The following is a 56,507-nucleotide window of genomic DNA, read 5'->3' as shown; positions in this document are numbered from 1 at the left end:
CTGGGACCGCACCCGCACCACCACCGGCACCTGGACCGACTCGACCAACATCGACGACAACGGCTTCGTCATCGCGGTGTCGGCGGCGGGACTGCCCGACGGCACCCTGCACGTCCTCACGCTCGATCCGGGCACGGGTCTCTGGGACCGCACCCGCGCCGCCGGCGGCGCCTGGGGCGGCGCGGCGAACGTCGACCGTAACGGCAGCATCTTCGCGGCGGACGCGGCGGCCCTGCCGGACGGCACGCTGCACGTGCTGACCGTCCCCGACCTCGCCTGACGCCCGGACCGGTCAGCCGACGGGACCGGTGGTCAGCCGACGGGACCGGGCGGCCGGCGGTACGGGTGGTCAGCCGGCGGCGGCGACCCGGAGCGGGCCCGGGGCCGCCCGACCGTCCAGCGCGATCGGATCGACGCTCCAGGCGCCGGCGATCCGCATGACGTCGTGCTCGGAGACGAGGATGTCGATCTTCTCGTCCGGCTCTGCCGGCAGCCCGATCGCGCGTTCGGCCTCGTCGGGGTCGCCCCGCCAGGTGGTCACCTGACCGGTCTCGCCGACGAACTCGAACGCCCGTACCAGCACCCCGTCCACGGCCCGCTCCCAGTGGTGCAGTTCGTCGACCCGGTAGCTGGTGAAGAACTGCACCTCGGTGTTGAGCTTGGCCGAGAGCCCGCGTACGTCGACCGGGGTCCCCGGGCGCAGCAGCCACCGGCCCGCGACCAGCAGCCAGTCCACCCCGCGCGCGTCGGTCAGCGGTGGGGTCAGCACCAGCCGGTCGTCGGTCAGGTACGCCAGGTCGATGCCGGTACGCCAGGAGGCGGGCCCCAGGTCCCGCAGCCCCAGGGTGCTGATGATGGTGGTCGCGTCGGTCCCCCGTACCGCCAGCCACGCCTGCTTGTAGCCGAAACCGACCATGGTCTCTTCGCTCACGCCCGCACGCTACCGATCCCCCGGCGCGGTACGCCGGCCGGTCGGGACCGTGGCCGTCCGCGCCGGGCACCGGGCAAACCTCGTCATCGGGCAAGCATCGCCGAAAAGCCGCCGCGCCGGGGGACGTTTTCGGCGGACGCGCCCGCCCGCTTCACCCCGCGTCCCACAGCGGAAACCGCTACTGTCGGTGACGTACGGGCGACCCCGGTGTACCCAGCCGGAAGGTCATGGCTTCCGCCCGTACCGGTCGAGGAGAAAATGCATGGCAACCGGCACAGTGAAATGGTTCAACTCGGAGAAGGGCTTCGGCTTCATCGAGCAGGACGGCGGCGGACCGGACGTCTTCGTCCACTACTCGGCGATAGCCTCCAGCGGCTACCGGGAACTCAACGAGGGGCAGAAGGTCGAGTTCGAGGTGACCCAGGGACAGAAGGGCCCACAGGCGGGCAACGTACGGACGCTCTGACCGCGCGGTCGGGGGTTCCGGCCCGGATGCGCCGGTCCGGCCGGCGCGGTCACCGCGGCGCCGGACCGGCCGGCAGATCCCGGCTGCGGCTGAGCGGGCCGACGAGCAGGATCAGGCCGGTCAGCGCCAGCCCGGCGGTGATGACCCACATGGCGTCCCGCAGCCCCAGGGCGGTACCGAGCGCACCGCCGAGCAGCGCGCCGAGCGGGATCGTGCCGTAGTTGAGCAGCTGCATGCTCACCGTGACCCGGCCGAGCAGCCGCGGTGGCGGGTACGTCTGCCGGAAGCTGCTCTTGACCACGTTGCCGATGGCGACGCCGGCCGAGATCGCCACGCCGCCGACGACCATCAGCGCCAGTCGCGGTCCGGGGCCGGTGAGCGGGATCAGCAGCCCGAACGGCGCCGCGAACAGCTCGGCGTAGACGAGCGTGCGGGCGGTGCCGAAGCGCCGGGCCAGGGCGGTGCTGACCGAGGCTCCGATGATCCCGCCGACGCTGGTGCCGGCGACGAGCAGACCGACGACGCCGGGACCGACGCCGACCTCGCGGACCAGGAAGACGACCAGGATCGCCTGGTAGCCCATCAGGCCGATGTTGCTCACCGCGCCGAAGACGGTGAGCACCAGCAGGTACGGGTCCCGGGCGACGAAGCGTACGCCGGCGCCGATCTCGGCGCGCAGCGTGCTCTCGGGCCGCCGCCGCTCCGGGCGCGGCTCCGGTTTGCGGATGCGCAGCAGGCAGAGCGCCGAGACGCCGAAGCTCACGGCGTCGACGAGCAACGCGTTGACCGCGCCGGCGAGCTGGGCGATCAGGCCGGCGAGGCCCGGTCCGGCCAGCTGCGCCGCGGACTCGGTACCGGCCACCTTCGCGTTCCCCTCGGGCAGCTCGGAGCGGTCCAGCAGGGACGGCAGGTACACCTGGTACGCGGTCTGGAAGAAGACGCTGGCCGTGCCGGCGCCGAGGGCGACCGCGAGCAGCTGGCCGATGGTGAGCACGCCGAACCAGGCGGCGACCGGCACACTGACGAAGAGCAGCAGGCAGAGCAGGTCACAGGTGATCATCACCGGCCGGCGGGGCAGCCGGTCCACCCACGCGCCGGCCGGCAGGCCGACGAAGAGCCAGGGCAGCCAGGACGCGGCGGTCAACAGCGCCACCTGGAACGTGCTCGCGTGCAGGGTGGCGACGGCGATCAGCGGCAGCGCGATGTTGGTGACGCTGCTGCCGAACTTGCTGGTGGTCTGGCCGATCCAGAGCAGCCGGAAGTCGCGGTGCCACCAGAGGCCGCCGCGGCGGCGCCGGGCCTCGGTGGCCGCCGGGGCGGCGACGCCGAGGCCGGTCACGGCTGCGCCGGTACGCCGTAGGCGAACAGGAAGACCGGCTCCCGGGTCCGCCCGTCCTCGGGCAGGTCCCGGCTGCCCCACCGGGCGAGCAGTTCGTTGAGTTCCCGTTCGAGCTGGGCCAACTCGTCCGGGGTGAGGCGGAGCCAGCGGTCCATGGAGAAGGCGGACCCGCCCCAGGCGTCGTGCTCGGCGTCACTGGCCGCGTGCCAGGCGCGGGCGATGCTCATGTGCCGGTCGAGGTTGAGCGAGGCGGCGGCGTTCGCCACCGCGAGCGCGGCCGGGTCGTCCTTGAAGTCCCGGGTGGCCCAGCGCAGTCCGGGCGAGACCAGCCGCCACCAGCGTTCGCGCCGGTCGCGGGCCAGTTCGGGGGCCTCGGTGACGAGTTCGGAGGCGGCCAGCACCTTGAGGTGGTGACTGATGTTGCCGACGGCCTGTCCGGTCCGCTCGGCGAGCTGGCTGGCGGTCGACGGCCCGTACACCTTGAGCGCGTCCATCATCCGGCGGCGCAGCGGGTGGGACACCGCGGCGAGTACCCGCGAGTCGGTGACCGCGCGTACGTTCTCGTTCTCCATGCGGACACCGTGTCATCCACAAGAGCTGTTGCGCAACAGCTCTTGTGCAATAGTTGTTGTTAAAGGTTCGGCCACCTCCGCGTACCCGGCCGAGCCGAGCACGGAGGCGGCCGAAAACAGAGGCGGCCGAGAACGGAGGTGTCAGCCAGGCAGCGGCTCCCGCGGTACCCCGTCCGGCCGCCACCCGCTGTCGAGGAGCGCGGCGACCGGGGTGAACAACGGGGCGGGCAGCGCGTCGAAGCCATGCCAGGACCACTCGCGCGCCTTCTCGGGTTCGCGCACGACCGGCTCGCCCACCGCCTCGACCAGAAAATGCAGCGTGACGTAGTGCAGGCCGGCCTCGGGGAAGAGGTCGCTGGTCCAGCCGACCGGCGTCACCCGTACCGCCGCCAGACCCGTCTCCTCCCGCAGTTCCCGGGCCGCCGTGACCGCCGGATCCTCGCCGGTGTCGACCTTCCCGCCGGGGAATGACCAGGTACCGGCCCCGTGCGCGCCCCGGCGGAGACCGAGCAGGACCGCGCCGTCGCGTACCACGATCGCGCTGACACCGACGAACGGGCCCCGCAGCGGCGGCGCGGGGACCTCGGCTCGCACCGTCATCGGATCCGACCACTCCATTCCTCGACCGTGCCCGCACCCGGACCGGCGCGCGCCGGTCCGGGTGCGGGCACCCGATCTGCCCGCACCCGCCTGCCGCACCGGTCAGCGGAGACCGGGCCGGCTCAGTTCTCCGTACGCTGCCGCGGCGCCACGGGCGTCGTACCGGGCGCGGCGCCGGTGGCCGGGGACGTCGCTGCCGTCTCCGCCCCTGCCCCCGTCCCCGGCTCCGGTTCCGGTTCCGGCGAGGTCCCGCCCAGCGACCGGATCTGCGCCTCCAGCTCGGCGGCGGCGCGCAGCACGGACCGGTCGCCGCCGTCGCGTTCCAGCTCGTGGCCGAGCTCCTCCAGCTCCGCGCCGCCGGCCATCAGCCGCACCAACTCGGCCAGCTCGATCTCGTCGCGGCCGAAGTCGCCGAGGCTGCGACCGCGCTTGAGCAGCAGGAACCGGTCCCCCACCGGGTACGCGTGGTGCGGGTTGTGGGTGATGAAGACGACCCCGACGCCCCGGTCCCGGGCCTGCACGATGTACCGCAGCACCTGACCGGCCTGGCGTACGCCCAGCGCCGAGGTGGGCTCGTCGAGGATCAGTACCCGCGCGCCGAGGTAGACCGCGCGGGCGATCGCCACCGACTGCCGCTCGCCGCCGGAGAGCGTACCGACCGGCTGGTCCGGGTCGCGGATGTCGATGCCCATGGCGGCCAGTTCCCGCCGGGTCGTCTCCCGGGCCCCCGCCACGTCGAAGCGGCGGAACGGGCCCCAACCCCTGGTCGGCTCGCAGCCGAGGTGGAAGTTCCGCCAGACCGAGAGCAGCGGGATCATCGCGAGGTCCTGGTACACGGTGGCGATGCCCCGGTCGAGCGCGTCGCGCGGGCCCTGCAACCGGACCGGCTCGCCGTCGATCAGCAGTTGGCCCTCGTCCGGCTGGTGCACCCCGGCCAGGGTCTTGATCAGCGTGGACTTGCCGGCGCCGTTGTCGCCGAGCACGCAGGTCACCTCGCCCGGGCGCACGCTGGTGGAGATGTCCTTGAGCGAGATGACGCCGCCGAAGAACTTCGAGATGCCGCGCAGTTCCAGCAGCGGGGCGGAGTTGTCGGTCATGGCCGTCCTCACCTCCGGCTCTGCTCGGCGTAGCTGCGTACGGCCCGGTTGGCGAAGACGGCCAGCAGCAGCATGGCGCCGAGGAAGAGCTTGAACCAGTCGGCGTCCCAGCCGAGATAGACGATGCCCTGCGCGGTCATCCCGAAGATGAGCGCGCCGAGCGCGGCCCCCACCGCCGAACCGTACCCGCCGGTGAGCAGGCAACCGCCGATCACGGCCGCCACGATGTAGATCAACTCCTGGCCGAACCCGGCATTGGCCTGCACGCTGGTCAGCCGCAGCACCGACATCGAGCCGACCAGCCAGGCCGCCGCCGAGACCGTCATGAAGAGCAGGATCTTGGTCCGGGCGGCCGGCACCCCGACGTTGCGGGCGGCCACCGGGTCGCCGCCGGCCGCGAAGACCCAGTTGCCGAACCGGGTCCGCAGCAGCACGTACGTGGCGAGGGCGGCGAGCACGATCCACCAGACGATGGAGACCTTGAAGTGCGTGTCGCCGACCACCACCGACGAGGCGAAGACCCAGTGGGCCCCGCTGAAGCCGTCCGCGTTCTGCAGGCCGCCGACCTGGACCGTACCGGTGATCGCCTTGGTCACGCCGAGGTTGAGGCCCTGCAGCCCGAGGAAGGTGCCGAGGGTGATGATGAAGCTGGGCAGCCCGGTGCGGACCACCAGGTAGCCGTTGAGGAAGCCGACCAGCAGCGCCGCGGCCAGCGACACGGCCAGGGCCAGCCAGACGTTCCAGCCGTACTGGGTGGCGAGGATCGCGGTGATCAGGCCGGTGGTGCCGGTCAGCACGCCGGCCGACAGGTCGAACTCGCCGCCGATCATGAGCAGCGCCACGGCGATCGCCATGATCCCCAGCGTCGAGGCCGGGTCCAGCCAGTTCGCGAAGCCCGGCACCGACCGGAACACGGCCGACTGGCTGGCGAAGAAGATGAAGACCACGATCGCGCCGATCAGGGCGCCGATCTCGGGGCGGATCAGGAAGCGGCGGAGCAGGCCGCCGCCGGCCACCCGCTCGTCGGCCCGGGGTGCGGTGGGTGGTGCGGTGGTCGTCGTCATGTGAGCCCTCCTCCTACCGCGTCCCGCGGGCGGTCAGTTCGCGTACCCGCGCCGCGTTCTCCTTGGTGACGAAGCCCGGACCGGTCAGCACCGGCTGGCCCCCGCCGACCGAGTTGGCGTTGGTGGCGTACAGGTAGAGGAACTGCACCGGCAGGTAACCCTGCAGGTACTGCTGCTGGTCGACGGCGAAGAGCAACCTACCCTGCTCGATCTGGTCGATCACGTCGGCGTTCAGGTCGAAGGTCGCCACCTTCGCCGACGACCCGGCCGCGGCGGCGGCCCGCGCCGCCACCACGCCGACCGCCGGCTGCAACGCCAGCACGCCGTTGATCGACGGGTCGGCCTGCAGCTTCGCCTGGATGGTCGACTGGGCCGCCTGGATGTTGTTCTGGTCGACCTGGAGGTTCTCGGTGCTGCCGCCGAGTCCCTCGGCCGCGCCCTGGCAGCGCTGCTCCAGACCGATGTTGCCGGCCTCGTGGACGACGCAGAGCAGCTTGCCGACCCCCGCCTCCTTGAGCTTGGCGCCCGCCCCGCGCCCGGCCACCCGCTCGTCCTGCCCGACGTGGGTGAGCGCGCCGAACGCCGCCGACCGCTCCTGCCCCGAGTTGATCGTGATCACGGGGATGCCCCGGCTGACCGCGTTGCGGACCGACGCCTGCAGCGCGTCCGGGTTGGCCATCGACACCACCAGCCCGTTGACCTTCTGGTTCACCGCGGCGTCGATGAGCTGCGACTGGGTTTGCGGGTCGCCGCTGCTCTGGTAGCTGACCTTGACGTGGTAGTCCTTGCCCGCCTGCTCGGCGCCGTTCTTCACGACGTCCCAGAAGGCGTCCCCGGCCTGCCCGTGGGTCACCACGGCGAAGGCGAGTTCGCCGGGTTTCGGGCCCTGCTGGGCCTGCTCGGCCGGTTTCGGCTGCTGGCCGGCGACCCCGGCGTCCAGTTCGTTGCTGCAACCGGTCAGGGCGAGTCCCAGGGCGAGGACCGCCGCCAACCGGCGCGGGTGGGCAAGCATGGGTGCCTCCCGAGAAGTTGTGCCGACGCGCGGGCGACGGCGGGGCAACGCCGCGGTTACACGGCGGTGGGGAAGTTTAGATGTATCTGGTGGTCAGCGGGGCGCGCCGGGTGTGGCCAGCGGCTCGTGACCACCTTCGCCCGGGTGTAGAAGGCCACGCCCTCCGGCCCGTGCACATGTGTGTCACCGAACAGCGACGCCTTCCAGCCGCCGAACGAGTAGTAGGCCATCGGCACCGGAATCGGTACGTTCACCCCGATCATGCCCACCGTCACGGCGCGCTGGAAGCGCCGCGCCGCCGCCCCGTCCGAGGTGAAGATCGCCGTGCCGTTGCCGTACGGGTTCGCGTTGACCAGTTCGATCGCCTCGTCCAGCGTTTCGGCGCGGAGCACCACCAGCACCGGACCGAAGATCTCGTCGGTGTAGACCGCCATCTCGGGGGTGACCCGGTCCAGCAGGCACGGACCGACGAAGAAGCCCTCGTCGTGGCCGGCCACCACCGCGTGCCGGCCGTCGACCACGGCGGTCGCGCCGGCCGCCACGCCCCGCTCGACGTACCCGACGATCCGGTCCCGGGCCTCGCGGGTCACCACCGGCCCCATCTCCGCCTCCGGCGCGCGGCCCGGGCCGAGGCGGATCCGCTCGGCGCGTACCCGCAGCCGCTCCACCAGCTCGTCGCCGGCCCCGCCGACCGCCACCACCGCGGAGATCGCCATGCAGCGCTGCCCGGCCGAGCCGTACCCGGCCGCCACGAGCTGGTCCGCCGCGTGGTCCAGGTCCGCGTCGGGGAGCACCACCGCGTGGTTCTTCGCCCCGCCCAGCGCCTGCACCCGCTTGCCGGCCGCCGACGCCCGCTCGTGCACGTACCGGGCCACCGGCGTCGAGCCGACGAACGACACCGCCGCCACGTCCGGATGGTCGAGGATGGCGTCCACCGCGACCCGGTCGCCGTGCACCACGTTGAAGACCCCGCCCGGCAGGCCCGCCTCGGCGTACAGCTCGGCCAGCAGGTTCGCCGCCGACGGATCCCGCTCGCTCGGCTTCAGCAGGAACGCGTTGCCGCAGGCGATGGCGATCGGGTGCATCCAGAGCGGCACCATCGCCGGGAAGTTGAACGGGGTGATCCCGGCGACCACCCCGAGCGGCTGGCGGAACGAGAACGAGTCGATTCCGCCGGAGACCTGGTCGGAGTAGCCGCCCTTGAGCAGGTGCGGGATGCCGCAGGCGAACTCCACCACCTCCAGGCCCCGCTGCACCTCGCCCCGGGCGTCGGCGAGCACCTTGCCGTGCTCGTCGCTGATCACCTCGGCGAGCGCGTCCATCCGCCGGTGCAGCAGGTCCCGGTAGGCGAACATGACCGCGGTACGCCGCGACAGGGACACCTCGCGCCACGAGTCGTACGCCTTCGCGGCCGCGGCGACGGCGAGCGCCACGTCCTGCGGCCCGGCCAGCGCGACCTCCGCCTGCACGGCGCCGGTGGCCGGGTTCCAGACCGGCGCCCGGCGCCCGCCCGTGCCGGCGGTGTACCGCCCCTCGATCCAGTGCTCGACCGTGCGCGTCACGCCGTCTCCCCCTCCGCCGAAGGACGCAGGTACGCCCGCTGCGTCCGCTTGTGCCGCTCGTACTCCCGGCGCGCCGCCACCGTGCTGTCGACGGTGGCCACCTCCGCCACCGGTACGTCCCACCAGGCGCCCGCGTCCGGTCCCGGTACCAGCGGGTCCGTCTCCACGTGCACCACCGTGGTCCGGGCCGCCTCCCGCGCCTTGATCAGGGCGGTGCGCAGCTCGGCCACGCCCCGCACCCGGACCACCTCGGCGCCGAGGCTCTCCGCGTTGGCGGCCAGGTCCACCGGCAGCACGTCGCCGTCGAGCCGGCCGCTGCCCGGGTCGCGGTAGCGGTAGGCGGTGCCGAACCGCTGCCCGCCCAGCGACTCCGACAGCGCGCCGATCGAGGCGAAGCCGTGGTTCTGCACCAGCACCACGATCAGCTTGATTCCCTCCTGTACGGCGGTGACCAGTTCCTGCGCCATCATCAGGTACGACCCGTCGCCGACCAGGACGAAGACCTCCCGGTCCGGCTCGGCCAGCTTCACCCCGAGCCCGCCGGCGATCTCGTAGCCCATACAGGAGTAGCCGTACTCGACGTGGTAGCCGCGCGGGTCGCGGACCCGCCAGAGCCGGTGCAGGTCGCCGGGCATCGACCCGGCCGCGCAGACCACCACGTCCCGGTCGGCCGCCACCGCCTGCACCGCGCCGAGCACCTCGCTCTGCGCGGGCAGCGGCTCGTGCCCGAGCGTGTACGCCCGCTCCACCACCTCGTCCCACTCGTCGGCGAGCCGCCGCGCCCGCTGGCGGTACTCCGGCGCGGTCGACCAGCCGGCCAGCGCCCCGGTCAGCGCCTCCAGCGCGGCCCGCGCGTCGGCGACCAGCGCCACCGCCGACTGCTTCGCGGCGTCGAAGGCGGCCACGTTGACGTTGACGAACCGCACCCCCGGGTCGGCGAAGACGCTGCGGGAGGCGGTGGTGAAGTCGCTGTACCGGGTGCCGACGCCGAGCACCACGTCCGCCTCGCGGGCCAGCTCGTTCGCGGCCGTGGTGCCCGTGGCGCCGACCGCGCCGACGCAGAGCGGGTGGTCGTACGGCAGCGCGCCCTTGCCGGCCTGGGTCACCGCCACCGGCACGCCGGTCGCCTCGGCGAAGGCGCGCAGCGCCGCGGTGGCCTCCGAGTAGACCACCCCGCCGCCGGCGACCAGCAGCGGCCGGCGGGCGGCGCGCAGCACCTCGACGGCCCGGGCCAGCGCCGCGGGCTCGGGCACCGGCCGCGGCACGTGCCAGGTCCGCGCGGCGAACAGCTCCACCGGCCAGTCGTACGCCTCGGCCTGCACGTCCTGCGGCAGCGCCAGGGTGACCGCGCCCGTCTCGGCCGGGTCGGTGAGCACCCGCACCGCGCCGAGCAGGGCGCTGGGCAGCTGCTCGGGCCGGTTGACCCGGTCGAAGAAGCGCGACACCGGCCGGAAGCAGTCGTTGACCGAGATGTCGTGGCCGCGCGGGTCCTCCAGCTCCTGCAACACCGGGCTGGCGACCCGGGTGGCGAAGATGTCGCCGGGCAGCAGCAGCACCGGCAGCCGGTTGATGGTCGCCAGCGCCGCACCGGTGACCATGTTGGTCGCGCCCGGGCCGATGGACGACGTACACGCGAGGGTGGTGAGCCGGTTGCGCATCCGGGCGTAGCCGACGGCGGCGTGCACCATCGACTGCTCGTTGCGGGCCTGCAGGTACCGCAGCCGGCCCGGGGACTCCAGCTCGGCCTGGAGCAGCGCCTGCCCGAGGCCGGCGACGTTGCCGTGGCCGAAGATGCCGAAGCAGCCGTCGAAGAGCCGGTGCCGCACGCCGTCGCGTTCGGTGTGCTGGGCGGCCAGGAACCGTACCAACGCCTGGGCGACGGTGAGCCGGACGGTGTTGCTCATGGAAGCCTCCGGGTCGGGAGCGGGGTCAGCGGGAGTCGCGGGTCGATCGGCTGGTCGGCCCAGGTGTCCCGGACCCAGGCGTGGTCCGGGTCGTCGCTGATCAGCCAGGCCCGCTCGGCGGCGGGGCCGGCCATCACGTTCAGGTAGTAGAGGTCGTGCCCGGGGGCGGCGATGGACGGCCCGTGCCAGCCGTACGGGACCAGCACCGTGTCGCCCGAGCGCACCTCGGCCAGCACGTCGATCGGCCGGTCCGGGTCGCCGCCGTAGACGCGCTGGTAGCCGAGGCCGGGCGTACCGGTCGGCCCGGCGCTCACCTCGAAGTAGTAGATCTCCTCCAGGACGGCCTCGCCGGGGCGCTCCTCGTCGTGCTTGTGCGGCGGGTACGACGACCAGTTGCCGCCCGGGGTGAGCACCTCGCAGGCGATCAGCCGGTCGGTGGCGAACGTCTCCGGGGTGGCGAAGTTGTTCACCTGCCGGCTGCACGAGCCGGCCCCGCGCAGCTCGACCGCGACCGCCTCGGCCGGCCCGTACCGCACGTCGAAGCGTCGCCGGGCCCGCGCCGCCGGCAGCGCGTACCGGCCGCCGGCCGGGCTGTGCAGCTCGGCGCGCACGCCCGGCGGCAGGTAGCCGAAGTCGCTGACGGCCGCGAAGACGTCCGCCCGGCCGGCCAGCTCCAGCGTCCGCCCCTCGCAGCGCAGCACCGCCGAGCCGGCCAGCGGCAGCACGATCACCTCGTCGGGGCCGGTCTCGAAGACCTGGGTCGCGCCGGGGGCCAGGTCGAGCACGCGCAGCCCGGAGTAGGACCAGCCGGCCCCCGCCGGGTCCAGCACCGTCGACCACGGTCCGTCGGCGGTGCTGCCGGCCGGCCGGTACCAGCGCTCCTGCATGCCTCTCCCCTCAGTGTCCGGGCCGCTCGTGCGGCGTCGTCGCGTCGTGCACCAGGCTCACGGCGGTGTCCACCGCGGCGGCCACGTCGTCGTCCGGCGGATAGAGCAGGGCCCGGCCGACCACCAGCCCCCGTACGCCCGGCAGGGCCAGCGCCTTGCCCCAGGCCGCGTACGTCTCCTCCGGCGCGGCCGACGGGTCGCCACCGAGCAGCAGCGTCGGCAGCGTCGTCGCCGCCATCACCTGCTCCATCCCGTCGACCACCGGCAGCTTCAGCCAGGTGTACGCCGAGGTCGGCGCGAGCCCCTGGGCGATCGCGACCGAGCGGACCACGCCCTCGACCGTGAGATCGTTGCGCAGCCGCCCGTCGACCCGGCCGCTCAGGAACGGTTCGATCATCGCCATCAGCCGGTGCCGGGCCAGCTCGCCGATCGCCCGCCCGCAGGACTGCAGCGTGGCGGCCGTGTCCGGGTCGGCCAGGTCGATCCGGCAGAGCATCTTGCCCCCGTCCAGCCCCATCCCGGCGATGGTGGCCGCGTCGTAGGCGGTGAACCGGTCGTCCAGCTCGAAGACCGCGCCGTGCAGCCCGCCGCGGTTCATCGAGCCGATCACCACCTTGTCGTCGAGACAGTCCAGCAGGAGCAGGTCCTCCAGGATGTCCGGGGTGGCGAGCACCCCGTCCACGCCGGGGCGGGCCAGCGCGGTACGCAGCCGGTCGAGCAGGTCGTAGCGGTCGGCCATGGCGCCGGGACGGCCGCGTACCCCGAGCGCGCCGCGCGCCGGGTGGTCGGCCGCGACCAGCATCAGCCGGCCGGAGCCGCCGAGCAGCGGGCGACGCCGGCGCCGGGCCGCCGCGGCGGCGATCGCCTCGGGCTGGTGCGCGCGCAGCTCGCGCAGCCGCTCGTACCGTTCAGTCCGCATGCCCCACCTCCCGCAGCAGCGCCTCGACCTCGGCCGTGGTCGGCATCGCGGTGGAGCACTCCAGCCGGGACGCCACGATCGCACCGGCGGCGTTGGCGAAGCGCAGCACCCGTTCCAGCGGCCAGCCGGCGAGCAGGCCGTGGCAGAGCGCGCCGCCGAAGCCGTCGCCCGCGCCCAGGCCGTTGACCACCCGTACCGGCGTGGGCGGCACCTCGACGGTCTCCGTACGGGTCCGCCCCAGCACCCCCTTCGGGCCCTGTTTCACCACGGCCAGCTCCACGCCCGCGGCGAGCAGGGCGTCGGCCGCGGCGATCGGGTCCCGCTCGCCCACCGCCGTCTCGCACTCGTCGAGGTTGCCGACGGCGACGGTGACGCCGGGCAGGGCCGCCCGTACCGCCGCGCGCGCCTCCTGGCGCGACGGCCAGAACATCGGCCGGTAGTCCAGGTCCAGCACGGTCAGTGGCCGGCGGTCCCGCAGCCGCCACGCCCGGTGGTGCGCGGCCCGGCTGGGCTCGGCGGAGAGCCCGGTGACGGTGGCCCAGAAGACGCCGGCGCCGGCGATGGCCGCGCCGTCCAGCTCCTCGGGGTGGATCTGCAGGTCCGGCGCCTTCGGCCAGCGGTAGAACCAGAGCGGGAAGTCGTCCGGCGGGAAGATCTCGCAGAAGGTGATCGGGGTGGGCAGCTCCGGCACGGCGGCCACGTACCGGTCGTCCACGCCGAGTTCCCTCAGTGCGGCGTGGACGAACCGGCCGAACGGGTCCGCGCCGGTACGGGTGATCACCGCGCTGCGCCGGCCGTGCCGGGCCGCGGCGACCGCCACGTTGGTGGCGCTGCCGCCGAGGAACCTCCCGAAGCTGGTCACCCGGTCCAGGCTCACCCCGGTCTGCAGCGGGTACAGGTCGACCCCGACCCGCCCCATGGTGAGCACGTCGAGCCGTACCGGCGGGTCGCCCTCGGCCGGCGCCGAGGCCGGCACCGGATCCCGGCCGGTGGTGCCCGGGCCGGACCGGCCGCCCGCCCCGGTCACAGCAGCCTCCGCAGGTGGTCGAGGCTGGCCCGCACGTCCGCGACCGGTCCCTCGTCGCGCGGGGCGGCGTCCAGCACGGTGTCCTGCTCCAGCACGTACCAACCGCGGTAGCCGGCCCGCTCCAGGCCGCGCACGATCGCCGCGATCGGCACGTCGCCGCTACCCAGCGGGCGGTACAGCCCTTGGCGTACGGCCGTGCTGTAGCCCAGCCGGCCGACGCGTACCCGCTCGGCCAGGCCCGCGTCCACGTCCTTGAGGTGCACGTGGGCGATCCGCCCCGGGGCGCGGGCGGCGAGGTCCGCCGGGTCGACGCCGCCGATGAGCAGGTGACCGGTGTCCAGGCAGAACGGGATCTCGCTGTCGGCGAGCACCCGCTCCACCTCGCCGGTCCGCTCGACCATCGTGCCGACGTGCGGGTGCAGCGCCGCGGTGAGGCCGTGCCCGGCGGCGATCTCCGCGGCGGCCGCGAGGTTGCCGAGCAGCGCCCGCCAGCCCGGCCCGTCGAGCACGGGCCGCCGGTCGTAGCCGGCCACGCCGCTCTCGGCGGCCAGCACCAGCGTGTCCGCCCCGGCGGCGGCGAAGCGGCGGGCGGTCTCCCGCAGCGCCGGCAGCGGGTCGTGGCCCGGATCGTGCAGTACGGCCGGGACGAAGCCGCCGACCGGCCGCAGCCCGGCCGAGGCGAGCAGCTCGGCCAGCTCGGCGGGGTCCTCGGGCAGGAAGCCGTCCGGGCCGAACTCGGTCGCCGCCAGGCCCAGCTCCGCCATCTCGGCCAGCACCCGGGACGCGGGCAGTTGGTAACCCCAGCCGGGCACCTCGCAGACGCCCCACGAGATCGGCGCACCGGCCACACGCGATCCGCTCATGCGACCCGCACCTCGGCGAGCGCGACCGGGCGGTGCTCGCGCCGCGACAGCTCGCACGCCTCGGCGACGTAGCTCGCCTCCAGCGCGTCGCGGACCGTGCAGGGCGAGGCGATCCGGCCGGCGACCAGGTCCGTGAAGGCGGCCAGCTCGGCCACGTACGCGCCGTGGAACCGCTCCATGAACCGCGGGTACGGCGTACCGCCGGGCCAGCTGACGCCCGGTTCGGCCGAACGCAGCGGCAGCCGGTCGTCGAGCCCGACGGCGATGCTGTCCTTGGCGCCGAGGATCTCCAGCCGCACGTCGTACCCGGCGGCGTTGTAGCGGGTGCCGGAGACCAGGCCGATGGTGTCGTCGTCGAGGGTGAGCAGCGCGGCGCCGGTGTCCACGTCACCGGCGGCGCGGAAGAACTCCTCGCCGCGGTTGGCCCCGACGGCGTAGACCTCGACCACTTCCCGCCCGGTCACCCAGCGGATCGCGTCGAAGTCGTGCACGCTGCAGTCGCGGAACAGGCCGCCGGAGGTGGGAATGTACTCGGCCGGCGGTGGGGCGGGATCGAGCGTGCCGGCGCGCAGCGTGTGCACCCAGCCGAGCCGTCCACTCTGGACCGCCTCGCGGGCCAGCGCGAAGCCCGGGTCGAACCGGCGCTGGAAGCCGATGTGCACGTCGGCCCGCGCGCGCTCCACCCGGTCGAGCACGGCGAGCGTGCCGGCGATGTCGATAGCCACCGGCTTCTCGCAGAAGACCGGCAGGCCCGCGTCGACGGCGGCCAGGATCAGGGCCGGGTGTACCTCGGTGGCGGCGGCGACGACCAGCCCGTCCAGGCCCGCGTCGAAGAGCGCCGCCGGGGTCTCGACCGCCTCGGCGCCCAGTTGGGCGGCCAGCGCGGCGGCCCGTCCGGGGTACGCGTCGGCGAGTACCAGCGACTCCACCTGGTCGAGTCGGCTCAGGGTCTCGGCGTGGAGGGCGCCGATACGACCCACGCCGGCGAGTCCGATACGCACCTGTTCTGCCTCCCGTAAGGGTTCGGCCGCGCGTCCGGTCGGTCGCGGCCGGGTTACCGCTACCCTCCGCCGGGCGTGAAACTTTGTCAAGACATAGTTACATCAGCTCATGCCGTACGATGACGCCGTGGTACTCGCGAGTGAGCGCGCCGAGAAGGTCCCGCTCGACGGGCTGGTGATCGACCGGGACAGTCCCATGCCGCTCTACTTCCAGATCGCCCAGCAGTTGGAGCAGGCGATCTCGGCCGGCACGCTGCCCGCCGGGGCGCGGCTGGACAACGAGATCGAGCTGGCCGAGCAGCTGGCGGTCAGCCGCCCCACCCTGCGCAAGGCGATCGAGACCCTGGTCCGCCAGGGCCTGGTGGTGCGCCGGCGCGGGCTCGGCACGGTGGTGGTGGCCCGGCCGGTACGCCGCCCGCTCGCCCTGACCAGCCTCTACGACGACCTCTCCAGCGCCGGCCGCCGCCCCACCACCGAGGTGCTCGCGCTGCGGCGCGAACCCGCGGACGCCCAGGTCGCGACGATGCTCGGGCTGCCGGAGGGGGACGAGGTGATCACCGTGGAGCGGTTGCGCCGGGCCGACGGGGAGCCGCTGGCGCTGATGCGCAACCACCTGCCCCCCGCGCTGGTCACCGTGGACGCCGACGGGCTCGCCCGGTACGGGCTCTACCAGCTGCTACGCCGCCAGGGCGTGACGTTGCAGCTGGCCAACCAGGAGGTTTCCGCCCGGCCGGCCACCGGGCGGGAGGCGAAGCTGCTCGCGGTGCCGCGCGGCACCACGGTGCTCACCATGCGCCGCACCGCGTACGACTCGGCCGGGCGCGCGGTGGAGTACGGCTCGCACTGCTACATCGCCGAGCGGTACGCCTTCGAGATGACCCTCGTCGCCCGCTGACCCACCCGCGTCCGCGCCGGCGTCCGCGCCCCGGGTGCGGGCGCGGACGCGGACGCGGGGTCAGGCGGGGGTGGGGGCCTGGCCCGTCTGGCCCGGCCGCAGCGGCTCCTGGTCGGGCGGCTCGGCCGGCCGGGGCGTGTGCCGGGCGTACCAGCCGCCGACGAATGTGCAGCCGCCGGTGACGATCAGGCCGACGAGGCCGACCAGCGGAAGCGGCACGTCCGGCTGACCGTCACCGTGATAGAAGAGCTGGTCCAGGCCCCAGACCACGAACGGGGTCAGGATCCCGGCCGAGCCGGCGCCGGCGGCGCTGGCAACCTTGACCTTGGTCTCCACGGGCGCGTACGACATGGTGCATCTCCTTTCCGCCGCGGCTCACTCGGCCAGCCGGGCGGCGAGTTCGTCGGCGACCTGCCGCGCCAGGGTGGGCGGTATCGCCGCGGCGATGGCCGCCGGGGTCAGCACGGCCAGCACCCCGGCGACGATGGCGTTCTCGTCGGTGAAGTCCTTGCCGGAGAGCGCGGCGACCTGGGCCGTCAGGCCCGGGATCGCCTTGAGCGCCTGCTCGATCGCGGTCAGCCGGATGTTCGGGGTGATCTGCTCGACCACGTTGTTGCCGGTAGCGACGTCCTTCAGCGTCACGCTCGTGTCGCCGCGGAAGAGCGCGAACAACCGGGTGTCGATGGCGGTCAACCGCCGGTCCTGCTCGGGGGTCATGTCCTCGTCCTCACTGGCCAGCAGGCCGATCTCGGTCAGGTAGCGCCGGAAGAGCGGTCGCTGGTCGCGGCCGGCCTTGGTGGCGTCCCGGAAGAAGCTGAAGTGGGTGTGCCACAGATGCGACGAGTCGCCGGTCGAGCGCCGGCCCAGCCGGTCCCACCGCCGCACGGTCCGGCCGTCCGCCGAGTAGATGATCTCCCGCAGGTCGCGACTGTCCGCCGTGTTCGCCGCGCACTGCGCGACGCACCAGGCGGAGAAGGTACGCAGGTTGTGCAGCGCCCCACGGCTGCGTACCTCGAACCAGCCGGTGTCCAGCGCCGAGGCGTACAACGTCAACCCCGAACGGTCCCGGGGCGACTCGTCGACGGAGTAGTCGTCCCAGGTCACCCGGTCGGATCCACAGTGGTAGCCGCCCCGGTGCTCGGGGTCGCCGACGATGCCCACCTCCGCGGGCGTCAGGTCGCTCGACGGCGAGCCCGGCGCGATGTCGAGGTACTCCAGCAGCAGGTCGCGCACGGCCAGCAGGTTGTCCGGGGCGGTCGTCATGACCGGGGACCGGGGCGGGTGGCGGGGCGCGGGGACTCGGCGTGGGTGGCGGGGCGCGGCGGGGGGCGCCACCGCGGGTCGGTCAAGACGGGCATGGGTTCTCCTCCTCGTCCGGCGGCGGTGCGGGCCGCGCCGGAGGTGGTGGTCCGGCGGCGGGCGTGGCACGCCGCCGGAGACGGCGCTGCGGCGCCGGGGTACGCCGCGCACGGAGCAGCCGGGACAACCTGGCGTCCGCGACGCGAGCGGGTAAGGGCCGGAAAGATCGCATGGTCAGCCCTCCGGAATTCCGGTCCGGAGCGGGCATCGACGCCCGAAACTCCAGGCACCGGCAGCCGTAGCCGGGCGCTCCCAACCTGCCGCGCCGTGCCGGGCCATAACAGAACGGTAGCCACGGCAGAAGACGTAAGTCCAGGTCAGAGGCGTGCCAACCTGGCCAATACCCGACAGAAACTACGGTGAGTAGCGAGCCGTCGGGGGGTCGTCGTACGCCGCGGGTCCACGCCCGGGCCCGCCGTACGACCTGAGGACTACGGCCCGACGAGTGCTTCGCGCCGACGTGGACGGGCCCCGCCCGGCCATAGCTTCGACGCGCTGGCACCCCACCCGTCAGGAGAGTCGAGCGGATGACCACCACACCCCGGGCGACCACCACGGGAGCGTGAGCAGCAGGACCCCGCCGCAGAGCAGCAGGTCCAGCAGCAGCAACCTGCCCCGGCGCCCGCTGCGCGTCATGCTGCGAGGGTACGCGGCGCCGCGTCGGCGGCCGGATCACCGGCCGGGGCGGCACCGGCCCGGCGCCGGGTGGACCAGGCGACCATGAACACGGCGATCCAGAGCGCGCCGAGCAGCACCGAGCTGACCGCCTCGCTCGCCGAACTCCAGCCCAGGTAGAGCCGCGCGGCGCCGACGAGGAGCACCCCGACGCCGGCCACCGTCCAGCTGGCCACGGCCAGCGGCCACGGCGCCCGCCGGGACAGCAGCCAGGAGAGGGTGCAGAGGCTGGCGGTGACCACCGCGATCTGGCTCGGGAAGAGCATCGCCGGCGCGGCGGCGCGGGCCGGTACCGCCGCGTCGGAGCGGGTCAGTTCGGCGACCGCGACCAGCAGCACCAGCGGTACGAAGGCGCCGACGCTGCCCACGACGGACACCAGGTCGGCCCGCCACGCCCCGCCGCGCCAGCCGAGCACCGCCGCGACCACCGCCACCGCCAGGATCAGGAACGGCCCGCGCAGCACGCTGGTCGCGGTCGTGGCCAGCGCGACCATCCCGTCGGTACGCCGTTCGGCGAGCCAGCCGGCGACCACCGCGTCCACCACCGCCAGGCCGCTGCCGCGTACCACCGCGCCGAGCAGCCAGGCCAGCCCGAGGCCGAGCACGAACAGCAGCGCCACCCCGGCGACGAGGTTGAGCAGTAACGTCCAGCTGGAACCGATGCGCCGGGACACCGCCAGGAACAGGGCGCCGTAGCGGCGGCCCAGCCAGCCCAGGGGCGGCAGCGCGGCCGCGCGGGCCAGCAGGGCCCGTACCGGGTCCGGGTTGCGGCCCAGCCAGCGCCCGACCAACACCAGCACCACGACCGCCAGCAGCAACACCAGCACCGCACCGGTGGCGTCGCCCAGGTGGTCGGAGACGGTCTCGTAGGACTCCCCGGCCAGGTAGCCGGCGCAGACCGAGCCGCCGACCCAGCCGATGACGCCGACCAGGTTCCACGGCGCGAACCGCCGGTACGGCATGCCGGCCGCCCCGGCCAGCCGGGGCACCAGCGTACGGGCGAACGCCACGAACCTCGCCCCGCACACCCCGCGACCGCCGAGCCGGCCGAGCATGGCGTCGGCCCGGCGCCACCGCTGCTCCCCGATCCGCGCGCCCCAGCCGCCGGCCCTCAGCCGGGGCCCGTACTTGCGGCCGCCGCGGAACGCCAGCGCGTCGCCGACCAGCCCGGCGACGATCATGACGGCCACCGCCGGTCCGAGCCGCAGCGTGCCGGCGTAGGCGAGGAACCCGACCAGCAGCAGGGTCGCCTCGCCCGGCAGCAGCAGGCCGACGAGCAGCCCGGTCTCCGCCGCGACCAGCACCGCCGCGACCAGGTAGACCAGCGGCACCGGCAGCTGCTCCAGCACCGTCAGCAACACGTGCACCTGGACCCCCGAGACACCATTGCCAGCATGTCACCCGGCCGGATCGGGTCGATGAGGAGATCCTGCCCACCCCGACGGGCACCCGGGGGCCCGCATTCGGGAGGATGGAGTCATGCAGACCCGCGCCGACCTCCGCAACGTCGCCATCATCGCCCACGTCGACCACGGCAAGACGACCCTGGTCGACGCCATGTTGCGACAGGCTGGCGCGTTCAGCGCCCGCGCCGAGATGGCCGACCGGGTGATGGACTCGATGGACCTGGAACGGGAAAAGGGCATCACCATCCTCGCCAAGAACACCGGCGTGCGGTACGTGCCCGCCGACGGTTCCGACCCGGTCACCATCAACATCATCGACACCCCCGGCCACGCCGACTTCGGCGGCGAGGTGGAGCGCGGCCTGACCATGGTCGACGGGGTGGTCCTGCTGGTGGACGCGAGCGAGGGCCCACTGCCGCAGACGCGCTTCGTGCTCCGCAAGGCGCTGGCGGCCCGGATGCCGATCATCCTGGTGATCAACAAGGTGGACCGTCCGGACGCCCGGATCAAGGAGGTCGTGGACGACACCTACGAGCTCTTCCTCGACCTCGACGCCGACGAGACGCAGATCGACTTCCCGATCATCTACGCCTGCGCCCGCGACGGCATCGCCTCGCTGACCCAGCCGGCCAACGGCACCGTACCGGAGGACAGCACCTCCCTGGAGCCGCTGTTCCGTACCCTGCTGGAGACCATCCCGCCGCCCGCCTACGACGAGGACGCCCCGCTGCAGGCGCACGTCACCAACCTGGACGCCTCCCCGTTCCTCGGCCGGCTGGCCCTGTGCCGGGTCCGGCAGGGCACCATCCGCAAGGGCGAGACCGTCGCCTGGTGCCGCACCGACGGCACCACGGAGCGGGTCCGCATCTCCGAGCTGCTGATGACCGAGGGGCTGGAGCGCAAGCCCGCCCAGCAGGCCGGCCCCGGCGACATCATCGCCGTCGCCGGCATCCCCAACATCATGATCGGCGAGACGCTCGCCGACGTCGAGGACCCGCGCCCGCTGCCGCTGATCACCGTCGACGAGCCGGCGATCTCCATGACCATCGGTACCAACACCTCGCCGCTGGTCGGCCGGGTCAAGGGCGCCAAGGTCACCGCCCGGATGGTCAAGGACCGCCTCGACAAGGAGCTGGTCGGCAACGTCTCGCTGCGGGTACTGCCGACCGACCGGCCGGACGCCTGGGAGGTGCAGGGCCGCGGCGAGCTGGCCCTGGCGATCCTGGTCGAGCAGATGCGCCGCGAGTCCTACGAGCTGACCGTCGGCAAGCCGCAGGTGGTGACCCGGGAGATCGACGGCAAGGTGTGCGAGCCCGTCGAGCGGCTCACCATCGACGCACCCGAGGAGTACCTCGGGGCGATCACCCAGTTGCTGGCCACCCGCAAGGGCCGGATGGAGCACCTGGTCAACCACGGCACCGGCTGGATCCGGATGGAGTGGCTCGTCCCGGCCCGCGGCCTGATCGGCTTCCGGACCGAGTTCCTCACCGACACCCGCGGCACCGGCATCCTGCACCACGTCTTCGAGTCCTACGAGCCGTGGTTCGGCGAGCTGCGTACCCGCAACAACGGCTCCCTGGTCGCCGACCGCGCCGGCGTGGTGACCCCGTTCGCCATGATGAACCTCCAGGAGCGCGGCACCCTCTTCGTCGAGCCCGGCGCCGAGGTCTACGAGGGCATGCTGGTCGGCGAGAACTCCCGCTCCGACGACATGGACGTCAACATCACCAAGGAGAAGAAGCTCACCAACATGCGCTCCTCCACCTCCGAGGAGACCGAGAAGCTCATCCCGCCGCGCAAGCTCTCCCTGGAGCAGGCGCTGGAGTTCTGCCGCGAGGACGAGTGCGTCGAGGTGACGCCGAACGCCATCCGGCTGCGCAAGGTCATCCTCGACCAGGCCTCCCGGGCCCGCGCCGCGGCGCGGCGCAAGCACGCCGGCTAAGGTCTGCGGATGACCTGGGAGGGGCTCGACGCCGAACTCGCCGCGGTACCCGGCACGATCTCGGTCTACGCCGGCCGACTCGACCGGGCCCCGGCCTACCGCCGGCTACCCGACGCCACCCACTACGCGGCCAGCACCATGAAGGTGGCGGTGCTGGCCGCGCTCTACCGGGCCGCCGAGGCCGGCACCCTCGACCTCGACGCGCCCGTACCGGTCCGCAACGACTTCGCCTCCGCCCAGCACGGCGTACCGAGATTCCACTGCGCCCAGAACTACGACAACGACGACGCCGTCTGGGAGCGGGTCGGCGGCAAGGCGTCCCTGCGCTGGCTCGCCGAACGGATGATCGTCCGGTCCAGCAACCTCGCCACCAACGTGGTGCTCGCCCACGTCGGGCTTCCCGCCGTCGCCCGCGTCTGGGCGCTGGCCGGCGCCCGGCACAGCGTCACCGGCCGCGGCATCGAGGACTTCGCGGCCCGCGACGCCGGCATCGACAACCTCGTCACCGCCGCCGACCTGGCCGCCCTGCTCGGCGCGATCGCCCGCGACGCCGCACCGGCAACGACCCCGGCCACCGCCGCGCCGCACCCCGGAGCCGCACGCCCCGGAGCCGCACCGCACTCGGGAGCCGCGCCGCACCCCGGGGCTGCGCTGTCGCCCGCCGGCGCGGCCATCGCGGCGCCCGAGACCTGCCGGGCGATGCTCGACGTGCTCTTCGCCCAGGAACACCGCGAGGACCTCGCCGCCGGTCTCCCACCGGGCACCCGGATCGCCCACAAGAACGGCTGGGTACGCGGCGTGCGCCACGGCGCTGGCGTGGTCTTCCCCGACGACGCGCCCCCGTACGCGGTGGTCGTCTGCACCAGCACCGACCTGGCCGACGGCGGCGCGACCGGCGACGACCCGGACGACGCCTGCAAGCTCATCGCCCGCGTCTCGGCGGCCATCTGGGCCGACCGCCACGCGCTCACCCCCACCGGCACGCGCTGACCCCTGGGGCCGGCGACCACCGCTCCCCCGGCGGGCCCCGGTCGGTTCCCCGGCGCCCCGGGCCCGCTCAGCGCAGCAGGTTCGCCCGCAGCCCCGCCAGCACCTGCTCGTCCAGGCCCAGCCCGTCGCGCAGGTACCGGTCGAACGAGCCGTACGCCCGGGCCACCTCGTCGTACGCCGCGTCCAGGTACTCCGGGCGGACCTGCAACACCGGCCGCACCGCCTCGACGTCGACGCCCGGGCGGCGGGCCACCATCGCCCGCAGGATCACCTCCTGGAGGCTCTCGGTCAACTCGTTGCTACACAGGTAGTCGGCCCGGATCGCCGCCTCGTCCACCCCGAGCGCGGTCAGCAGGACCACGCTCAACCAGCCCGTACGGTCCTTGCCGGCGCTGCAGTGAAACAGCATCGGCAGGTTCTCCGGCCGCGCCGCCAGGCGCACCGCGGCGGCGAAGCCCGCCCGCGCCGGCGCGCCCGTGACGAACCACCGGTAGATCGCCGCCATCGCCGCCGGGCTCCCCTGCTCGGCCAGGGCCGGGAACGCCCCCGGATCGTGCCCGAGCAGCACCGCCGAGACGTACGTGAAGACCGGATGCGCCGGGTCGTACACGGGCAGGTGCACCCGCCGGGGCGTACCCGCCAGCCGGTCCGGCGGTGCGGCGTCGACCTCCGAGGCGTGCCGCAGGTCCACCACGCACGCCAGCCCGTACCGCTCCAGCAGCGGCAGGTCCTCGTCGGTGAGCCGGCCGAGGGCCCCGCTGCGCAGCAGCACGCCCGCGCGTACCCGGCGCCCGCCGGCACCGACCAGACCACCCAGGTCGCGCCCGTTCGGCGCCCCCACCAGCCCCCAGTTCCGCTGCGACATCCGGCCCTCCCGGGTAACGGTCGACTGCCGATAGGGTGCCTCACATGCCGATCGCCGCCGTACGCACCCACACCGTATCCGCGCCGCTGCACACCCCGTTCGTCACCGCGCTGCGGCGTACCACCACCGTGGAGACGCTCATCGTGGAGGTAGTGGACGGCGACGGCCGCTCCGGTTTCGGCGAGGCGCCCCAGGTCTGGCAGGTCACCGGCGCCTCGGTCGCCGGGGCGCGCGCCTGCGTGACCGAGATGCTGGCCCCGCTGCTGGTCGGGCGGGACCCGGACGACCTGGTGGCCCGCTGCGCCCAGGTACGGGCGGCGGTCGCCGGCAACGAGGCCGCCAAGGCGGCGGTGGACGTGGCCCTGCACGACCTGGCCGCCCGGCGGCTCGGCGTCCCCCTGGTGCGCCTGCTCGGCGGCACCGCGACCCGGGTGCCCACCGACGTGACCCTCTCCGCCGGTGACGCCGTCGACCTGGCCACGATCGCGAAGCAGCGCGTCGCCGACGGCTTCGACGTGCTGAAACTCAAGGTCGGTACGGACGCGGCCGGCGACGTGGCGCGGGTCCGGGCGGTCCGGGCCGCCGTCGGCGCGCAGATACGCATCCGGCTCGACGCCAACCAGGGCTGGACCCCGCGCGAGGCGGTCCGGGTGATCCGCGGCATCGAGGACGCCGGCCTGGACGTGGAGTTGGTCGAGCAGCCGGTGCCCCGGTGGGACCTGGACGGCCTCGCCTGGGTCAGCGACCGGGTGGACGTGCCGGTCCTCGCCGACGAGGCGGTCTTCGGGGTGCGCGACCTGGTCGAGGTGATCCGCCGCCGGGCGGCCGACATGGTCAACGTCAAGCTGGCCAAGTGCGGCGGCATCGGCCCGGCCCGTACCCTGCTGGAGCTGGCCGCCGCGCACGAGATGCGCACGCTCGTCGGGTCGATGATGGAGAGCCAGGTCGGCGTGGGGGCGGCCGCGAGCCTGGTCGCCGCGTACGGCACCAGCGCCGTGGCCGACCTCGACGCCGCCTGGTGGCTGGCCTGGACGCCGGTGCGCGGCGGCATCGGGTACGACAACGGCACCGTCGTGCTCCCGGACCGGCCGGGACTGGGCATCGCCGGCCTGGTTGAAACTGACAGTCGATCAACCGTTGCTTCTCGGTAATTACTTTCATATGGTTCGGCGATAGGCCACGCCGCCCGGCGGAAATCCTCGCGGGACATCGGAGCACCCGCACCACCGGGAACCGGCGGCACCGGCGCCCGACGGCACCGGCCACGGCCGCGGAAGGGTGGGACCGACGTGAGGCTGCAGGCGGGTCAGGAGGCGGAGGTCCGGGTCGCCGTGGCGACCCTCTGGGCCGGCCCCGACAAGGTACGCCCGATCGACGCGCCGGCGCTGGCGCCGGACACCGACATCCCGGCGTGGATCTCGGCCATGGACGCCGAGCAGCAGGTCGGCGACTGCGTGCTCAGCCAACTACTGCTCGGCGAACGGGTCCTCGTCGAGGAGATCCGACCGGACGGCTGGGCCCGGCTCGTCGCCGTCGAACAGCCCGCGCCGAGCCTCGACCCGCGCGGCTACCCCGGCTGGCTCCCCGTCGAACAGCTCGCCCCGCTCCCCGACCCGGACCCGGCGCCGCCGGCCGACCCGCTCGTCGTGGACGCCACCACCACCGCACTGCACGCCACGCCGGACGGGCCGGTCGTCGTCGCCGGGGTCGTCATCGGCACCCGGCTCACCCCGGCCGGACCGGGCCGGCGCGGCTGGCGCCCCGTCCGGGTGCCCGGCCACGACCGCCCGCTCTGGGCCCGCGACAACCACCTGGTACCGGTACCGGACCGGCCGCCGAACGCGACCGAGGTGCTCGCGGTCGCCGCCCGGCTGCGGGACGTCGTCTACATCTGGGGCGGCGTCTCGGCGTACGGGATCGACTGCTCCGGCCTCGTGCACCTGGCCTGGCGGCGGTTCGGCGTACGGCTGCCCCGCGACGCCGGCGACCAGGCCGAGGCGACCACCCCCCTGCCGCTCGGTACCGAGCAGCCCGGCGACCTCTACTTCTTCGCCCGCCCCGGCCGCCCCATCCACCACATCGGCATCGTCACGGCGGCGGCCCGGCCCGGCGACGACCGGCGGATGCTGCACGCCTGCTACACCAACCGCCGGGTGCTGGAGGAGCCGCTGCCCGCCGAGCGGGCGGCCACCCTCGTCGGTGCCCACCGCGTCTGAGCCCCGTGGACACCGACCCCGGGTCGGAGGCCCGCACCCGGTACGAGATCCGCCCCGGCGTACCGACCGTCGAGACCTATCGCCACCTGCGCGCCAGCACGGGCCTGGGCGCCAAGCCCGTCGAGGCGGCGGCGGCCGGACTGCCGAACACCTGGTACGGCGTCACGGTCGAGCACGACGGCGAGACCGTCGGGATGGGTCGCGTCGTCGGCGACGGGGGCTGCTTCTTCCAGGTCGTCGACATCTGCGTCCTCCCCGAGCACCAGGGACGGGGCCTCGGCAAGCGGATCATGACCGCACTCACCACCGAGTTGGAACGGCGCGCCCCGGCCGGCGCGTACGTCTCGCTCATCGCCGACGGCGACGCCCGCCACCTCTACGCCAAATTCGGCTTCACCGAGACCGCGCCCGCCTCGGTGGGGATGCACCGTCTCGTCTGAGGCCCGACGGACGCCGGTACGGGGCGTCCCCTCGCGAGGGGACGCCCCGTACCGGCGACACCGCGCTAGACCGGGGTGACCTCCTTGGCCGTCCGCCGGTCCCGGGCCGACTTGATCAGGCTGGCCACGGTCGCCACGCCGAGCGAGCCCAGGATGAAGGTGAGCGAGAGCCAGATCGGCACGTGCGGTGCCCAGGAGACGTGCTCGCCGCCGTTGACGAACGGCAGGTTGTTGTCGGCCAGCGCCTCCAGCACCAGCTTGACGCCGATGAAGCCGAGCACCACGGCGAGGCCGATGTTGAGGTAGATCAACCGGTCGAGCAGCCCGCCGAGCAGGAAGTAGAGCTGCCGGAGCCCCATCAGCGCGAAGACGTTCGCGGTGAAGACCAGGTACGGCTCCTGGGTGATACCGAAGATCGCCGGGATCGAGTCGAGCGCGAAGATCAGGTCGGTGGTACCGATGGCGATCATCACGATCAGCATCGGGGTGACCAGACGGCGCCCGTTCTCCCGCGTGGTGAGCCGGGTGCCGTCGAAGTTGGGCGAGACCGGCAGTGCCCGGCGGCTCCAGCGGATGAGCGCGTTCTCCTTGAAGTCGCCCTCGTCCGGCTCGCCCTGCCGCAGGAAGTTGATCGCGGTGTAGACCAGGAACGCGCCAAAGATGTAGAAGACCCAGGAGAACTGCGAGATCAGCGCGGCACCGGCGGCGATGAACCCGCCGCGCATGACCAGCGCCAGCACGATGCCGATGAGCAGCACCTTCTGCTGGTACTGCCGCGGCACGGCGAACCGGCCCATGATGATCACGAAGACGAAGAGGTTGTCCACCGAGAGGCTGTACTCGGTGAGCCAGCCGGTGTAGAACTCACCGGCCAGGGTGCCCCCGAAGCCGAGCCAGATTCCGGCCCCGAAGACCAGGGCCAGGGCCACGTAGAAGGCCACCCAGAGGCTGGATTCACGGATGCTCGGCTCGTGCGGACGCCGACCGATGATCAGCAGATCGACGAGCAACACACCCGTCAGTGCGACGAGAGTTACGGCCCATACCCAGGCAGACACGTCCAACTCAATTCCTCCGGCAGGCATGCGGCGCCGCTTAACCGGCACCCGCGGTGCGTGGCCGGACAGGGGCGCTGACAGTTGACTGTCGGAGGTCTCTCCCGCCATCGAGCAGCGGTTGCACCCGCTGCCGACCGACGACCGACGATGCCGGGCTCGGGCCGGTTATGACCGACCGTCGACCGTGTTGACGACATCATCGCGAGGGAATACTCCCCTCCTTGGCCGCCATTGTTGCGTATCGCGCGGCCAACCGGCACCCCGGAGTCCGGGATCTCACCTTCCCGTCACACCGCCTAGGCATCCTAGGAGGCTAGTTGTTAGGGGTTGACCTGGGGTGGAACGCGACGGCCTAGCGGCGAGGGGTGATCGGTTCGGCGAACGACCAGCCGGCGGCCAACAGCGTGTCGCACGCCGCCACCGCCGCGGCGAGGCGCCGGGGATGCGGACCGCGCAGCTCGACCACCGGTACGCCGGTCGCGGCGAGCACCTCCCGGAACCGGGCCGTCATCCACCCGCGCAGGTGTTCCCCGTCCCGCAGCCCGTCGTCGTCGAACGGCACGCCCGCGTGGTCGGTGAGCAGGTACAGGTCCGGCTTCCCGGCCGCGGCCAACACCTCCGGCGAGGCGGAGCCGAGGTACCGCTCCTCCCAGACCGCGGTCGCCCGCGTGTCGGTGTCGCAGACCAGCAGCGGCCCGCCCAGCCGCGCCGCGGCCTCCTCAGCGGCCCGCTGGCCCCGTACCACCTCGCGGAAGTCGGCCCGATCCCAGCGCACGTCGAAGACGGTCGCGTCCGGTCGGCGTACCCGCAGCTCGGCGAGCTTGCGGGCGGTCAGCTCCCGGCCGTACTCGGGCACCCACCGGGTCCGGTAGTGCGCCGCCAGCGCCCGCGCCATCGTGGTGGTGCCGCTCGACTCGGCCCCGACCACCACGACCCGGCGGGCCAGGAAGGCCCGCACGGGCGGGCTCAGCCAGCGCCAGTTGCCCGCCGGATCCGCCCGTACCGCCGTGCCCGAGACCGGCACGGCCGCGCGCCCCGGGTCCACGCAGACCGGTACGGCCGAGAACCGGCGGGCCAGCTCCGCGCCGTACGCCTCGGACGAGAAGACCGCGTCGACCCGGTCCGTACCGGCCGCGCGCCGGAACACCTCGCAGTGCGCGTCCCAGATCGCCGGGTCGGCGTAGTCCACCGGGTGGTCGTCGTACGCGCCGACGAAGCGGACGTGCGGGTCGCCCGCGTGTACCTCGCGCAGCCAGGCCAGCCGCGACTCCAGCGGGATCGACTCGCGCCGCGACGGGGCGACCACCACGGTCACCTCCGCGCAGCGCCGCGCCGCCGCCTCGACCAGCGCGTGGTGACCCGCGTGCGGCGGATAGAACTTGCCGACGATCAGCCCGTGTCCGAACCGGACCTCGCCGGTACCGTCGCGGTCGCCCGGACCCGCGATCGTCCCCGGACCATCCGCGACCGCGCCGCCCGCCGCCGGCCCCTGGGGATGCGGGCCCCCGCCGGTCGGGCCGGGGTCGGCGGCGGCCGCGCCGGTCACGCGGCCACCGGTCCGGGGCCGGCCTCCACCGGTCGGACCGGCGCGCCGCGCCGCAGGTCGGCGCGCCAGGCCCGCAGCCCGACCACGCAGAGGGCCAGGAAGACCAGGTAGAGCCCGGCGGTGAGGAGCAGTCCCTTGTAGGCGTAGAGCGGGATGTAGATCACGTCGGCGGCGATCCAGACCCACCAGCTCTCCACCAGCTTGCGCGACTGCCCGTACGTGGCCACCAGGGACAGCGCCGTGGTGACCGCGTCCGCGAGCGGCACGGTCGAGTCGGTGAACCGGTCGAGGAACTGCCAGAGCGCGACGGTGAGGACGAGCCCGGCCGCCGCCAGGGCCCACCACTCGGCCCGACCGGTGGCCCGGACCGAGAGCCGGCCGCGGTCCTCGCCGCCGAAGAGCCAGAGCCACCAGCCGTAGAGCCCGAGCACCACGTAGACCACCTGCAGCCCGGCGTCGGCGTAGAGGCCGGAGGTCCAGAAGAGCAGCATCAGCAGCAGGACGTTGGCGATGCCCACCGGCCAGTTCCAGACCCGCTGCCGGGCCACCAGCCACACGTTGACCACCCCGGTCGCGAAGCCGAGCAGCTCCGCCCAGGTGGTGGGCGTGCCGTGCAGCGCGAACGCGGCGCTGTTCAGCCAGTCCAGCATTCTGCCGCCTCTCCCCGGTACCCGAATGATCATCGTAGGTCCGGCGTGGGCTCCGGGTCTGCCCCCGTACGGTGGTACCGGGCGACCCCGCCCGGAGTGCGCCCCGTCGCCGATGGCAGGCTGCCGGCATGGTGCTTGAGGTTGCGTTGATCGACGTCGTGCCCGGCCAGGAGGAGGCGTTCACCGCCGCCTACCGGGAGGCCGTCCGGACCCTCGGCGAGACGCCCGGCTGCCGCTCGGTGCGGATGACCCGCGGCATCGAGTCGCCGTCCCGGTTCGTGCTGCTGGTGGAGTGGGACTCGGTCGCCGCGCACGAGGAGAACTTCCGGGCCACCGAGCGCTTCACCACCTGGCGCTCGCTGATCGGACCGCACTTCGCGGCCCCGCCCGTGGTCGAGCACTTCGAGGACGTGCCGGCCACGGCGGGCGGCTGAGAAGTTCATGCCCCACGGCCGCTGAAATCCAGTCGGGTTTTGTCGTACCCCCGGGTTAGCCTGCCGGTGGTCCGCCACGACCACGGGTGACCGGTGCGTGACGCACCGGGCCCGACCCCGGTCGGTGCCTCGCACCGGCCGGGGCTGGCCGTCCGGACCCGGCGGGTTCGGGGCCGCCGGGCTCGGACGGCCGCGGCGGCCCCAGCCGCGGCCGGTCAGCAGTCCGACGGACCCGGCGTCGGCCAGACGACCGACTGTTCCCGCCGGTACCGCTGCTCCAGGTCGACGGGGTCGCCGACGATCGCGTTGCGTCGCTGGAGTTCCGCCCAGTACCCGGGATCCAGGTAGATGGCCGGGTTCCACAGCGACGCCGTCTGCTCGCCGACCTGCCCGAGGTAGAGCAGGGCGTCGGCCAGCCCGCCGAGCGGCACCCCGCACCTGCCGGGCAGGTACTGGAACTCGGCGCTGTCGGCGGACTCCAGCCAGCTGCCGGCGACCGGCAGGATCGCGGGCCGCCGGCTCGACGCCAGACGCGGATGGCCGCCCGCCAGGACGACGTAAGCGCGCTGGCCGGTCTCCGCTTCGAGGTGCGCGATGCCGCCACCGCCCTGCGCCCCGGGCGGGGCGTGCTTCACGTGGTTGCTGCCGTAGCAGACCAGCGCCCGGCGCCCCCGGTCGAGCACCTCCCGCCGGAGCACCGCGACCAGGTGGCCGTCCCGGTCCTCGAAGGGGGCCAGGTCGTCCGGCGTGCGCACCCGGGACCAGTCCACCGGCGGATCGCCGAGCAGGACGCGCATCCGCCGGCCCGGCGGCAGCGACCAGTTGACCGCCCGCACCGTCCGGAAGAACTGCTCGTACATGGGCGCGTCCCAGGTGGAGACCGGTGACTGGGTGGTGTCGCGCCAGACCGTGCGCAGGTCGCGGTCCTCGACCGGGGAACCCGCCACGAACCGGTCCACGAGGGGCTGGTGCAGCGCGTTGCCGAACTCGACGACGATGTCGTCGACCACCATCGGCAGCCGCGGGTCGGTCAGCAGCGCCACCAGCGCGTCGTGGTGCGCCTGCTGACCGTGGATCTCGCCGATGGCCACGATGCGGTGCCGCGCGAACGCCGCGAGGACCGGGTCGGCGAGCGGGCGGGCGTTCGGGGCACCGTCGCCCCCGCGCCGCGCGCCCCGCGCGGCGCCGGGCACCGCGGCGCCCGCGGCCGTGGCGGCGGCGCCCGCTCCGGTGATGGCCATCAGGGTACGGCGGGAGAGCCGCCGGTTCGTTGCCGGGAAGTCCGTCATGGGTCGAGGTTCTACCCGCCGGCCGGTGCCAGCGCGGTGTCGACGGGCGGCACCCGGTTGACACCTGGCCGGCACCGGCGGCCTGGCATCGTGGGGCCATGCGCGTGCTGGTCGTTGAAGACTTCGAGATCCTCGCCCGCACCATCGGCACCGGGCTGCGCCGCGAGGGCATGGCCGTCGACGTCGCCGGGGACGGGCACGGGGCGCTCGACCGCCTGGCGGTCAACCGGTACGACGTCGTGGTGCTGGACCGCGATCTGCCCGGCGTACCCGGCGACGAGGTGTGCCGGCGGATCGTGGCGGAGCACTCCGGCAGCCGGGTGCTGCTGCTGACCGCCGCCGGTACGGTGCGGGACCGGGTCGACGGCCTCGGCCTGGGCGCCGACGACTACCTGCCCAAGCCGTTCGAGTTCGTCGAGCTGGTGGCCAGGATCCGGGCGCTGGCCCGCCGGCCCGCCACCAGCCTGCCGCCGGTCCTCTCCGCCGCGGACGTCACCCTGGACCCCGCCCGCCGGGTGGCGTCCCGGGCCGGACGCCGGCTGGAGCTGAGCCCGAAGGAGTTCGCGGTGCTGGAGTGCCTGCTGGCCGCGCAGGGGCGGCCGGTCTCGGCCGAGGAGCTGCTGGAACGGGTCTGGGACGAGGCGGCCGACCCGTTCACCACGGCGGTGAAGACGACCGTGCGGCGGCTGCGGACCAAGCTGGGCGACCCTCCGGTGGTGCACACCGTCCGCGAGGCCGGGTACCGGGTCGGCGCCTGAGATGCGCCGCCGGTCGCTGCGTACCCAGCTGACCCTGCTGTACGTGGTCCCGTTCCTGCTCTCCGGGGCCGCGCTGGTGGCCATCCCGCTCTCCCAGACCCGGCTCTCCGTGTCGGCGGGCGCCGGCGGCGGTGGTGGCCCGAGCGCCCTCGCCCCCGGGCCCGGCCTGGAACCGCTGCTGCGGGCCGCCACGGTCGGCCTGGCCGCGACGCTGGTGGTCGCGGTGGTGGTCGGCTGGCTGGTCGCCGGCCGGTTCCTGCGACCGCTGCGGACGATCACCGCGACCGCCCGGGACATCTCCGCCACCAACCTGCACCGGCGGCTGGGGCGTACCGGCCGCCGGGACGAGTTCGCGGTGCTCGCCGAGACCCTCGACGACCTGTTCGGACGGCTAAAGGCGGCGTTCGAGTCGCAGCGGCGCTTCGTCGCCAACGCCTCGCACGAGCTGCGCACCCCGCTCACCGCCGAGCGGACCCTGCTCCAGGTGGCGCTGGCGGATCCGGAGGCCGACGCGGACTCCCTGCGGGCCGCCTGCCGGGAGGTCCTGGCGCTGAACCGGGCGCAGGCGCGTCTCGTCGACGCCCTGCTCACCCTGGCCGGCGGCGAGCGCGGCGTCGAGCGGCGGGAACCGCTCGACCTGGCCGGGGTCGCCGCCGCCGTCGTACGGGCCCGTGAGCCGGAGGCCCGGCGCCGGGGCGTACGCGTGTGGACCGCGCTCGACCCGGCCCCGACCGCGGGCGACCCCAGCCTCGTGGCGAGCCTGGTGGCGAACCTCGTGGAGAACGCGCTGCGGCACAACGCGCCGGACGGCCGCGTCGAGGTCGCCACCTCGACCGTCGGAGGGCGGGCCAGGCTCGCGGTACGCAACACCGGGCCGGTGATCCCGCCCGAGCGGGTCGACCGGCTCCTCCAGCCCTTCGAGCGCCTCGTCGACCAGCGCGCGCACGCCGACGGGCACGGCCTCGGGCTGGCCATCGTCCGCGCGATCGCGCACGCCCACGGGGCGGCGCTGCGCCCCCGCGCCCGGCCCGAGGGCGGCCTGGAGATCGAAGTGGACTTCCCCTGACCGCCCGCGCTCAACCGACCGGGACCGGTCGGGCGGGGACCCGTTCCAGCACGCCGCCCGCGAAGATCTGGTAGAGCGGCAGGGTCTTGAGGTGCACGTACCCGATGTGGCAGTCGCAGGCGGCGTTCGGGCAGGCCCGGGGCCGCAGTGCCGCCCGGTACGAGCCGTCGTAGAGGTTGCCCAGCGGGGTCTGGACGAAGTGGCAGCGGCGCACGGCCCCGTCGCCCCGTACCGACAGGACCGTCTCCCCGGCGCGGCACTCGTGCCCGGCGGAGGCGTGCGGCCGGACGCTGTAGCCGAAGTGCGGATCCAGCCCCGTCCAGGCGGCCTCCTCGGCCGCGTCGTAGCGGTGCCCCTCGGCGGCGTTCACCCAGAGGTAGACCCCGTCGGGCAGCTCCGCGCGCAGGGCGCGGGCCTCGGCCAGGTGCTCCGGCAGCCCGACCACCCCGACGGAGAAGCGCACGCCCAGCTCGCGCAGCCGCTCGCAGCGGCGCAGGAAGTCGGCGCGGCGCACCTGACCCGGGTGGTACGTCGCCCAGAGCGCCACGCGGCGCCGGTCGGCGTCGGCCAGCCAGTCGACCCGGCAGGCGAGGTTGGTCTGGATCGCCACCCGCTCCACGTGGGGCAGCCGGGAGAGCCGCACCAGGGCGTCGCGGTACCAGGCGCGGGTCAGCCCCTCGCCCCACGGGGTGAACAGCACCGAGAGCCGGTCGGAGTCCGGATTCCGGTGCGCCCAGTCGACGAAGCGGGCCAGCGCCTCCCGGTCCGCGCGCAACTGCTCCGGGCTGTCCCGGCGCTTCGCGAACGGGCAGTACGGGCAGTCGTAGTTGCAGCTGGCCAGCGGTCCGCGGTACAGGATCGAGAGGTTCACCGGACGGCGTACTCCGTCATCGCCGCCCGTACCTGGCCGGAGACGAGCCACGGTCCGATCGCGTCCGAGCGCTCCAGCCCGGCCGGGGTGAGCGCGATCCGGCCGGGGCGGGTGTCGAGCCAGCCCCGCGCGCCGAGCACGTCGAGCGCCGGGAAGTCGTCGCGCGCCTCCGTACCGAACCGGGCGCGGTACGCCCCCGGGTCCAGTCCGTCGGTGCGCAGCAGCGACTTGACCAGCCAGCGCCGGCGCTGCTCGACCCGGTCGAGCCGGAACCCGACCTCGGCGTGGTCGAAGTCGGCGGCCGGGCGGGTCAGGTAGTCGTCGATGATGGCGCGCACCTGCCGGACCCCGACCGCGTAGTCGAAGGAGTAGTGCAGGTCGGTGGTGTACGAGCGGGCGCCGCAGCCGAGCCCCACCATGCCGTCGTCCTGGCAGCAGTAGTCGGGGTCGCCCGTCTCGGGCAGGTCGACCCGGCGGAAGTGCCGCATGGAGAGCTGCCGGTAGCCGGCCCGCAGCAGGACCTCCCGGCCCTGCCGGTACAGGGCCAACCGCTGGCCGTCCCAGCCGGGATCGCCCGCCGCCGGCGCGGGTGCCACCGCCGCCGGCGGCGGCGCGGTCGGCCCCGCCGCCGGACGCTGCCGGGGCACGGCGGCGCGGCGGGCCAGGCCGGTCAGCGGGCGGACGTAGAGCGGGTACAGGAACAGCTCCTCGGGCCGCCAGCGCAGCGCGGCGCCGAGGGAGCGGTGCCAGCTGTCCGGGGTCTGCCCGGGGATCCCGTAGATCAGGTCGATGTTGAGCACCGGGATGCGCTGGTCGCGGATGTTCTCCAGGGCCCGCTCCACCTCGGCCCGGCGCTGCGGCCGGCCCACCAGGCGCGCCTCGGCGTCCAGGAAGCTCTGCACCCCGATGCTGACCCGGGTGGTGCCCCGCTCGGCCAGCACGGCGATCCGGTCCCGGGTGGCGGTGGCCGGCGACGTCTCCACCGCGGTCGGTACCCGCCCGGGTTCCGCGCCGAGCACCTCGATCAGGTCGAACATCGCGGTCAGCTCGGCCGGGCTCAGGTACGTCGGGGTACCGCCGCCGACCGCGACGCGGGCGAAGCGCGCCGCCGGCCCGGGGACCGAGTCCAGCGCGGACCGGACCCGCCCCGCCTGCCGACGCAGCTGCGCGAGGTACGCGCTCACCTGCTCGGCGGGCGGGTTGGCCCGGGTGAAGAGGTTGCAGAAGCCGCAGCGCATCTCGCAGAAGGGCAGGTGCAGGTAGAGGTAGAGGGCGTCGCGGCGCTCGGCGGACCAGACCTCGCGCAGGCTGGGGCGGGGGCGCAACGGCCGGTACGCCGTCTTGTGCGGGTACGCGTAGAGGTAGCCCTGGTAGGGCGAGTCGTCCAGCCGGTTCACCGTGCTCCCTCATCCGTCCAGTCCCCCGGCTTGCCCCAGTCCCCCGGCTCGATCACGAACTGGCCGTACGGCACCGTCCAGACCACCTCGTGGCCGAGCCGGTGCCCGGTGTGGCCCTCCTCGCCGTACGCGGTGCCGTGGTCGGCGCAGAGCACCACCAGGCAGGGCCGGTCGCGGGAGGTGGCCAGCGCGAAGAGCCGCCCGATGTGCCGGTCGACGTAGCGCAGCGCGGCCGCGTGGCTGTCCCGGCTGTCCCGCTCCGCGCCCGGCAGGTAGTGCCGGTTGGGCTGGTGGATCGCGGCCACGTTGACGAAGAGGAAGAGCGGCCGCTCCGGCGGTACCGCCGGCACGACGGTGGCGATCCGGTCCAGCTGCGCCTCGAAGCAGTTCGGCGCGGTGACCCCGAACTCCGGCTCCCAGTGCGCCTCGGCGAAGAGGCCGGGCAGCACCGCGCCGAGCGGCGAGCCCGGGTTGAAGAAGCCGACGCCGCCGGCGCAGACGGTGTGGTACCCGGCGGCGGCCAGCGCGGTGACCACGTCCGGCGCGTCGAAGACCCAGGTCCGCTCGCCGGTGCTGGCACTGCCCGGGAAGGCCGCCGCGAAGAGCCGGGGGTGCGGGCCCGGGGCGACCGGCGTGGGCAGGAACCCCGCGAAGAACGCCTGGTGGGCGGCGTAGGTGAAGCTCGCCGGGCTGTGCCGCTCCTCCCAGTTGCCGCCGGGCAGCGCGCGGGCCAGGTTCGGGGTCCCGCCCGCCGCGGCCAGCTCCGCCGCCACGTCGTACCGCAGCGTGTCCAGAGTGACCATGAGCAGGTCGTGGGTACCGACGAGATCCTTCATGCCACCCGCTCCACCCGCGCGCTCCGCTCCGCCGGCTCCGCCCGCTCGGCTGCCGCCGCTGGCCGGCGCGCCGGCCAGCCGTCCCGCACCGCCGCCAGCTCGGCGGCGTAGCTGTCCCGGCCCCGCTCGTCGAGCAGGCCGGGTAGCAGGTCGCCGAACGCGTTCACCTCGGCCACCGCGTGCCGCCGCCACCCCGTACCGACCATCAGGTCGACCCCGGCGTGCAGGCTGTTCGGGAAGCCATCGGCGGCCCGGACGCAGGTCGCCAGGGCCTGGGCGTACGCCTCGGCGCCCATCACCGCGCGCAGGGCGGCCAGGTCGCCGCGCACGTTGCCCAGGTGCAGGTTGGTCAGCGGGGTGCGGCTGGCCCGGACCACCACGTGCGTGACGGTCCCCGCCACCACCAGCACCCGTAGGTCGATCACCCGCCCGGCGAGGCCGGCCTTGGGGAACCAGCGCTCGACGTGCAGCCCGTCCGGGGCGAGCCGGTCCACGATGGCGGCGATCTCCCGCTCGTCCCGGACGGCCCGTACCCGCAGCGAGTTGAAGAGCCGGCCGTCGGAGGCGCGCTCGACCGAGGTGGTGGCGAGCACCCGCCCCGCCGCCGCGCGCAGCGCGAGGATGCCCGAGGCGGACGAGCCGTGCGCGGGCTTGACGAAGACGCGGTGCCAGCCGGCGGCGCCCATCAGCTCGCGCAGCTCCCCGTAGTCGCGCGGCGCCGGGAGCAGGGCCGGCGGCACCGGGACGCCCGCCCGGCCCAGCCGGGCGTGGCAGGCGCGCTTGTCGAACATCACGAGGATCTCGTACGGGTCGTTGAGCAGCGTCGCGCCCGCGTCCCGTACGGCGTCACCGAGCCGCAGCAGTGCCGCCCCGAAGCCGTCGTACCAGGCGGCCAGCCCGACGATCTCGCCGTGCTCGGCCGGCGCCTCGGCCCCGCGCAGCAGGCGGTCGACCTCGGCGTCCTCGCCCGGCGAGTCGACGCGCACCAGCGCCCCGGCGGGCAGCGTCACGGCACCCGCGGCCAGTGCCCGCCAGGGCAGCACCTCGACCGGGGCGGGCCAGTCCCGGGCGGCGGCGCGGAAGAGTTCCACCCGGCGGTTCTCGGGGTTGCCGACCACCACCAGCCGCGGCACCCGGCTGGGGTGCACGGCCGCCTCCCGGGCCGGCGTCCTGGTCATCCCCGGCGGCTCACTCGGCCACGGCCACGTACCGGCCGCCGAAGTCGGTGGCCTCGCACCGTTCGGAGAGGTCGATCGTGACCCCGTTCAGCTCCCTCGCGAACCGCTCGGCGAGCTCCGTGCCGACGTAGTGGTGGTGCAGGTCGAGCCGGCGCAGGTGGGTCAGGGGCTGCCCGTCCAGCAGCGCCGCCGCGCCGGCGTCGGAGAGCGCGCCGAGGGAGAGGTCGAGCGTGTCGAGGCGGGCCACCACGGGCGCCTCGGCGAGCGCGGCGGCCACCTCGTCGGCGATCTGCGCGTCGCGCAGGCCGAGTTCGCGCAGCGCCGGCAGCCGGGTGCCGGAGAGGATCGGCGCCAGGTCCTCCACCACCGTGTCGCCGCCGTAGTCCGGGGTGCCGAGCCAGAGTTCGAGGTGTTCCAGGGCGGGCAGGTCGCACTCGCCGACGGCGCGCGCGACGGCGCCGGGCAGGCCGCCGGACTCGAAGGCCAGCTCGCGCAGCGCGGTGTGCCGGACGGGCTCCAGCAGCAGCCCCTCGGAGCCGCGGACCCGGAGCACCTCCAGCCGGGGGTACGCGTCCAGCAGCGGCGTCACGTCGCCCTGCCGGATCCAGGAGATCTCGCACTCCTCGAACGTCATCTCGCCGAGGAAGAGCGCCGTGAGCCCGGTCAGCGACGGCGCGAGGTCGGCGAGCAGCTCGACCGGCGCGGGGGTCTCGTACGCCTGGCCCCACTGGCCCACGATCAGCGCGGTGACCGCCCCGGGGTCCACGGCGGCGAGGAACTCGCCGACCAGCGCGGAGAACTCGTCGGGGGTGGTGTCGTACTCCGCCGAGAGCCGCCAGGCGACGGCGCCGGGATCCGGCGGCACCGGTACGTCCGCACCGAACTCGACGACCGGAAGGCCGGCGAAAACGGTGACGTGTTCGTTGACCGTCATGGACGCTCCGAAATACCCGAAACCAAGTGCGCGAATTACGAGTGCGCGAACGATAACAAGCCGTCACGGCTCTGTCTCGCCGACGGTCCGGGGTTCGCGCCGCGGATTGGTCAGGCGGGCGCTCCGCCCGAGGTCGGCGCGCCGGGCGCCGGCTCGAAGCGCGCCCGACGGCCGATGGTGCGGAAACCGAGCCGCTGGTACAGCGCGCCGGCTGAATTGTCCACATTGACGGTGAGTAGTGCATATTGCCGGCTCTCGTGGCGCATCCGGCGCAGGGCCTCGGCCACCAACGCCGCGCCGAGCCGCCGACCCCGGTGCTCGGGGCGTACCCCCACCTGGACGATCCACCCCTCGGCGCAGGTCACGAAGCCGACGTCCCCGGCGGAGGCATCGGTGGCCAGCAGCGACCACCCGGGCCGGAACTCCTCGTCGTCGGCGGTCCAGTCGATCCACCGCCGCGCCGACCAGCCCGGGAAGCCGGGCCGGTGCCGGAACGCCGCCTGGTACACCTCGAAGAAGCGCTCGGCCCGCTCCGGCGACCACGACGCCAGGCTCACCCCGTCCGGCAGCCCGATCGCGGGCGGCTCGGCGCGCAGGTCGAAGCGCTGCACGTCCTCGGCGAAGGTCTGCCGCAGACCGCGGGCGGCGAACAGCGCACGGGCCGCCTCGGTGAGCGACTCGGACTCCACCACCACCCGCTCGGCGATGCCGGCCGCGGCGGCCAGACCCCAGTCGACCAGCTCCGCCCCGACGCCGCGGCCCCGGTACGCCGGGTCGACCAGCCCGAGGAACGCCGCGCCGGGCGTACCGTCGGCGTTCTCGCGCCCACGGACGGCGCCCGCGGCCACCAGCCGGCCGGCCGGGTCGGCGGCGCCCCGGGCGCGCACCCCGTCGCCGGTGAACCGACCGGCGAGGAACCCCTCGGTCGCGGCCAGCGGCAGTCCACCGTCGGCGGCGAGGCAGCGGCCGGCCAGCGCGGCCGTCCCGGCGAGGTCGTCCGCGGTCAACGCCCGCCAGGTCAGCTCGGTCGGCACGACGGGAAGCCTAGGCCGGCGGCCCCGGCCCGGCCAGCGAATTACCCGGCCCACCGGCGCCCAGGCGTACCCGGCGGGGGCGGGCCCCGGAGGGAACGGTTCCGCCGGCCGTCCCCTCCGCCCCCGTACGGGTTCCGCAGCGGCTTCGCCAGCCGAGTCCCCGGGGGATTGTGTCCACCGACGCGTATAGGCTCCGTATAAGCGTGCGACGGCCGGTCGATGTGGACCGATGCGAGTCGGTGCGATGCGAGTCGCTGCGGTGTGGGCCGGCGCGCGGTGACACACAGGACCGGCGACGAGAGAAGGGACGCGATGGTCTTCCGCGTCCTCGGGCCGGTGGCGGCGCCGGGTGCCGACGCGGCCCGGCTCGGTTCCCGCAAGCAGCGCCTGACGCTCGCCGTACTGCTGTGTCACGCGGGCGAGGTGGTCTCCGCCGACCGGCTCGTGCAGGCGCTCTGGGACGACGACCCGCCCCGCACCGCGTACGACAACCTGCGGCTCTACGTCTACAAACTGCGCCAGGTGGTCGGCCGGGACACGATCCGCCGCTTCCCGGCCGGGTACCTGCTCGATCTGCCGCACGGCGAACTGGACCTGCACCGCTTCGACGACCTGGTGCACTCCGGCGACCAGGCGGTCCGGCGGGGCGCCACCGGTACGGCGGCACGGCGCTACGGCGAGGCCCTGGCCCTGTGGCGCGGCCCGGCGTACGGCGACCTCGCGGAGCACCCGGCACTGCGGGACGAGGCCAACCGACTGTACGAGAGCCGGCTCACGGTGCTCGGCAAGCGCATCGACGCCGACCTCGCCCTCGGCCGGCACGCCGAGATCGTCGCCGAGCTCACCACCCTGGCCGCCCGGCACCCGCTGCGCGAACGGCTCCAGGGCCAGCTGATGCTGGCGCTGTACCGCGCCCAGCGGCAGGCCGACGCGCTCGCCGTCTTCGCGCGCGCCCGGGAGGTGCTGGCCGATGAGCTGGGCGTCGACCCGGGCCCCGCCCTGACCGCGCTGCACGAGCGGATCCTGCGGGCCGATCCCGCGCTGGCCGAGCCCGGCCACCCCCTGGCCGACGGGCCCCCCGCGGGCGCGGCGGCCGGTACCGACCGGGCTGGCGGCACCGGCCACCGGCCCGGCGCTGCCGGTCGCGGGTCCGACGGGTCCGGCGGCGCGGGTCGGTCCGGCGGACCCGGCGCCGCCGGTCGCGGATCCGACGGGTCCGGCGGCGCGGGTCGGTCCGGCGCCGAGCGGACCGGTGGCAACGGCGACCGGGGCGGGGCGGAGTCGTCGAACACGCTGCCCCGCGACGTGCCCGACTTCACCGGCCGGCAGGAGGAGTTGGACCGGCTGCTCGCCGTGCTGGACACCGGCCGGGGCGAGGCCGGTGCCGCCGTGGTGATCTCCGCGATCGACGGCATGGCCGGGATCGGCAAGACCGCCCTCGCGGTCCGGGCCGCGCACCGGCTGGCCGGCGACTACCCCGACGCGCAGCTCTTCGTCGACCTGCACGCGCACACCGCCGACCAGCAGCCCCGCGATCCGGCCGCCGCGCTGGACCTGCTGCTGCGCTCGCTCGGCGTACCGGCCGAGCAGATCCCCGACGGGGTGGACCAGCGGGCGGCCCGGTGGCGCGCGGAGCTGGCCGGACGGCGCGCGCTGGTGGTGCTGGACAACGCGGCCAGCGCCGGCCAGGTCCGCCCGCTGCTGCCCGGCACGCCCGGCTGCCTGGTACTGGTCACGAGCCGGAACCGGCTGGTCGACCTGGAGGCGGCGCAGACCCTGGCGCTGGACGTACTGCCCCCGGCCGAGGCCGCCGCGCTCTTCGCCCGGATCGTCGGCGAGCAGCGCAGCCGCGCCGAGCCGGCGGCGGTCGACGAGGCGGTCGCGCTCTGCGGACGCTTGCCGCTCGCCATCCGGGTGGCCGCCGCCCGGTTGCGGCACCGGCGCGGCTGGAGCGTCGCGCACCTGGTGGAACGGCTGCGCGACACCCGCTACCGGCTGCGGGAGCTGCAGGCCGGGGAGCACGACATCGCCGCGGCCTTCGACCTGTCGTACCGGCAGCTCGACGCGGCGCACCGGCGGCTGTTCCGCCTGCTCGGCCTGCACCCCGGGCCCGGCGTCGACCCGTACGCCGCCGCCGCGCTCGCCGGGACGCCGCCCCGGGAGACCGAACGCCTGCTGGAGGACCTGCTCGACGTCCACCTGTTGCAACAGGACGGTCCGGACCGCTACCACTTCCACGACCTGGTACGCGAGTACGCCAAGCAGCGCGCCGAGGCCGAGGAGCCGCCGGAGCGGCGGCGGGCGGCGATCACCCGGCTCGCCGACCACTACCTCGGCACGGTACGGCAGGCGGTGGCGTACATCTATCCGAACGACGCCGAGGTGGTCCCCGCCCCGGACGGGCGGGACGCCGTACCGCGCACGTTCGACGGCTACGAGCAGGCGCTCGCCTGGTGCGACCGCGAGTGCGCCAACCTGGTCGCGATTGTGCGCGGCGCCGCCGAGCAGGAGCTGCTGGGGCACGCCTGGCAGCTGCCCCGGCTGCTGTGGAGCTACTTCTACCTGCGCAAGCGCTGGGCCGACTGGCTGGACGCGGTCCGGGTGGGGCTCGCGGCGACCCGCGCCCTCGGCGACCGCGCCGGCGAGGGACAGCTCCTGAACAACCTGGGCATCGTGCACGACGGCCTGAGCCAGCACCAGGCGGCGCTGGAGGCGTACCGCCGGGCGCTGGTGCTCTGCCGGGAGGTCGAGGACCGCCGGGGCGAGCGGGCCGCCCTGATCAACCTCGGCGTGACGTACCGCCGGCTCGGCCGCTTCGACGACGCGCTCTCCGGCTACCACCAGGCCCTCGCGATGTGCCGTGCCAATGGCGACCGGCGCGGCGAGGTCGTGGTGCTCATGAACATTGGCAACGTCCACAACGACCTGCGCCGGCACGCCGAGGCCCTGCGGTGCCTACGGGAGGCGCTGGCGATGGGGCGGGAGATCGGTGACCGCAACGCCGAGGGACGGGCGCACACCTCGCTCGGCGAGACCTTCCGCCACCTGGGGGACCACGCCGCCAGCCGGGAGCACCTGGAGCGGGCGGTCGAGACACTGCGCACCGCCGGCGACCGCTGGGGTAGCGCCGAGGCGCTGAACCTGCTCGGTCAGGTCCGCCGGGAGGCCGGCGACCACGGCGGCGTACGGGAGAGCTGGCGCGAGGCGCTCGCGATCTTCTCCGAACTCGGGGACCCGCAGGCCGACGCCGTCCGGGCCCAGCTCGCGGCACTGGACGCGGACGGCACCGAGTCGACGCCGGAGCCCGACGGCACCGAGCCGGCGCGGCAGCCCGACGGCACCGGCCCGGCGCGGCAGCCCGACGACGCCGAACCAGCACCGCGGCCCGACGACGCCACGCCGCCGGGCCGGGTCGCCGACTCGACTACTTGACGCCGGCCGCGTCCATCCCGCGCAGTTCCTTCTTCAGCTCGGCCACCTCGTCGCGGATCCGGGCCGCCAGCTCGAACTGCAGCTCGCGCGCGGCCGCGAGCATCTGGTCGTTGAGCTCCTGGATGAGCTGTGCCAGCTCGGCGCGGGCCATGCCCTCGCGGGCCGGTCCGGCCGCCGCCCGGCCTCGGCTGCGGGTCTCCGGCACGGGGGCCTTGCCCCGGGACATCTGCCGCACCGCGCCGCCCACCCGGGTGGTCTCGGTGTCCTCGGCCTCGCGGTAGATGTCGTCCAGGATGTCGTGGATCTTTTTGCGCAGCGGGGCGGGGCTGATGCCGTTGGCCTCGTTGTGCGCCACCTGCTTGGCCCGCCGGCGGTTGGTCTCGTCGATCGCCTCGGCCATCGACGGGGTCATCTTGTCGGCGTACATGTGCACCTCGCCCGAGACGTTGCGGGCGGCGCGTCCGATGGTCTGGATCAGCGATCGGCCGCTGCGCAGGAAGCCCTCCTTGTCGGCGTCGAGGATGGCGACCAGCGACACCTCCGGCAGGTCGAGCCCCTCGCGGAGCAGGTTGATCCCGACCAGTACGTCGTAGTCGCCCTTGCGCAGCTCCCGCAGCAGCTCGACCCGGCGCAGCGTGTCCACCTCCGAGTGCAGGTAGCGCACCCGGATGCCGTGCTCCAGCAGGTAGTCGGAGAGGTCCTCGGCCATCTTCTTGGTCAGCGTGGTGACCAGTACCCGCTCGTCCCGCTCGGTACGGAGCTTGATCTCGTGCATCAGGTCGTCGATCTGCCCCTTGGTGGGCTTGACCACCACCTCCGGGTCGACCAGCCCGGTCGGGCGGATGACCTGCTCGACGAACTCGCCGCCGGCCTGCTCCAGCTCCCACGGGCCCGGGGTGGCGGAGAGGAAGACCATCTGCCCCACCCGCTCCAGGAACTCGTCGAAGCGCAGCGGCCGGTTGTCGGCGGCGCTCGGCAGCCGGAAGCCGTGCTCGATCAGCATCCGCTTGCGGGAGGCATCGCCCTCGTACATGCCGCCGATCTGCGGGATCGTGACGTGCGACTCGTCGACCACGGTCAGGAAGTCGTCGGGGAAGTAGTCGAGCAGGCAGTGCGGCGGGCTGCCGTAGGAGCGGCCGTCGATGTGCATCGAGTAGTTCTCGATGCCGGAGCAGAACCCGACCTGCCGCATCATCTCGATGTCGTAGGTGGTGCGCATCCGCAGCCGCTGCGCCTCCAGCAGCTTTCCCTGCCGCTCCAGCTCGGCCAACCGCTCGGCCAGCTCCGCCTCGATGTCGCGGATCGCCCGCTCCATCCGCTCCGGTCCGGCCGCGTAGTGGGTCGCCGGAAAGATCATCAGGTGCTCCACCTCGCGGACCACCTCGCCGGTGAGCGGGTGCAGGTAGTAGAGCTTCTCGACCTCGTCGCCGAAGAACTCGATCCGCAGCGCGAGCTCCTCGTAGGCCGGGATGATCTCCAGCGTGTCGCCCCGGACCCGGAAGGTGCCGCGGTTGAAGGCCATGTCGTTGCGGGTGTACTGGATGTCGACCAGACGGCGCAGCAGCTGGTCCCGCTCGACCTCCTGGCCGACCTTGACCCGCACCGCGCGGTCCAGGTACTCCTCCGGGGTACCGAGCCCGTAGATCGCGGAGACCGTGGCCACCACGATCACGTCGCGCCGGGTGAGCAGCGACATCGTCGCCGAGTGCCGCAGCCGCTCGACCTCCTCGTTGATCGAGGAGTCCTTCTCGATGTACGTGTCGGTCTGCGGGATGTACGCCTCGGGCTGGTAGTAGTCGTAGTACGAGACGAAGTACTCCACCGCGTTGTGCGGCAGCAGCTCGCTGAACTCCTTCGCCAGCTGGGCGCAGAGCGTCTTGTTGGGGGCCAGCACCAGCGTCGGTCGTTGCAGCCGCTCCACCAGCCAGGCGGTGGTCGCGCTCTTGCCGGTGCCGGTCGCGCCGAGCAGCACCGAGTGGCGATCGCCCCGGCGGACCCGGCGCTCAAGATCAGCAATCGCGGCCGGCTGGTCGCCGGCGGGCTGAAACTCGCTGACGACCTGGAACTTGCCGTCGAGCCGTGGGATGTCGAGCGCCATGCAATCAACGGTACGCCGAGGGTCCGACACCCACGTTCGACAACTGTGGGTACACGATCGGCTTCGATATAGTCATTGTGTGGGAAAGATCACCGCGATACCGTTCTAGGGTAGGCCGCTCGCGGCGGCCGACCGGGTTCGCGGCCGGGCCTCCACACCGGCTGGTCGCTCCCGGCGCAGGGTCGCAGCCCCGGCTCCGAGCCGGCGAGCGCACCCGATGCGGTCGCGCCAGACGCTGACCGGCCGCCGCGAGCGCCCCTCACCCGGGCCGACCCGCGCCCCAGCCGCCGTGCCCGGTGAATCCGCACTGCCAGGCTCATGTCGTCGCGGAGCACGGCTGTCGTCGCGGAGCACGGCTGTCGTCGCGGAGCACGGCGGGCCCCGCCTGGGGTCGTGGCGTCCCGGTCCGTCTGGCCGCTGCCGGGGTGGCCTCCCGTCGGTGGTACGAGTCGTCGTCACCTGAACGCCAGAGGCGTTACCAGTGTCCGGTAGCACCTCTGGCGTTCAGGTGAATGTCGGCGGCTGGGCGCAGGTTCGACTCGTTCGCTCGTCGCGCGCTCGTTTGGGGTGGTTTGTTGCAGATCGGGTGCCCGTTACGCCGCGACACGCCGCCCCGATACGTCCCAGCCGCCTCTCCCGCCCCGACGCGCCGGCGAGGCGCCCCGGCCGGCTCCAACCGTCCCGGCGACGCCCGGTCCGGGTCCGGCGCACGTCACCGACCGGCCCGCTCCGGCGTTCATCTACCCGTGAGGACCTCCCCGGCCGTCCCGAACCGCCACCGGTTGGTCGCGCTGGTCGCACTCGGCTGCGTCGCACTCGGCTCCGCCGGCGGTCTCACCGCCGGCCTGACCGCCTGGCAGACCGGCGAACCGGACGGGTCCGGTCACGCCCTCTCCCCCGAGCAGGTCAACCGGCTGGCCGTGATGCGGCTGACCAACCACCGCGACGCCCGCGCCGGACTGCGCGCCACCCTGGGCTCGGTCGACGCCCCGATCCGGCTCGCCGGGTGGGTGGACTGGGGCCGCGGTCTGACCTATCTGGCGTACCGCGACGCCGGTTCCGGCGCCCGCGGCCTGCTCCAGGCCACGCCGGGGGTGCTGGCCACCCGCGCGACGGCCGAGCCCGCGCCGCCCGGTACGCCGCCGTCCGGCACACCGCCAGCAGGCGTCCCGGCAGCAGGCGCACCGGCAGCCGGGACGCCGCCGCCAGGCACACCGGAGGCCGTGGGCTTCGATCGTCCGCCGGCCACGCCACCGGCGCGGGACTGGCGGATCCGCCGCCTGGCGCCCGGCGGCGCCGACCCCGACCCGCTCGACGCCTTCCTCGGCCTGCTCTTCGCCCTCAGCGCGGAGCGACCGGATCCGCCCGAGCCGACCACCGGGCCGGCGCGCTGGCTGGGCCAGGGGCGGGTGGCCGATGCCACGGTCGACGTGCTGCTCGGACCGCTGCGCCCCGCCGCGACGGCGGCCGGTACCGGCCCGACCGGCATCCCGGCCGCCACGCCCGCCAGCGCCCGCGCCGGGGGTACGCCCACGCGTGCCGGCGCCCGAGCCGGCGGTACCGGCGGCGGGCTCGTCCGCTACTGGGTGGACCCGGCCGGCCGGCTGCACCGGCTCGAGGCGGTGCTGCACGGTGACATGCCACTCCGGCTCGACCTCGACCGTACGGACCGTCGGGAGCTGACCGCCGTCGACGCGCTCGGCGGGCGCCCGGTACGCCCCCGGGCCGTCACCGACGCCGAGGCGGAGCGGATCGCCGCGATGGGCGGGCGCAACCGGGCCCGGAGGGGCGCCGAGATCGCCCTGGCCGTACCGACCGTCCGCCCCGGGACGACGCCCGGAACGGCGCCCGAGGCGGGTACGCCGGTGGCCAACCTGCGGGCCGAGGGCTGGGTCGACTGGCGCCGGGGCGTCGCCTACCTGGGCGTCCGTGACCTGGCGGAGCCGGGCGTCGGTACGCTGCTGCACGCCGACCGCGACGGCGTCGCCGCGCGCGGCCCGAGCGGCGCCGGCCTCGCCGCCGGACCGCCGCCGCTGCCCCCGCCGGACGACGGCTGGGCGTACGGCCCCTGGCGGCAGCGCGCCGACGCGCTCGGGGCCCCGGACCTGGACCTGCTCCTCAGCGAGGTGCTGGCTGCGGGCGTACCGGCCGGCGAGACGTCCGAGCGGCTGCGCGAGCGGGCCGGCTGGCTGCGCCAGGACACGCTCGACGGGCGGGCCGTCACGGTCTTCGAGGTCGCCAAGCCCGCCGAGGCGGGTACGCCCCGGGGGCAGGCGCGGGTGCGGTACTGGCTGGACGGCTCGGGCCTGCTGCGCCGGCTGGAGCTGCGTACCCGTACCGGCGCCTTCGCCCAGCTGGACCTGGCCCCGGGTCCGGTGCCGTACCTGCCACCGGTGTCGGTCAGCTGACCCGGCGCGCCACCAGCAGCTCGACCGGGTTGCCGGGATCGGCGCTGGCGTGCCGCCGGTGCCCGCCCACCGGCTCGCCCGGCCCGCCGCGCGTCGAGGAAGAACCCTCGGCGGAGGCCGGAGGGAAGCCGGCGGCGGCCAGCCGTTCGGCGAGCGCGTCGAGATCGTCCTGTGCGGCGACGGTGAGCCGGACCCCGAGAGTCGCCGCCGCACCGCCGGCCACCGCACCACCGGCCCCCGCACCACCGGCCCCCGCACCACCGGCCACCGGGCCGCCGGGCGTCCGGCCCTCGGCCGCGAGAGCGCCGCCCGTCCCGGCACCGCCCGCCGGGGCGCTGTCCCCCGGAGCGCCGCCCGCCGGGGCGGTGGTCGTTCCGGCGCCGTCCAGCGGCGCGATGGACGGCTCGGCCGGACGCAGCGCGTGACGCAGCCGCGCGGCCACCCGGGCGAAGCGCGCCGCCGGATCGTCCGCCGTCGTGCCGGCGACCCCGGCCGGGCCGCCCGGCGCCCCGGTACCCGGCTCCGGCGGCGGGGCCGCCCGGCGCTGGCGCAGATTGCGCTCGTACGGGAGCAGTCGGTCACGCCAGAGTGCGTCGACGCGCGCGTGCAGTTCGTCCAGGGAACCGTCGTTGACCAGCAGTACGTCGGCCGCCGCGCGGCGCTGCTCGTCCCCGGTCTGCGCCTCGATCCGCCGCCGCGCCTGTTCGGGCGTCATGCCCCGGTCGCGGACCAGCCGCCGCACCCGCAGTTCCTCGTCCGCGGCGACCACCACCACGAGGTGGTACGTCGGTGCGAGCCCCACCTCGACCAGCAGCGGCACGTCGTTGACCACCACGGTCTCGGGTGCCGCCTCGGCGGTCAGTTGGGCGCTGCGGGCGCGTACCCGGGGATGGATGATCCCCTCCAGCCGGGCGCGCGCCTCGGCGTCGCCGAAGACCACCTCGCCGAGCGCCTCCCGGTCCAGCGAGCCGTCGGCCCGGAGCACCCGCTCGCCGAAGGTCGCCGCCACCTCCCGCAGCCCGTCGGTACCGGGCGCGACCACCTCCCGGGCGATCCGGTCCGAGTCGACCACCACCGCGCCGTGCGCGGCGAGGCGGCCGGCCACCACGCTCTTGCCCGATCCGATCCCACCGGTGAGTCCCACCATCAGCACCCGCCCAGTCAACCCGACCGGCGCCGGCCACGCCAAGATCCGTGGCAGGTGCCGGGACGCGGCGTGTCGCCGCTGCACCGGCTCGCGCGTCCCCGCCCGGGCGGAAGAGCGTCCCCGCGGCCCCACCTCGCGCGCCACCGCCGGAGACGACGGAGACCACGGCGGCCGAGAGGGCGGGCACCGAGACGACGGAGGCCCCGCCGCGCACCGGATCGTTCCCGGTACGCGAGCGGGGCCTCTGCCCTGTGCTGCTGTTCACGTGCTCGCTGTCACGTGCCGCGCGGCCGTTAGGCCGCTCGGGTGTTACTTGCCCCCGGCGAGCTTCTCCCGCAGCGCGGCGAGCGCCTCGTCGGTGGCGAGGGTGCCGGCCGGCTCCTCGGCCTGCCGGCTCGGGGCCGGCGTGGACGAGGAGGTGGCCCCGCCACCGGCACCGCCGGCCGCGGGCGGGTTGGCCGCCGCCTCGGCGTCCGCGGCGCGGGAGTTCTGCACCTGCTTGGTGTGCGCCTCCCAGCGCTGCCGGGCCTCGGCGTACTGCTGCTCCCAGGCCTCGCGCTGCTTCTCGAAGCCCTCGAGCCACTCCCCGGTCTCCGGGTCGAAGCCCTCGGGGTAGATGTAGTTGCCCTCGGCGTCGTAGGTCGCCGCCATGCCGTAGAGGGTCGGGTCGAAGTGCTCCTCGCCCTCGACGAAGCCCTCGTTGGCCTGCTTGAGCGAGAGCGAGATCCGCCGCCGCTCGAGGTCGATGTCGATGACCTTGACCATGACGTCGGAGCCGACCTGCACGACCTGCTCGGGGATCTCCACGTGGCGCTCGGCCAGCTCGGAGATGTGCACCAGGCCCTCGATGCCGTCGTCCACCCGGACGAACGCACCGAACGGCACCAGCTTGGTGACCTTACCCGGCACGATCTGCTGGATCGCGTGGGTACGGGCGAACTGGCGCCACGGGTCCTCCTGCGTCGCCTTCAGCGACAGGGAGACCCGCTCGCGGTCGAGGTCGACGTCGAGGACCTCGACCTCCACCTCCTGGCCCACCTCGACGACCTCGGACGGGTGGTCGATGTGCTTCCAGGAGAGCTCGGAGACGTGCACCAGACCGTCCACGCCGCCCAGGTCGACGAAGGCGCCGAAGTTGACGATCGAGGAGACGACGCCCTTGCGGACCTGGCCCTTCTGCAGCTTGTTGAGGAACTCGGTGCGCACCTCGGACTGCGTCTGCTCCAGCCAGGCCCGGCGGGACAGGACCACGTTGTTGCGGTTCTTGTCCAGCTCGATGATCTTGGCCTCGAGCTCCCGGCCGACGTACGGCTGCAGGTCGCGCACGCGGCGCATCTCGACCAGCGAGGCCGGCAGGAAGCCGCGCAGCCCGATGTCGAGGATGAGACCGCCCTTGACCACCTCGATGACGGAGCCGCGCACGACGCCGTCCTCGTCCTTGATCTTCTCGATCGTGCCCCAGGCGCGCTCGTACTGCGCCCGCTTCTTCGAGAGGATCAGACGCCCCTCCTTGTCCTCCTTCTGAAGGACGAGGGCCTCGATGTGGTCACCAACCGACACCACTTCGGCGGGGTCCACGTCGTGCTTGATCGACAACTCGCGCGAGGGGATGACGCCCTCGGTCTTGTAGCCGATGTCGAGCAGGACCTCGTCCCGATCGACCTTGACGACGGTGCCTTCGACAATGTCGCCGTCGTTGAAGTACTTGATGGTCTCGTCGATCGCGGCGAGGAAAGCTTCCTCGGAGCCGAGGTCGTCGACGGTGACCCGGTTGGCGCTCGAGGGGGCCTCGATGCTGCTCGTCATGTGGGCGGTTGCTCCGGTCGGATGGATGTCACTGCAGGTTTGTGTCGCGGTGACCCGTTGGCGCCAGCGGATCCGTCGGCGGGCACGTCCAGCGCCCCATCACGAGATCTTGTCGATCACCAATGGGCCTCTGGCGTGTCGCCGACCGCGGACCTGCTCCCTGCCGAGGTTCACGATCCGCGAGCGCATCGAACAGCTTACCGTGCGCATTACCACAGCATGCAAGCCCTCCCGGCACCCGAACCCAACACAGTTTGCCGGTACCGGCGAATTACATCGCGAACGCCGGTTCCTGTCTACTCCGTCACATCCGTCCCGGGGCCGGCGGACGGGCCGTACCGACCGGTCGCGGGCGGGCCGTACCGACCGGTCGCGGGCGGTGCCGGGACGGGCCGTAGCGTGACCGGGTGGACGATGACGAGCAGCGGGTGACCCGGCGCGCGGTCGCTGAGGCGGAGACCCGGCGGGCGAGCCGCGGCTGGTGGGACCGGGACGCCGACGACTACCAGGCCGAGCACGGCGAGTTCCTGGGCGACGTCGACTTCGTCTGGTGCCCGGAGCGCCTCCGGGAGGCCGACGCGCGGCTGCTCGGCGAGGTGCGCGGGCGGCGCGTACTGGAGGTCGGCTGCGGCGCCGCCTCGGCCGCGCGCTGGCTCGCCACCGAGGGCGCCCACGCCGTCGGCCTCGACCTCTCCGCCGGCATGTTGCGGCACGCGCGCGAGGCCACCGCGCGCTCCGGCGTACGGGTACCGCTCGTCCAGGGCGACGCCCTGGCGCTGCCCTTCCCCGACGCCGCCTTCGACATCGCCTGTACCGCCTTCGGCGCGATCCCGTTCGTGGCCGACTCGGCGGCGGTGATGGCCGAGGTCTTCCGGGTGCTGCGCCCCGGCGGCCGCTGGGTCTTCTCGGTGACCCACCCGATGCGCTGGATCTTCCCGGACGACCCCGGCGAGGGCGGGCTCCGAGTGATCCACTCCTACTTCGACCGGCGCCCCTACGTCGAGCAGGACCCCGACGGGGTGCCGACCTACGTCGAACAGCACCGCACCCTCGGCGACCGGATCCGGGAGCTCGTGGGGGCGGGCTTCGCCCTGCGGAACCTGGTCGAACCGGAGTGGCCCGACGGGCACGAGCAGGTCTGGGGGCAGTGGAGCCCGCTGCGCGGCCGGCTCTTCCCCGGTACCGCCATATTCGTCTGCGACAAACCGGCCGGCTGAGCCCGCCCGCGCCGCCACCGCGAACCCGCGGTCGGGCCGTAGGCTGGGCTGGTGAGTGCCGAGCCGATCCCGGAGTCCCCCGTGCCCTGGCAGCCGGACCCGATCCGGCAGCGCCGTGCCGACTACACCCTGGAAGACCTGCTCAACCTGCCGCCCGACGCCCCCCGCGTCGAACTAGTCGACGGAAAGATGGCGGTGGTTCCCAGCCCCACCGAAGACCACCAGAGCATCACGGCCCTCGTCTGGACCTGGCTGCGCGCGCACGCGCCGCAGCAGTATCAGGCGGCCCTCGCGGTGGGCGTCGCCATCACCCCGCGGGACAGCCGCGAGCCGGACGTGCTGCTGCGGTACGCCGGGGGCGGTGGCAAGCGGCACTTCTTCACGCCCGACCAGGTGCTGCTCGCCGTCGAGGTGGTCTCCCCCGGCACCCGGCGCACCGACCGTCTCGTGAAGCCCGTCGAGTACGCGACCGCGGGAATCCCGTACTACTGGCGGGTGGAGCAGGATCCGGTGCACGTCTACGCGTACCGGCTGGCCGACCGGCCGGGCCCCAGCGGCAACCGCGAGTACGAGTTGATCACCGACAGCGCCGAGCTGCTGGAGATCGAGGTCCCCTTCCCGATCAAGCTCTCGATCGCCGACATCACCCCGTAGGCGCCGGATGTCCGGTACCCGGGCGGCACCGCGGGGGTTCGTTCCCGCCGCCACCGGGGTAACCCGCTGCATGCCGGAGAAGAGGAAGCTGCACAAGGGCGACCGGGTGAGCTGGCGCAGCCACGGGTCGAGCGCGCACGGCACCGTCCAGGAGGAGATCACCCGGCGGACGAAGGCGGCGAAGCGCACCGTCGCCGCGTCGAAGGAGGACCCGCAGTACCGGGTCCGTACCGACGACGGCAAGGACGCCGTACACCGGCCGGAGGCTCTCTTCGATGAGCGGTAGGGGGCCGGACCCGGACACGTACCGGGAGTTCACCGAGGCGGTCAACATGAAGCCGGGTGAGCTGGAACGGTGGCTGGAGACCGACGAGTCCAAGGCGGTCGGCTGGCACAAGGGCGGCGGCGAGTCCGTCGGCCACGACTCCGGGCGCAGGATTCTCGGACTGCTGCGGCGCAGGCGCGACCAGCTCTCCGAGGACGACCTCAGGCACATGCGCAAGGTGGTCGGCTACGTCCGGCGGCACATGGCCCAGCGCCCGAGCGGCGACGTGCGCGAGACCAAGTGGCGGTACTCGCTGATGAACTGGGGCCACGACCCGCTGAAGGCCCCGCTGCCGGCGCCCGGCGGTCGCTCGGCGCAGGCGCTCGCCCGGCACGGCGCACCGCCGAGGTCACGCGGCGGCCCGGGCCGCTAGCGGCGCCGGTGGCCCGCAGTCGGTGTGGCCCGCCGCCAGCGGTCCGCCGCGTCGGTGGCCGGCCGTCAGTGGTCCGCGCTGTGCCAGTCGCGGCCGACGCCCACCGAGACCTCAAGCGGCACCGAGAGCGGGTGCGCCCCGCCCATCTCGGCGCGGACCAACCGCTCCAGCGTCTCGCGCTCGCCCGGAGCGACCTCGAAGACCAGTTCGTCGTGTACCTGCAGCAGCATCCGCGACCGCAGCCCGGCGGCCCGTACGGCCGCGTCGACGTGCAGCATCGCCACCTTGATGATGTCGGCGGCCGAGCCCTGGATCGGTGCGTTCAGCGCCATCCGCTCGGCCATCTCCCGCCGCTGGCGGTTGTCGCTGACCAGGTCCGGCAGGTACCGCCGCCGGCCGAGGATGGTCGAGGTGTAACCGTCCTGCACGGCGCGCTTCACCACCGACTGGAGGTAGTCCCGCACCCCGCCGAAGCGGCTGAAGTACTCCTCCATCAGGCCGCGCGCCTCCTCGGCGGTGATGCCGAGCTGCTGGGAGAGGCCGAAGGCGCTGAGCCCGTACGCCAGGCCGTAGTTCATCGCCTTGATCCGCCGCCGCTGCTCGCCGGTCACCTCGGCCAGCGGCACCCCGAAGACGGAGGACGCGGTCGCCGCGTGGAAGTCGGCGCCCGAGTTGAACGCCTCGATCAGCGCCGCGTCGCCGGAGAGGTCTGCCATGATCCGCATCTCGATCTGGCTGTAGTCGGCCGTCAGGAGGGACTCGTACTCCTGACCGACCACGAAGGCCCGGCGGATCCGGCGCCCCTCCTCGGTGCGGATCGGGATGTTCTGCAGGTTCGGGTCGGTCGACGAGAGCCGTCCGGTGGCGGCGACCGTCTGGTTGAACGTGGTGTGGATCCGGCCGTCGTCGGAGACCGACTTGAGCAGCCCGTCGACCGTCGACTTGAGCCGCGCCACGTCCCGGTGCCGCAACAGGTGCTCCAACAGCGGGTGCGGGTTCTGCCCGTAGAGCCACTGCAGCGCGTCCGCGTCGGTCGTGTAGCCGGTCTTGATCCGCTTGGTCTTCGGCAGGCCCAGCTCGACGAAGAGGATCTCCTGTAGCTGCTTGGGCGAGCCGAGGTTGAACTCCCGCCCGATCACCTCGTACGCCGCCTGGGCCGCCGCCTTCACCTCGGCGGCGAAGTGCGCCTCCAGCTCCGACAGGTAGTCGGTGTCGGCGGCGATGCCGGTCCGCTCCATCCGGGCGAGCACCTGCACCAGCGGCAGCTCGACCCCGGTGAGCAGCCGGGTGGAGAGCTCGCCGTCGCGGGCCAGTTCGGCGTCGATCGCGTCGGCCAGGTCGAGCGTGGCGCGGGCCCGCAGCATGAGGTTCTCCTCGACCTCGCTGTCGTTGCCGAACCCGTCCAGGGTGAGCTGCCCGTTGTCGGGCGCGTCGACCCGCAGCTCCCGATGCAGGTAGCGCAGGGCCAGGTCGGTCAGGTCGTAGGAGCGCTGGTCGGGCCGGGCCAGGTAGGCCGCGAGCGCGGTGTCGCTGGCGACCCCGGCCAGCTGCCAGCCGTGCGCCGCGAGCGCCAGCAGCGCCGGCTTGCTGTCGTGCAGCACCTTGGGCCGCTGCGGGTCGGCCAGCCACCCGGCCACCGCCGCCTCGTCGTCCGGGTCGAGCCGGGCCGGGTCGAACCAGCCGCCCGCGCCGGCCGCCGTGGCCAGCGCCACCCCGGTCAGCGATCCCGTGCCGCGACCGAAGGTGCCGGCGACGGCGACGCCGATCGGCGTACCGGCCGGGGCGTGGGCGGCCAGCCACCCCGCCACCGCACCCGGGCCCAGCACCTCGCCGGCCAGCTCGAAGCCCGCCTCGGCCTCGGGCTCGACCGCGCTGAGGTACTGGTAGAGCCGGTCCCGCAGGATGCGGAACTGGAGCGTGTCGAAGACCTGGTGCACCGCCTCGCGGTCCCAGCCGGCCCAGCGGGAGTCCTCGGGGCGCACCGGCAGTTCGAGGTCGGAGACCAGGCAGTTGATCTCGTAGTTGCGCAGCACGTCCGCGAGCCGCTCGCGCAGGCTGTCGCCCGCCTTGCCCTTGATCTGGTCGGCGTGCGCGACGACCCCGTCCAGCCCGCCGTACTGGTTGATCCACTTTGCGGCGGTCTTCGGGCCGACGCCCGGTACGCCCGGCAGGTTGTCGCTCGCCTCACCGACCAGGGCCGCCAGGTCGCGGTACTGCTCGGGGCCGACGCCGTAGCGCTCCAGCACGGCCGCCGGGTCGATCCGGGCCAGGTCCGAGACGCCCTTGCGCGGGTAGAGGACGGTGACCTGGTCGCCGACCAGCTGGAACGCGTCCCGGTCACCGGTGGTGATCAGCACCGACATGCCCTCGTCGCGCGCCTGGCAGGCCAGCGTGGCGATCACGTCGTCGGCCTCGTAGCCCTCCTTCTCCACCACCGGGATCCGCAGCGCGGCGAGGACCTCCTTGACCAGGCTGACCTGGCCGGCGAAGTCCGCCGGGGTCTCCGAGCGGCCGGCCTTGTACTCCGCGTAGCGCTCGGTGCGGAAGGAACGGCGGGAGACGTCGAAGGCGACCACGATGTGGGTGGGCTGCTCGTCGCGGAGCACGTTGATCAGCATCGAGGTGAAGCCGTACACCGCGTTGGTGGGCTGCCCGGTACTGGTGGAGAAGTTCTCCACCGGCAGGGCGAAGAACGCCCGGTAGGCCAGCGAGTGGCCGTCGACGAGCAGCAGGCGCGGAGTAGTAGCAGTCACAGCCCCCGACTCTAGCCGCAGCCACCGACACCCCGGTGACACAGGCACGGCCGCGCGGGCGCGGCGTACCGGCCGCGGCCGTCGGAACCCGGCAGCGCGACCGGCTCCGGCGATACCGCCGTGCCCGGCAACCCGTAGGGTGGTCGCCATCACATCGGCGCGCGGCCACCCCGCGCCGCCGGCGGCACCCGACCCCTTCCCAGGACAGCGGATCCGGACAACGGAAGAAGAGGTACGTCGATATGGAACGGCCTTCGTGGGCCCCACCCGAGGTTGACCTGTACCGGCCGAGTCCCGCCCGAATCTACGACTACATGCTCGGCGGTTCGCACAACTTCGCCGTCGACCGCAACATGGCCGAGCACGTCCTCGCGGTGGTGCCGCAGGTACGGCTCGCCGCCCACGCCAACCGCGCCTTCCTGCGCCGGGCCGTGGACCACCTCGCCGCCGCCGGGATCCGCCAGTTCATCGACCTGGGATCGGGCATCCCGACCGTCGGCAACGTGCACGAGACCGCCCAGCGCACCGCCCCCGACGCGCGGGTGGTCTACGTCGACCACGACCCCGTGGCGGTCTCCCACAGCCGGGAGATCGTCGCCGGCAACCCGCTCGTCACGGTCGTACAGGCCGACATCCGGTCTCCGCAGGCGGTGGTCGACGACCCCGCGGTCCGGGCCGCGCTCGATTTCTCCCGGCCGGTCGGCGTGCTGATGGTGGCGGTCCTGCACTTCGTCCTGGACGACGCCGAACCCGCCGCGATCACGGCCGGCTTCATGCGCGCCGTGGTACCCGGCAGCTACCTGGTGCTCTCCCACGCCGGCGCCCTCGTGCGCCCGGCCAGCCCCGAGGAGTTGGCGGTCTCCGACCACTACGCCCGGGCCAACCCGGTGGCGATGCGTACCCGGGACGAGGTGACCGCCTTCTTCGCCGGGCTCGAACTGATCGAGCCGGGCGTGGTCGAGGCGATGGACTGGCGCCCCGAACCGGACGCCGCCCCGAACCCGATGATGCGCTCGGCTGCCGAGGCCGTCCCGTCCCACGTCGGCGTCGCCGTCAAACGCTGACCGGGCACCCGCCCGCCAACACGCACCCCTGGCGGCCGACGGCCCGGCGGCATACGTGGGGCGAGCGAAGCCCTGGCGGGGGCGGTCTGCCTTTCGGATACGCCGCGCCGCAGCGCGAGCAACGTACCCGCCGCAGCGACGGCCACG

At 74.0% G+C, this 56,507-nt stretch carries 50 protein-coding genes and 1 pseudogene; 18 read left to right on the top strand and 33 right to left on the bottom strand.

From position 1 onward, the window contains the following. A pseudogene (locus AB0J86_RS34445) lies at window positions 1-280 on the top strand (peptidase S1); the annotation flags it as partial. Window positions 281-349: 69 nt separating this feature from the next. Here the strand turns inward: AB0J86_RS34445 and AB0J86_RS34440 are convergent. Beyond that, entirely contained in the window at window positions 350-931 is a 582-nt protein-coding gene (locus AB0J86_RS34440; protein ID WP_363861887.1) for a hypothetical protein, read from the bottom strand. 262 nt (window positions 932-1,193) lie between these two features. Between AB0J86_RS34440 and AB0J86_RS34435 the strand changes: the two genes are divergently transcribed. Further along, on the top strand, window positions 1,194-1,397 hold the full coding sequence (locus tag AB0J86_RS34435) for a cold-shock protein (RefSeq protein WP_363861886.1): 204 nt from the start codon (window positions 1,194-1,196) through the stop codon (window positions 1,395-1,397). Between the two features lie 49 nt (window positions 1,398-1,446). Here the strand turns inward: AB0J86_RS34435 and AB0J86_RS34430 are convergent, their stop codons facing one another. From AB0J86_RS34430 to AB0J86_RS34370, 13 genes are all read right to left on the bottom strand, one after another. Next, complete coding sequence (locus AB0J86_RS34430) at window positions 1,447-2,736, bottom strand: MFS transporter (RefSeq protein ID WP_363861885.1); 1,290 nt, start codon at window positions 2,734-2,736, stop codon at window positions 1,447-1,449. Next, window positions 2,733-3,308, bottom strand: coding sequence for a helix-turn-helix domain-containing protein (locus AB0J86_RS34425; protein WP_363861884.1), 576 nt, complete (start codon window positions 3,306-3,308; stop codon window positions 2,733-2,735). Before AB0J86_RS34425 ends, AB0J86_RS34430 begins: the two co-directional genes overlap by 4 nt. 141 nt (window positions 3,309-3,449) lie before the next feature. Continuing rightward, complete coding sequence (locus tag AB0J86_RS34420) at window positions 3,450-3,908, bottom strand: NUDIX domain-containing protein (RefSeq protein WP_363861883.1); 459 nt, start codon at window positions 3,906-3,908, stop codon at window positions 3,450-3,452. Window positions 3,909-4,030: 122 nt separating this feature from the next. After that, window positions 4,031-5,005 (bottom strand): ATP-binding cassette domain-containing protein, encoded by a 975-nt coding sequence (locus AB0J86_RS34415; RefSeq protein WP_363861882.1) that lies wholly within the window; start codon window positions 5,003-5,005, stop codon window positions 4,031-4,033. Window positions 5,006-5,013: 8 nt separating this feature from the next. Next, on the bottom strand, window positions 5,014-6,069 hold the full coding sequence (locus AB0J86_RS34410; protein WP_363861881.1) for an ABC transporter permease: 1,056 nt from the start codon (window positions 6,067-6,069) through the stop codon (window positions 5,014-5,016). Window positions 6,070-6,082: 13 nt separating this feature from the next. After that, window positions 6,083-7,081, bottom strand: a complete 999-nt coding sequence (locus tag AB0J86_RS34405) for a sugar ABC transporter substrate-binding protein (protein ID WP_363861880.1) — start codon at window positions 7,079-7,081, stop codon at window positions 6,083-6,085. Window positions 7,082-7,137: 56 nt separating this feature from the next. Beyond that, window positions 7,138-8,643: a CoA-acylating methylmalonate-semialdehyde dehydrogenase gene (locus tag AB0J86_RS34400; RefSeq protein WP_363861879.1), complete on the bottom strand. Its 1,506-nt coding sequence runs from the start codon at window positions 8,641-8,643 to the stop codon at window positions 7,138-7,140. Beyond that, window positions 8,640-10,547: a 3D-(3,5/4)-trihydroxycyclohexane-1,2-dione acylhydrolase (decyclizing) gene (gene iolD / locus AB0J86_RS34395; RefSeq protein ID WP_363861878.1), complete on the bottom strand. Its 1,908-nt coding sequence runs from the start codon at window positions 10,545-10,547 to the stop codon at window positions 8,640-8,642. The genes AB0J86_RS34400 and iolD overlap by 4 nt, the downstream gene beginning before the upstream one ends. Then, window positions 10,544-11,434, bottom strand: coding sequence for a 5-deoxy-glucuronate isomerase (gene iolB / locus AB0J86_RS34390; RefSeq protein ID WP_363861877.1), 891 nt, complete (start codon window positions 11,432-11,434; stop codon window positions 10,544-10,546). The genes iolD and iolB overlap by 4 nt, the downstream gene beginning before the upstream one ends. Before the next feature lie 10 nt (window positions 11,435-11,444). Beyond that, window positions 11,445-12,353, bottom strand: coding sequence for an aldolase (locus AB0J86_RS34385; protein ID WP_363861876.1), 909 nt, complete (start codon window positions 12,351-12,353; stop codon window positions 11,445-11,447). Continuing rightward, entirely contained in the window at window positions 12,343-13,380 is a 1,038-nt protein-coding gene (iolC, locus tag AB0J86_RS34380; RefSeq protein WP_363861875.1) for a 5-dehydro-2-deoxygluconokinase, read from the bottom strand. Before iolC ends, AB0J86_RS34385 begins: the two co-directional genes overlap by 11 nt. Then, on the bottom strand, window positions 13,377-14,243 hold the full coding sequence (locus AB0J86_RS34375) for a TIM barrel protein (RefSeq protein ID WP_363861874.1): 867 nt from the start codon (window positions 14,241-14,243) through the stop codon (window positions 13,377-13,379). Before AB0J86_RS34375 ends, iolC begins: the two co-directional genes overlap by 4 nt. Beyond that, entirely contained in the window at window positions 14,240-15,244 is a 1,005-nt protein-coding gene (locus AB0J86_RS34370) for a Gfo/Idh/MocA family oxidoreductase (protein WP_363861873.1), read from the bottom strand. Before AB0J86_RS34370 ends, AB0J86_RS34375 begins: the two co-directional genes overlap by 4 nt. A gap of 127 nt (window positions 15,245-15,371) precedes the next feature. Here AB0J86_RS34370 and AB0J86_RS34365 point away from each other — a divergent pair, with 127 nt between their 5' ends. After that, window positions 15,372-16,139 (top strand): GntR family transcriptional regulator, encoded by a 768-nt coding sequence (locus AB0J86_RS34365; RefSeq protein WP_363861872.1) that lies wholly within the window; start codon window positions 15,372-15,374, stop codon window positions 16,137-16,139. Window positions 16,140-16,199: 60 nt separating this feature from the next. Here AB0J86_RS34365 and AB0J86_RS34360 read toward each other — a convergent pair whose 3' ends face one another. From AB0J86_RS34360 to AB0J86_RS34345, 4 genes are all read right to left on the bottom strand, one after another. Further along, window positions 16,200-16,490 (bottom strand): hypothetical protein, encoded by a 291-nt coding sequence (locus AB0J86_RS34360; RefSeq protein ID WP_363861871.1) that lies wholly within the window; start codon window positions 16,488-16,490, stop codon window positions 16,200-16,202. A 24-nt stretch (window positions 16,491-16,514) separates the two neighbouring features. Then, the gene (locus tag AB0J86_RS34355; RefSeq protein ID WP_363861870.1) at window positions 16,515-17,402 is read right to left on the bottom strand and encodes a hypothetical protein; all 888 of its coding nucleotides are present in this window, start codon (window positions 17,400-17,402) and stop codon (window positions 16,515-16,517) included. A 606-nt stretch (window positions 17,403-18,008) separates the two neighbouring features. Then, window positions 18,009-18,134 carry a hypothetical protein gene (locus tag AB0J86_RS34350; RefSeq protein ID WP_363861869.1) on the bottom strand — a complete coding sequence of 42 codons (126 nt, stop codon included), beginning with the start codon at window positions 18,132-18,134 and terminating at the stop codon, window positions 18,009-18,011. Further along, on the bottom strand, window positions 18,131-19,540 hold the full coding sequence (locus AB0J86_RS34345) for a DedA family protein (protein ID WP_363861868.1): 1,410 nt from the start codon (window positions 19,538-19,540) through the stop codon (window positions 18,131-18,133). The genes AB0J86_RS34350 and AB0J86_RS34345 overlap by 4 nt, the downstream gene beginning before the upstream one ends. A 112-nt stretch (window positions 19,541-19,652) precedes the next feature. Here AB0J86_RS34345 and typA point away from each other — a divergent pair, with 112 nt between their 5' ends. Both typA and AB0J86_RS34335 read left to right on the top strand, forming a co-directional pair. Continuing rightward, window positions 19,653-21,521 carry a translational GTPase TypA gene (gene typA / locus AB0J86_RS34340; protein ID WP_363861867.1) on the top strand — a complete coding sequence of 623 codons (1,869 nt, stop codon included), beginning with the start codon at window positions 19,653-19,655 and terminating at the stop codon, window positions 21,519-21,521. Between the two features lie 9 nt (window positions 21,522-21,530). Then, the gene (locus AB0J86_RS34335; protein ID WP_363861866.1) at window positions 21,531-22,511 is read left to right on the top strand and encodes a serine hydrolase; all 981 of its coding nucleotides are present in this window, start codon (window positions 21,531-21,533) and stop codon (window positions 22,509-22,511) included. 67 nt (window positions 22,512-22,578) lie between these two features. On the opposite strand, the gene AB0J86_RS34330 is transcribed toward AB0J86_RS34335, so the two are convergent. Beyond that, window positions 22,579-23,376, bottom strand: a complete 798-nt coding sequence (locus AB0J86_RS34330) for a tyrosine-protein phosphatase (RefSeq protein WP_363861865.1) — start codon at window positions 23,374-23,376, stop codon at window positions 22,579-22,581. Window positions 23,377-23,420: 44 nt separating this feature from the next. Between AB0J86_RS34330 and AB0J86_RS34325 the strand changes: the two genes are divergently transcribed. The 3 genes from AB0J86_RS34325 (at window position 23,421) to AB0J86_RS34315 (ending at window position 26,032) form a co-directional block, all read left to right on the top strand. Further along, window positions 23,421-24,527, top strand: coding sequence for a dipeptide epimerase (locus AB0J86_RS34325; RefSeq protein ID WP_363861864.1), 1,107 nt, complete (start codon window positions 23,421-23,423; stop codon window positions 24,525-24,527). Between the two features lie 138 nt (window positions 24,528-24,665). Next, entirely contained in the window at window positions 24,666-25,592 is a 927-nt protein-coding gene (locus tag AB0J86_RS34320) for an NlpC/P60 family protein (protein WP_363861863.1), read from the top strand. A gap of 5 nt (window positions 25,593-25,597) precedes the next feature. After that, complete coding sequence (locus AB0J86_RS34315) at window positions 25,598-26,032, top strand: GNAT family N-acetyltransferase (RefSeq protein ID WP_363861862.1); 435 nt, start codon at window positions 25,598-25,600, stop codon at window positions 26,030-26,032. 65 nt (window positions 26,033-26,097) lie between these two features. On the opposite strand, the gene AB0J86_RS34310 is transcribed toward AB0J86_RS34315, so the two are convergent. The 3 genes from AB0J86_RS34310 to pnuC form a co-directional block, all read right to left on the bottom strand. Continuing rightward, window positions 26,098-27,096 (bottom strand): TerC family protein, encoded by a 999-nt coding sequence (locus AB0J86_RS34310; protein ID WP_363861861.1) that lies wholly within the window; start codon window positions 27,094-27,096, stop codon window positions 26,098-26,100. 346 nt (window positions 27,097-27,442) lie between these two features. After that, complete coding sequence (locus AB0J86_RS34305; protein WP_363861860.1) at window positions 27,443-28,636, bottom strand: AAA family ATPase; 1,194 nt, start codon at window positions 28,634-28,636, stop codon at window positions 27,443-27,445. Further along, window positions 28,633-29,286 carry a nicotinamide riboside transporter PnuC gene (pnuC, locus tag AB0J86_RS34300; RefSeq protein WP_363861859.1) on the bottom strand — a complete coding sequence of 218 codons (654 nt, stop codon included), beginning with the start codon at window positions 29,284-29,286 and terminating at the stop codon, window positions 28,633-28,635. The genes AB0J86_RS34305 and pnuC overlap by 4 nt, the downstream gene beginning before the upstream one ends. Window positions 29,287-29,414: 128 nt before the next feature. On the opposite strand from pnuC, the gene AB0J86_RS34295 reads away from it, so the two are divergent. Then, window positions 29,415-29,720, top strand: coding sequence for an antibiotic biosynthesis monooxygenase family protein (locus tag AB0J86_RS34295; RefSeq protein WP_363861858.1), 306 nt, complete (start codon window positions 29,415-29,417; stop codon window positions 29,718-29,720). A gap of 215 nt (window positions 29,721-29,935) precedes the next feature. Here AB0J86_RS34295 and AB0J86_RS34290 read toward each other — a convergent pair whose 3' ends face one another. Next, complete coding sequence (locus AB0J86_RS34290; protein ID WP_363861857.1) at window positions 29,936-31,009, bottom strand: hypothetical protein; 1,074 nt, start codon at window positions 31,007-31,009, stop codon at window positions 29,936-29,938. 98 nt (window positions 31,010-31,107) lie between these two features. On the opposite strand from AB0J86_RS34290, the gene AB0J86_RS34285 reads away from it, so the two are divergent. Together AB0J86_RS34285 and AB0J86_RS34280 are read left to right on the top strand one after the other, a co-directional pair. Continuing rightward, window positions 31,108-31,767 (top strand): response regulator transcription factor, encoded by a 660-nt coding sequence (locus AB0J86_RS34285; RefSeq protein ID WP_363861856.1) that lies wholly within the window; start codon window positions 31,108-31,110, stop codon window positions 31,765-31,767. Window position 31,768: 1 nt separating this feature from the next. Beyond that, entirely contained in the window at window positions 31,769-32,833 is a 1,065-nt protein-coding gene (locus AB0J86_RS34280) for a HAMP domain-containing sensor histidine kinase (protein WP_363861855.1), read from the top strand. A 10-nt stretch (window positions 32,834-32,843) separates the two neighbouring features. Here AB0J86_RS34280 and AB0J86_RS34275 read toward each other — a convergent pair whose 3' ends face one another. From AB0J86_RS34275 to AB0J86_RS34250, 6 genes are all read right to left on the bottom strand, one after another. Further along, entirely contained in the window at window positions 32,844-33,704 is an 861-nt protein-coding gene (locus AB0J86_RS34275) for an STM4011 family radical SAM protein (RefSeq protein WP_363861854.1), read from the bottom strand. After that, window positions 33,701-35,101, bottom strand: coding sequence for an STM4012 family radical SAM protein (locus AB0J86_RS34270; RefSeq protein ID WP_363861853.1), 1,401 nt, complete (start codon window positions 35,099-35,101; stop codon window positions 33,701-33,703). The genes AB0J86_RS34275 and AB0J86_RS34270 overlap by 4 nt, the downstream gene beginning before the upstream one ends. Then, window positions 35,098-35,937, bottom strand: a complete 840-nt coding sequence (locus AB0J86_RS34265; protein WP_363861852.1) for an STM4013/SEN3800 family hydrolase — start codon at window positions 35,935-35,937, stop codon at window positions 35,098-35,100. Before AB0J86_RS34265 ends, AB0J86_RS34270 begins: the two co-directional genes overlap by 4 nt. Beyond that, the gene (locus AB0J86_RS34260; protein ID WP_363861851.1) at window positions 35,934-37,115 is read right to left on the bottom strand and encodes an STM4014 family protein; all 1,182 of its coding nucleotides are present in this window, start codon (window positions 37,113-37,115) and stop codon (window positions 35,934-35,936) included. Before AB0J86_RS34260 ends, AB0J86_RS34265 begins: the two co-directional genes overlap by 4 nt. A gap of 10 nt (window positions 37,116-37,125) precedes the next feature. Continuing rightward, a complete protein-coding gene (locus AB0J86_RS34255; RefSeq protein ID WP_363861850.1) occupies window positions 37,126-38,049 on the bottom strand; it encodes an STM4015 family protein in 924 nt (307 codons plus the stop codon). Window positions 38,050-38,159: 110 nt separating this feature from the next. After that, a complete protein-coding gene (locus AB0J86_RS34250; RefSeq protein ID WP_363861849.1) occupies window positions 38,160-39,083 on the bottom strand; it encodes a GNAT family N-acetyltransferase in 924 nt (307 codons plus the stop codon). A 312-nt stretch (window positions 39,084-39,395) separates the two neighbouring features. On the opposite strand from AB0J86_RS34250, the gene AB0J86_RS34245 reads away from it, so the two are divergent. Next, on the top strand, window positions 39,396-42,515 hold the full coding sequence (locus tag AB0J86_RS34245) for a BTAD domain-containing putative transcriptional regulator (protein ID WP_363861848.1): 3,120 nt from the start codon (window positions 39,396-39,398) through the stop codon (window positions 42,513-42,515). On the opposite strand, the gene uvrB is transcribed toward AB0J86_RS34245, so the two are convergent. Continuing rightward, the gene (gene uvrB / locus AB0J86_RS34240; protein ID WP_363861847.1) at window positions 42,508-44,613 is read right to left on the bottom strand and encodes an excinuclease ABC subunit UvrB; all 2,106 of its coding nucleotides are present in this window, start codon (window positions 44,611-44,613) and stop codon (window positions 42,508-42,510) included. The two genes, AB0J86_RS34245 and uvrB, sit on opposite strands and share 8 nt — an antisense overlap. Before the next feature lie 746 nt (window positions 44,614-45,359). On the opposite strand from uvrB, the gene AB0J86_RS34235 reads away from it, so the two are divergent. Further along, window positions 45,360-47,021, top strand: a complete 1,662-nt coding sequence (locus AB0J86_RS34235) for a hypothetical protein (protein ID WP_363861846.1) — start codon at window positions 45,360-45,362, stop codon at window positions 47,019-47,021. On the opposite strand, the gene coaE is transcribed toward AB0J86_RS34235, so the two are convergent. Both coaE and rpsA read right to left on the bottom strand, forming a co-directional pair. Further along, window positions 47,014-48,174, bottom strand: coding sequence for a dephospho-CoA kinase (gene coaE, locus AB0J86_RS34230; protein WP_363861845.1), 1,161 nt, complete (start codon window positions 48,172-48,174; stop codon window positions 47,014-47,016). The genes AB0J86_RS34235 and coaE overlap by 8 nt on opposite strands. Before the next feature lie 303 nt (window positions 48,175-48,477). Continuing rightward, window positions 48,478-49,974, bottom strand: a complete 1,497-nt coding sequence (gene rpsA, locus AB0J86_RS34225; RefSeq protein ID WP_363861844.1) for a 30S ribosomal protein S1 — start codon at window positions 49,972-49,974, stop codon at window positions 48,478-48,480. Between the two features lie 407 nt (window positions 49,975-50,381). Between rpsA and AB0J86_RS34220 the strand changes: the two genes are divergently transcribed. The 4 genes from AB0J86_RS34220 (at window position 50,382) to AB0J86_RS34205 (ending at window position 52,543) form a co-directional block, all read left to right on the top strand. Further along, window positions 50,382-51,191 carry a class I SAM-dependent methyltransferase gene (locus tag AB0J86_RS34220; RefSeq protein ID WP_363861843.1) on the top strand — a complete coding sequence of 270 codons (810 nt, stop codon included), beginning with the start codon at window positions 50,382-50,384 and terminating at the stop codon, window positions 51,189-51,191. A gap of 51 nt (window positions 51,192-51,242) precedes the next feature. After that, on the top strand, window positions 51,243-51,845 hold the full coding sequence (locus AB0J86_RS34215; RefSeq protein WP_363861842.1) for a Uma2 family endonuclease: 603 nt from the start codon (window positions 51,243-51,245) through the stop codon (window positions 51,843-51,845). Window positions 51,846-51,915: 70 nt separating this feature from the next. Beyond that, on the top strand, window positions 51,916-52,131 hold the full coding sequence (locus AB0J86_RS34210; protein ID WP_363861841.1) for a DUF2945 domain-containing protein: 216 nt from the start codon (window positions 51,916-51,918) through the stop codon (window positions 52,129-52,131). Next, the gene (locus AB0J86_RS34205; RefSeq protein WP_363861840.1) at window positions 52,121-52,543 is read left to right on the top strand and encodes a DUF3140 domain-containing protein; all 423 of its coding nucleotides are present in this window, start codon (window positions 52,121-52,123) and stop codon (window positions 52,541-52,543) included. Before AB0J86_RS34210 ends, AB0J86_RS34205 begins: the two co-directional genes overlap by 11 nt. Window positions 52,544-52,608: 65 nt before the next feature. Here AB0J86_RS34205 and polA read toward each other — a convergent pair whose 3' ends face one another. Continuing rightward, window positions 52,609-55,296: a DNA polymerase I gene (gene polA / locus AB0J86_RS34200; protein ID WP_363861839.1), complete on the bottom strand. Its 2,688-nt coding sequence runs from the start codon at window positions 55,294-55,296 to the stop codon at window positions 52,609-52,611. A 242-nt stretch (window positions 55,297-55,538) separates the two neighbouring features. Here polA and AB0J86_RS34195 point away from each other — a divergent pair, with 242 nt between their 5' ends. Then, a complete protein-coding gene (locus AB0J86_RS34195) occupies window positions 55,539-56,360 on the top strand; it encodes an SAM-dependent methyltransferase (RefSeq protein ID WP_363861838.1) in 822 nt (273 codons plus the stop codon). The last annotated feature ends 147 nt before the right edge of the window (window positions 56,361-56,507 follow it).

It is taken from the genome of Micromonospora sp. NPDC049559, assembly GCF_040676675.1.
Lineage (GTDB): Bacteria > Actinomycetota > Actinomycetes > Mycobacteriales > Micromonosporaceae > JBFAPK01.
The sequence above is the reverse complement of the archived record's forward strand: the minus strand, read 5'-3'. Positions and strand labels throughout refer to the sequence as shown.

Excerpts from the sequence above, each read along its gene's own strand:
- typA (WP_363861867.1), top strand. The coding sequence starts at position 19,653 with ATGCAGACCCGCGCCGACCTCCGCAACGTCGCCATCATCGCCCACGTC.
- AB0J86_RS34350 (WP_363861869.1), bottom strand. The coding sequence starts at position 18,134 with ATGACGCGCAGCGGGCGCCGGGGCAGGTTGCTGCTGCTGGACCTGCTG.
- AB0J86_RS34385 (WP_363861876.1), bottom strand. The coding sequence starts at position 12,353 with ATGCGGACTGAACGGTACGAGCGGCTGCGCGAGCTGCGCGCGCACCAG.
- AB0J86_RS34355 (WP_363861870.1), bottom strand. The coding sequence starts at position 17,402 with ATGACGACCGCCCCGGACAACCTGCTGGCCGTGCGCGACCTGCTGCTG.
- AB0J86_RS34420 (WP_363861883.1), bottom strand. The coding sequence starts at position 3,908 with ATGACGGTGCGAGCCGAGGTCCCCGCGCCGCCGCTGCGGGGCCCGTTC.
- AB0J86_RS34245 (WP_363861848.1), top strand. The coding sequence starts at position 39,396 with ATGGTCTTCCGCGTCCTCGGGCCGGTGGCGGCGCCGGGTGCCGACGCG.
- AB0J86_RS34360 (WP_363861871.1), bottom strand. The coding sequence starts at position 16,490 with ATGTCGTACGCGCCCGTGGAGACCAAGGTCAAGGTTGCCAGCGCCGCC.
- AB0J86_RS34210 (WP_363861841.1), top strand. The coding sequence starts at position 51,916 with ATGCCGGAGAAGAGGAAGCTGCACAAGGGCGACCGGGTGAGCTGGCGC.
- rpsA (WP_363861844.1), bottom strand. The coding sequence starts at position 49,974 with ATGACGAGCAGCATCGAGGCCCCCTCGAGCGCCAACCGGGTCACCGTC.
- AB0J86_RS34265 (WP_363861852.1), bottom strand. The coding sequence starts at position 35,937 with ATGAAGGATCTCGTCGGTACCCACGACCTGCTCATGGTCACTCTGGAC.
- AB0J86_RS34425 (WP_363861884.1), bottom strand. The coding sequence starts at position 3,308 with ATGGAGAACGAGAACGTACGCGCGGTCACCGACTCGCGGGTACTCGCC.
- AB0J86_RS34410 (WP_363861881.1), bottom strand. The coding sequence starts at position 6,069 with ATGACGACGACCACCGCACCACCCACCGCACCCCGGGCCGACGAGCGG.
- AB0J86_RS34285 (WP_363861856.1), top strand. The coding sequence starts at position 31,108 with ATGCGCGTGCTGGTCGTTGAAGACTTCGAGATCCTCGCCCGCACCATC.
- pnuC (WP_363861859.1), bottom strand. The coding sequence starts at position 29,286 with ATGCTGGACTGGCTGAACAGCGCCGCGTTCGCGCTGCACGGCACGCCC.
- AB0J86_RS34255 (WP_363861850.1), bottom strand. The coding sequence starts at position 38,049 with ATGACGGTCAACGAACACGTCACCGTTTTCGCCGGCCTTCCGGTCGTC.
- iolB (WP_363861877.1), bottom strand. The coding sequence starts at position 11,434 with ATGCAGGAGCGCTGGTACCGGCCGGCCGGCAGCACCGCCGACGGACCG.
- AB0J86_RS34260 (WP_363861851.1), bottom strand. The coding sequence starts at position 37,115 with ATGACCAGGACGCCGGCCCGGGAGGCGGCCGTGCACCCCAGCCGGGTG.
- AB0J86_RS34330 (WP_363861865.1), bottom strand. The coding sequence starts at position 23,376 with ATGTCGCAGCGGAACTGGGGGCTGGTGGGGGCGCCGAACGGGCGCGAC.
- AB0J86_RS34325 (WP_363861864.1), top strand. The coding sequence starts at position 23,421 with ATGCCGATCGCCGCCGTACGCACCCACACCGTATCCGCGCCGCTGCAC.
- AB0J86_RS34195 (WP_363861838.1), top strand. The coding sequence starts at position 55,539 with ATGGAACGGCCTTCGTGGGCCCCACCCGAGGTTGACCTGTACCGGCCG.
- AB0J86_RS34280 (WP_363861855.1), top strand. The coding sequence starts at position 31,769 with ATGCGCCGCCGGTCGCTGCGTACCCAGCTGACCCTGCTGTACGTGGTC.
- AB0J86_RS34415 (WP_363861882.1), bottom strand. The coding sequence starts at position 5,005 with ATGACCGACAACTCCGCCCCGCTGCTGGAACTGCGCGGCATCTCGAAG.
- AB0J86_RS34335 (WP_363861866.1), top strand. The coding sequence starts at position 21,531 with ATGACCTGGGAGGGGCTCGACGCCGAACTCGCCGCGGTACCCGGCACG.
- uvrB (WP_363861847.1), bottom strand. The coding sequence starts at position 44,613 with ATGGCGCTCGACATCCCACGGCTCGACGGCAAGTTCCAGGTCGTCAGC.
- AB0J86_RS34290 (WP_363861857.1), bottom strand. The coding sequence starts at position 31,009 with ATGACGGACTTCCCGGCAACGAACCGGCGGCTCTCCCGCCGTACCCTG.
- AB0J86_RS34435 (WP_363861886.1), top strand. The coding sequence starts at position 1,194 with ATGGCAACCGGCACAGTGAAATGGTTCAACTCGGAGAAGGGCTTCGGC.
- AB0J86_RS34375 (WP_363861874.1), bottom strand. The coding sequence starts at position 14,243 with ATGAGCGGATCGCGTGTGGCCGGTGCGCCGATCTCGTGGGGCGTCTGC.
- AB0J86_RS34295 (WP_363861858.1), top strand. The coding sequence starts at position 29,415 with ATGGTGCTTGAGGTTGCGTTGATCGACGTCGTGCCCGGCCAGGAGGAG.
- AB0J86_RS34205 (WP_363861840.1), top strand. The coding sequence starts at position 52,121 with ATGAGCGGTAGGGGGCCGGACCCGGACACGTACCGGGAGTTCACCGAG.
- iolD (WP_363861878.1), bottom strand. The coding sequence starts at position 10,547 with ATGAGCAACACCGTCCGGCTCACCGTCGCCCAGGCGTTGGTACGGTTC.
- AB0J86_RS34405 (WP_363861880.1), bottom strand. The coding sequence starts at position 7,081 with ATGCTTGCCCACCCGCGCCGGTTGGCGGCGGTCCTCGCCCTGGGACTC.